This window comes from Pseudomonas sp. Irchel 3H3, from assembly GCF_900187635.1.
Taxonomy (GTDB): Bacteria; Pseudomonadota; Gammaproteobacteria; order Pseudomonadales; family Pseudomonadaceae; genus Aquipseudomonas.
Genome location: NZ_FYEC01000019.1, coordinates 1 through 55,313 on the forward strand (window position 1 = coordinate 1; position 55,313 = coordinate 55,313).

A 55,313-nucleotide genomic window follows, 5' to 3' on the forward strand; every position below is an offset into this window, starting at 1 on the left:
TCTCGTAGTCACTGCACAGCTTGCTGAAGGTGTGTTTGTCCGCCAGATAGGCAGCGATGAACATCACTTTTCGATCCATAGGTTTCAGCTCTCTCCAGGGCATGGTCAGATCCTCGCGAAATCGACCATGCCAGTTAATAACTGTTACCTATGTGCTTGAACTGATTTGTAACCCATGTGGGTGAGTCATACCGGCAAGAGCCTTTTGCTTACTTTTGCGCTTCTCAAAAGTGAGCCGCCGTCAGGCGGAACCATAGGTGGCCGTTACCGCAGAAATGGATATGTACGCGGTCTAATCCAACATCCTGGCCGGCCCACAGGTGAGCGAACTTCATGTGGGAGCCGCCGGGTAGCGCTCCGCTTGCCCGCGATTGGAGCGACTGGCTCAATGATTGACGGTAAAGGCCAGCATCATCGAGATCTGGCACATCGGCCGGCCACTTTCAGCGTGCCACTGGTTGAAGGCGTCCTGCACCGTCGCCAGGTCCCGCAGGCTGGTGGGCACCTTGTCGATGATCTGCTGGGCATTCAACGCCGCGACCACGTCATAGCTGGGCACAAAGGTGTCCTTGCCAACCATGCGCAAAAACCGTGGCGCCGACAAGCCGCCCATCTGATGCCCGTGCTTGGCCAGGTATTTCCACAGGCCGACGATGTCGGTCACCGGCCATTGGGCGATCAACTCGCCGAAGCTGCCTTTGTCCTTGGCTACATCGAGGATGAACTGGGCGTTGCGCGGCACACTCTTGAGCTTGCCCAGGTGGCGGATGATCCGCGCGTCCTGCATCAGGCGCTCCAGATGCTCTGCGCCCATTAACACCACCTTTTGCGGATCGAACTTGAAGAATACCTCCTCGAATGCCGGCCACTTGGCGTCCACCAGGCTGTGCTTGAGGCCTGCGCGGAAGACCCGCAGGGCCATGGTCGACAGGTAGCGATCATCACTGATCTTGCGCAATTGTGCCGGGGTCTTGGGGACTGGCAGATGGGCTTCCAGTTCGGCTGCCGAACCAAAGCGGTTCAGACAGTATTCGTGCAGCCACTTGTAATCGCGCATGCCCTCTCCTTTGCAAACAAATAAAAACGGCGCCCGCGAGCGCCGTCATGCCCAACCAGTGATCCGGTCACAGATTGACCACATTGACGAAACGCGAGGCCGCGCTTTCGTCGATCTTCAGGCTGGTGAAGTCAAACAGGTTACGGTCCGCCAGTTGCGACGGGATCACATTCTGCAGGCTGCGGAAGATGCTATCGCTGCGGCCCGGGGTCTTGCGCTCCCAGTCCTGAAGCATGTCCTTGACCACCTGGCGCTGCAGGTTTTCCTGGGAGCCACAGAGGTTGCATGGAATGATCGGGAACTGCTTGAAGTCGGAGTAGGCCTGGATGTCCTTCTCGTTGCAGTAGGCCAGCGGGCGAATCACCACGTTGCGCCCGTCATCGGCGCGCAGTTTCGGCGGCATGGCCTTGAGCGAACCGTTGAAGAACATATTGAGGAAAAAAGTCTCGACGATGTCATCGCGATGGTGACCCAGGGCCATCTTGGTCGCACCGATTTCGTCGGCAAAGGTATAGAGCGTACCGCGACGCAGGCGCGAGCACAGCGAGCACGTGGTCTTGCCCTCCGGGATCAGCTCCTTGACCACCGAATAGGTGTCCTTTTCGACGATGTGGTACTCCACCCCCAGTTCCTTGAGGTAGGCGGGCAACACATGCTCGGGGAAACCCGGCTGCTTCTGGTCCATGTTCACCGCGACGATCTCGAACTTGATCGGCGCCACCTTCTGCAGGTGCAGCAGCACGTCGAGCATGGTGTAGCTGTCCTTGCCTCCGGACAGGCAGACCATGACCTTGTCGCCATCCTCGATCATGTTGAAGTCGGCAACGGCCTCCCCGGCCTGGCGGCGTAGACGTTTCTGCAGTTTGTTCTGGTTGACCGTAAGAGTGCCCATGGCGCTTGAAATCCGCGAGGTGTGACGAAAGGCCGGCATTTTACGCAAAAACCCGGGGCGGGCGAAGTGCCCTGCGTCTTCTACGGTTATCGACTAACCAGCAGGGCTGCTGTCATGCAGCACAGCGATTAAGCCCGGGGTTTACAGCGCGATTTGCTCTAAAGCCCCTGCTCCTGCGTGTTCCAGTCCTTTCTATACTGCGACATAAGGTCGCACACCTGAAGACCTTTACCGACTTGGCCACTGGCCCGTAGGCGCTCCGTTGGGGGGCGACAGCAATCACGTAGGAGTGACTGACTATGATCCATCACGTCGTGGGGCTTTTCACCCACCCAGATCAAGAATGGAAAGAAATCCGTGGCGACCAAGAGGAAAGCATCAGCCACATGTACCTCACCCACACGCTGATCCTGGCGGCGATTCCGGCAGTTTCCGCGTTTATCGGCACGACCCAGGTGGGCTGGGTCATCGGCAGTCGGGCGCCCGTCATGCTGACCATGGAAAGCGCGCTCTGGATGACCATCATGTCGTACCTGGCGATGCTGGGCGGGGTCGCGGTCATGGGCGCGTTCATTCACTGGATGGCCCGCACCTATGACGCTACGCCGAGCCTGGCGCGCTGTGTCGCCTTTGCCACGTACACCGCCACGCCGTTGTTCATCGGCGGCCTGGCCGCGCTGTATCCACATATGTGGCTGGGCATGATCGTCGGCACCGCGGCTATCTGCTACACGGTCTACCTGTTGTATGTCGGCTTGCCGACCTTCATGAACATTCCAACGGACGAAGGGTTTCTCTTCTCAAGTTCAGTGCTTGCCGTAGGGCTGGTGGTGTTGGTGGCGATCATGGCCTTCACCGTCATTGTCTGGGGCCTGGGCGTCGGCCCGGTCTATACCAACTAAACCAACATTCAACGCAAGCCGCTGGAGCGAGCAAGGGACGCCGCCCATGAAACAAACGAGGATCTGCCAATACCGGCCGCCGCAAGGCGGCCTTTTGCTGGGACCACGACCATTCGGCAGCCAGGCGATTCGCAATGGCCTGGGTTTGCAGCATACTTGTGGCCTCTGGAGATCCGTTAAGCATGCCCGAGCAACTCAATACCCGCGTCGAAGACTGTTTCCAACAAGCCGAATCCTTTTTCAAACGCCCTTTCAAGCGCCCGGTGGTCAGCCTCAAGTTGCGCGGGCAGAAGGCCGGCGTGGCACACCTGCACGAAAACCTGCTGCGCTTCAATCCGCAGTTGTACCGCGAGAACAGTGAAGATTTCCTCAAGCAGACCGTGGCCCACGAAGTCGCGCACCTGATCGCACACCAGTTGTTTGGCGAGCGCATTGCACCCCACGGTGAGGAATGGCAACTGATCATGCGCGGCGTCTATGAACTACCGCCCGATCGTTGCCATACCTACGCTATTAAACGCCGCAGCGTGACCCGCTACATCTACCGCTGCCCGTGCGCCAACAGCGACTTCCCGTTTTCGGCCCAGCGCCATAGCCTGGTACGCCAGGGCCGGCGTTACCTGTGTCGGCGTTGTCGGCAGACATTGGTGTTTACCGGGGAGTCGCGGGTCGAATAGTGGGATAGACAGAGCCTTACCTGGCCCTATCGCGAGCAGGCTCGCTGCGAACCTGCGTCACCTCTAGAGAATGACCTTGGTCCGCCGCAAATCGTCGATCCGTTGCTCGCTGTAACCCAACTCGTGCAACACCTGGTTGGTGTGCGCCCCCAGCGTCGCACCGATATTGCGTGGTTGCGGCAAACCCTCGGAGAACTTCAACGGGCAAGCCATTTGTGCCTGGCTGCTGCCATCGCCGCGCGGTACCTGGGTCACCAGCTCCCGAGCCTTGAGCTGGGGATGGGCCACCGCTTCGGCCACGCTGAGTACCGGCTCGACACAGGCATCGACGTCGGCAAACAGCGCACACAGGTCGCTGAAGTCGCGCTTTTCGAATTCGATCTGCAAGGCCAGCTTCAGGGCCTGTTGCTGTTCGGGTTTAGGCGACAGCCCCTGGGCCGCCAACTCGGGACGACCGAGCGCGGTGCACAATTGCTGCATGAAGTTGGGCTCCAGACTGCCCACCGACATCCAGCGTCCATCCCGGCTGCGGTAGTAGTCGTAGAAGCTGCCACCGTTGAGCATCTGCTCCTCGCACCCCGGCTCCACGCCACACGCCAGGTACCCCGCCCCGGCCATCGCGTTCAGGCTGAATGCACAGTCGGTCATGCTCACATCCAGGTGCTGGCCCTGCCCGCTCTGCTGACGGGCAATCACCGCGGCCAACAGGCCGATCACCCCGTGCAGCGAACCACCGGCGATGTCCGCCGCCTGGAACCCCAGCGGTAACGGCCCGCTGTCGGCACGCCCGGTGTAGCTGGCCAGGCCAGCCAGCGCCAGGTAGTTGAGGTCGTGTCCGGCGCGGTCTTTGTAGGGGCCGGTCTGGCCGTAGCCGGTGATCGACACGTAGATCAGTCGCGGGTTGATCGCCCTCAGCGCCTCATACCCCAGCCCCAGCCGTTCCATTACCCCGGGGCGAAATTGCTCCAGCAAGATGTCGTGGTCCTGCAGCAGTTGCTTGACCACCTCCAGCGCCGCGGGTTGCTTGAGGTCCAACGCCAGGCTGCGCTTGTTGCGGTTGAGGTAGGCGTGGCTGGCCGAGATGCCCTGGTCATGGGGCGGTAGCACCCGCAGCAGGTCCATGCGGGTTGGCGATTCGATGCGCAGCACCTCGGCCCCCATGTCCGCCAGCAACAGCGAGGCGAAGGGCCCCGGCAACAGTGTCGAGAAATCCAGAACCTTGAGTGATGCCAGTGGACCCTGCATAAGCCATCTCCTTGAGCGATACCTGCAGACTAGGCAGCCGTCCGCCTGACGGCAATCACCTTAACCGTCAGGACGGGTGACCTTTGCGCTCAGGGCGCTGCCGCGAGCAGGTTTGGCTCCCGCCCCGCAGACAACAAAAAACCCGCCGTAGCGGGTTTTTCATTGACGTGCGTGAGTTACTTCAAGGAAGTCGGGGCCGGGCCTTCGGCCACACCCAGGTCATCCATTTCACGATCATCGGAGATACCACGACCACCGGACGCCAGCTCGACTTGCAGCTTGTCTTCGTCCAGCTCCTTGACCCACTTGGCCACCACCAGGGTCGCAACAGCGTTACCCACCAGGTTGGTCAGCGCCCGCGCTTCGGACATGAAGCGGTCGATACCGAGGATCAGCGCCAAGCCGGCGACCGGCAGGTGGCCTACAGCCGAGAGGGTTGCAGCCAACACGATGAAGCCGCTACCGGTCACGCCTGCAGCACCTTTGGAAGACAACAACAGCACCAGCAGCAAGGTGATCTGGTGAGTGATGTCCATGTGGGTGTCAGTCGCCTGGGCGATGAACACGGCCGCCATGGTCAGGTAGATCGAAGTACCGTCCAGGTTGAACGAGTAGCCCGTTGGAATCACCAGGCCTACCACCGATTTCTGTGCGCCCAGGCGTTCCATTTTGATCAGCATGCGTGGCAGCGCCGATTCGGACGAGGAAGTACCCAGTACGATCAACAGCTCTTCACGGATGTAGCGGATCAGTTTCAGTACGCTGAAGCCGTGAGCACGGCAGATCGCACCCAGTACCAGCACCACGAACAGCACGCAGGTGATGTAGAAGCAGATCATCAACTGGCCCAGTTGCACCAGCGAACCGACGCCGTAGGCACCGATGGTGAAGGCCATGGCACCCAGTGCACCGATTGGCGCCAGTTTCATGATCATGTTGATGATGTTGAACATCACGTGGGCAAAACGATCGATGAAGTCCAGCACCGGCTTGCCGTAGGCACCCAGGCGGTGCAGGGCGAAACCGAAGATCACCGAGAACATCAGGACCTGCAGGATGTCACCGTTGGCGAAGGCGCCGACAATGGTGTTCGGGATCACGTTGAGAATGAAGCCGACGATGCTCTGGTCCTTGCCGGCCGTGACATAGGCCGCGACTTTGGAGGCGTCGAGGGTGGTCACATCGATGTGCATGCCGGCGCCCGGTTGCACCACGTTGACCACGACCAGGCCGATCAGCAGGGCGATGGTGGAAACGATTTCGAAGTAGAGCAGCGCGTAGCCGCCGGTTTTGCCCACCGACTTCATGTTCTGCATGCCCGCGATACCGCTGACTACGGTGCAGAAGATGATGGGTGCAATGACCATCTTGATCAGTTTGATGAACCCGTCACCCAGTGGCTTGAGCGCCACCCCGGTCTGCGGATAGAAGTGACCGAGCAAGATGCCGATAACGATGGCAACGATTACCTGGAAATACAGGGATTTGTACAGTGGCTGACGAGTCGTCATTGCAAAGTTCCTCAAGAGCACCGCGTTGTCATCATCCATCTGATGCAAACGACGCCTAAAGTGCGAACCCTCCTGCACTGGAGGGATTTGTTGTGGCGAGCTGCGCGCTGGCAGACCTCTTGGCCTTATTGCAGAGCTCGTGCCACCTTTGCCAAATCCCTCACAAGCCGCTTGCCACAAGGGCTGCAGCACTTTCCATGGTGCGGCGTGCAGGAGCCACTTGGCGGATTCCCGCCCAATGCCCGAATCGAGTCCTGCAATTTGGCGGAAATCCGCCTTGTCCCATCGAGGAGGGCTGGCTAAGATCCGCCACTCAATGGCCGGACCCCACTCCCCATGCGCGAACGCACCATCGCCAGTCATTTCGCCCGCGCCGCCACCGGTGGCGCCCGGCGGATGGGCTATGACTATGCAGAGCTGTTGCACCAGCTCGGGATCAGCGCCGAATTGCTCGACGAGCCCCGCGCCCGGATCGCGCCTGAGCAGTTCAGCGCCCTGTTGCAAGGCCTGTGGCTGGCGCTGGATGACGAGTACCTGGGCTTGGCCCGCAGTCCCAGCAAGCGCGGGACTTTCGCCATGATGTGCCACGCTCTGATTCACTGCAGCACGCTGGAGAAAGCCTTGGGGCGCGGCCTGTTGTTTTACAGCCTGTTTGCCGACTCGCCAGGCCTGACCCTGACCCGGGAAGAGCAATGGGTGCGCTTGAGCCTGGATGATTCACAACTGCGCGACCCCGATCACTTTCTCAGCGAAAGCCTGCTGGTGATCTGGCATCGCCTTGGCAGTTGGTTGATCGGCCAGCGCATCGCCCTCGAGCAGGCCAGTTTCAGTTACCCGAAACCCGGACATGGCGCCGAATACGACCTGCTGTTCCCTTGCCCACTCGAGTTCGGTACCCAGCGCACCAGCCTGCTGTTTCACAGTCGCTACCTGGGCATGCCGCTGTTGCAGGACGAACGAACCCTCAAGCACTTTCTGGAACGCTCACCGGCCGACCTGCTGTCGCGCCCGGATGACGGCGACAGCCTGAGCAGTCAGTTGCGCCGCCTGCTCAGCCGTGACAGCAGCCGCTGGCCCGATCTGGAAGCCGTGGCGGCGCACCTGCACATCAGCCCGCAAACCCTGCGTCGGCACTTGCGCGAAGAGGGTTCGAGTTTTCAGGAATTGAAGGATCAGTTGCGCCGCGATATCGCGATCTATCATCTGCGTCGCGCCGACCTGTCGTTGCAACAGATCGCCTGGCAATTGGGCTTTTCCGAACCCTCGGCGTTTCACCGGGCGTTCAAGAAATGGACCGGCCTGACCCCGGGCGCCTATCGCGCCCAGGACAGTTGAAGCGCGGCTTCACGCCAGCGGGAAATGAATCCTGAAGGCCGCCCCGCCCAGGGCCGAATCGCCAAGGGTCAGCTGGGCGCCGTAGCTTTCGATGATGTCCTTGACCACAGCCAGGCCAATGCCCTGCCCCGGATGCTGGCGGTCCAGGCGTTCGCCACGCTGGAGGATCCGCGCCCGTTGATCCTCTGGTACACCCGGCCCGTCGTCTTCAACGCAGACTTCGATGCTGGCACGGGTCTGACGCAGGCTGATCCGCACTTCGCCGAGACATAGGCGGTAGGCGTTTTCCAACAGGTTGCCGAGCATTTCCAGCAAGGCACCCTGCTCGATCGGCACATAGCAGGACTGCGGCAAGTCGAAGCTGGTACGCACCCGTTTGTCGCGATAGACCTTGTCCAGGGTGTCGCACAGGCTCTTGAGTACCGGCTGTAACTGCACCTGGTGCCGCACCAGCCCGCTTTTACGCAGGCTGGCACGCTGCAACTGGTAGCTGATCTGCTGGCTCATGCGCTCGATCTGCGTTTGCAGGACCCACGCCTGCTCGCGCTCTTCGGGACGCTGGGCCATGTCCTCGCTGACGCCTTGCAGGACCGCCAGGGGGGTTTTCAGACTGTGGGCCAGATCGTCCAGCGAGTCGCGGTAGCGGCTGCGTTGCTCGCGCTCGCTGCTCAGCAAGCGGTTCAGCGAGCCGGTCAGGCGCAACAGTTCGCGCGGGTGTTCTTCACTGAGGCTTTCCAGGTCACCGCTTTCAATCTGGTCGAGCTCCTGGCTCAGGCGCCGCAACGCGCGCAGGCCCCAGGTCAGGCCGATCCACAGCAGCGCCAGCAACACCAGCAAGGCTGCGCCAAATCCCAGGTAGAGATTTTCCCGCAGGCCTTCGAGTGTCTGCTGGTACTCGCGCACCGGCTGCAGCGCAACGATACTGAATGCCGCACTTTTGCCGCCCAGCAGTTTGACTTCGACGTCATAGACGAAGAACTCCTGGCCGTCGGCCTCACGAATACGCGCAAACTCATTGCCGCGCCCGTCATAACGCGGCTTGTAATTGATGTGTTCGTCCTGGGTCGCCCGCGAGCGCCAGACCAGTTGCCCTTCGCGGTCGTAGATGTAGCCCAGCAGGCGACTGTCGGCGAGATTGAAGCGCTCGTCCGGCAACTGCGAAGGCATCATCAACTGTTTGTTCTCGATCCGTGCCGCAGAAATCAGCGTGGTGACGTCCGAGGCCAGGCGCTGTTCGATCGAATCTTCCAGGGCCAGGCTGAAGGCGCCCTGCATGGCTGGCAACAGCGCCAGCATGAACAGCACCGCCAAGGTGGTAGCTGCCAGCATCAGGCGCAGGCGAAGGGAGCGAATCACTGGCAGCGCTCGTTGAACAGGTAGCCCAGGCCTCGCACGGTCTCGATCGGCTTGAACCCGGCCGGCGCTTCAAGCTTGCGCCGCAAACGCCCGACCAGCACTTCAATCACGTTCGGATCGCGCTCGTCGTCATCCGGGTAGAGCTGCTCCATCAGGCGGTCCTTGGCGACCACTTGCTGATGATGGCGCATCAGGTACTCGAGGATCCGGTATTCATAGGCGGTCAGGGCCAACGGCTGCTCGTCGAGACTGGCCTGCTTGCGGTTGAGGTCCAGCAACAGCGGGCCGGCGATTATCGTCGACTGGGTAAAACCGCTGGAGCGGCGCAGCAAGGCATTCAGGCGCGCATCCAGCTCTTCGAACTGGAATGGCTTGACCACGTAATCATCGGCACCAGCGGCCAGGCCTTCGACCTTGTCCTGCCAGTTGCCGCGTGCGGTGAGGATCAGGATCGGGAAGGTCTTGCCTTGCGATCGCAACTGGCGAATCAGGTCCAGCCCCCCCATGCCCGGCAGGCCGAGGTCGATCACTGCCAGGTCATGGTTGTATTGACCGGACTGGTACAACGCCTCTTCGGCGTTGGCCACGGACTCGACCACATGGCCATTTTCAGTCAGGCGGGTATGCAGATGATGGCGCAATAGCGCCTCGTCTTCGACGACCAGTAATTTCATAACGCTCTCCCAGGCAAATCAACCACTCCACGGGTGCCATGCACCCAGCTTACCGACATGCCTGCGCCGGATCACCTCTAGGGCCGATCCGGCGCAGGTCCTGCTTGCCCGATGATTAGAAAGCGTAGTTGGCGGACAGGTAGGTCTGGGCGCTGCTGTCCAGGCTCAAGGAGCCCCGCTTGCTGCCTTGGGCACTCATTTCAGTGCTGGCATTGCTGCGCAGGTAACGGTACCCCAATTCCACCGAGGCGTTCTTGGAAACCTGTTGCAGGACACCGCCTTGCACGCCCAGGGCATAACCGATATCGCTGTCGCGGCTGTAGCCCGGCGAATCCTGGGTGAGTTTGGTCAGGCCGGCGCTAGCGCCAGCGAACAGCTTGGTGCTGCTGGTCACGGGCAGGAACAGGTCGTAACTGCCGAGGAGGTTTTCCTGGCGCAGCTTGATGCCGTTGTGGCTGCCGGAAACGTTGTCGTAGGTGGCGTAGTAACGACGGTCATTGTTCTGCTGACCGAGACGCACCCCCCAGGTGGTGTCCTTGCCAATCACACCGTTGGCATTCGGGTGATCGAGGTTGCTGTTAAGCAGGCTGGATTTTTTCACCTTGTCGCTGGTCTGCCCCAGGGTCAGGCTGGCGAAGTTGTCGTCAGCGGCGTGAACCACGGCGCTGGCGCCCAGGACAGTCATGGCCAGAATGAGCTTTTTGAAGTGGGTCATGTTGAGTTTCCTCGTTCGCAATGTGTTTTTGGTTGATGCGCTCAGGTTAACCACCCCCCACTGAACTCCCCCTGAACACACGCTGAACCCTGGCTGAACAAGCTCGACACTCCTCAGCACTACCCAGCCACGCGACTAATCGGCAAAATGCCGCAATGAATCCGCCCCCCTCCCTGCCCGCTTGCTGCACGCCGCTCGACGACCAATGGCCGTTGCCTGATTCGCTGCCTGGCACAGTCCTGCTCAGCACACGCTTCGATCCCTCATTACTGGCGCTCGACGATTTCCGTCGCAGCCAGATCGAGCCGCCACCGAGCATCCAGCGCTCGGTGGCCAAGCGTCAGGCCGAGTTTCTTGCGGGGCGACTGTGTGCACGTGCTGCACTGCAAAAATTGCAGGGGCTGGACTGCAGTCCGGCAATTGGCGAAGACCGGGCGCCGGTCTGGCCACCCGGCATCTGCGGCTCGATTACCCACAGCACTGGGCACGCCGCCGCCATCGTTGCGCAAAACACCGACTGGCGCGGCCTGGGCATGGACCTGGAAAACCTGCTCACCACCGAGCGTGCCGAACGCCTGGCCGGTGAGATCCTCACCCCGGCGGAGCTCAAGCGGATGACGGCCGGCCGGCGCGAACAACTGGCCTTGTGGGTGACCCTGACGTTCTCGGTCAAGGAAAGCCTGTTCAAGGCCCTGTACCCCATCGTCCAGAAACGCTTCTACTTCGAGCATGCCGAAGTGCTGGAATGGACCGACCGCGGGCAGGTGCGCCTGCGCCTGCTGACGGACTTGTCCGGTGAATGGCGCAATGGCACCGAGCTGGATGCGCAGTTCGCGGTAAAAGCGGGGCAATTGTTGAGCCTGGTGAGTATCCGGGCCTGATTAGACAGGTCAGCGCTCGGGCTTTTCCTGGTTGCGCGGCCAGCTCAGGCTGAAACACGCCCCGCCCAGGTTCTTGCTCTGGCTGATCAACGCGCGCCCGCCATGCCAGTGCACGATCCGGCGCACGATGGACAACCCCAGACCGTGGCCCCCCGAGGCTCGGGTGCGGCTGTCATCCAGGCGTAGAAAGGGTGTGAAGATTTTTTCCCAGGCACTTTCCGGCACTCCCGGGCCGTCGTCCTCGACATCCACCCGGCAGCGCTGCTGGCCGACCTGATAGCTGATCGAGACCTGCCCCTGGGCATGGCGCATGGCATTGCCCACCAGGTTCTGCAACGCCCGGTGCAGGTAGCGCGGCTCGGCCTCGACCCAGGCGCCGTCGCAGTCGGCTGCCGACAGGCACAACCCGCGCTGCACCCGGACCTCGGCGCGTAGCGGTGCCAGTTCGCTGATCACCTGATTGACCAGGGCATCGAGGTCGACCCGCTGAAAAACCAGCGCCGGCGAACCCTGCTCCAGCCGTGCATAGGTGAGCATCTCGTCCACCAGGCCATCGAGATCCTGGATGTCGTGGTCCATGCCTTCGAGGTACTTGTCCCGCGCTTGCGCGGTGGACGCCGTACTGATCATCTCCAGGCCAAACCGCAAGCGCGCGACCGGCGTACGCAACTCATGGGACACCGCACGCACCAGTTCGCGCTGGATCGCCAGCAATTGCTGCAAGTGCTCGGCCATGCCGTTGAACGCTGCCGCCAGCCGCCCTACCGAGTCCGCGCCCCGGGTCGGCACGCGGGTTTCCAGGCTGCCCTTGGCGATGCGCGTGGCGGCCGACTCCAGGCCACTGAGGCGCCGCTCCAGTTGGCGTACCAGCAGGTAGACGATCAGGCCGATCAAGCTCAGCCCCAGGGCCGCAATCAACACCAGCCACTGCGGCGGATACGGATTCATCTGGTACAGGGGGCCGATTTCCAGCACCCATGGCGTGCCCACCATCCCGGCAAACACCCGGATCGAATCGCCCTCCTTGCCCAGCGCCATCACGGTGTCGCCCTCGGACACCCGGCGGCTCTGGTCTTCGTCCATGTCCGCCTGGTCCACCGTGACCAGTTGCAGCTCGAAGCCAAAGCCCTTGTCTTTTTTCAAGGCCTCCAGGCGCTTCGGTTGTTCGGCCACCGGGTAGCGCACCAGTTCATCAGCCAACAGATAAATAGTCGCCCGTGCCAGTTGCTCGCTGATCTGCTGCACTTCCCCCGTCAGCACCAACTGCTCCTGCTCGCTGACCAGCCGGTAGACCTTTGCCGCATGAGGCCCGGTCTGTTCCACCAGCGCCTGGCCACGCAATACCCGGGTGCGTTCGCCCAGATCGAGGCCGGTTTGGCTGAAGGTCTGCAAGTTGAGGGGAATACCCAGCAAGCGCTCCCACACCAACAGCGCACGCCGGCGCTCGGTGAGGTTCATCGGCTGCAGGTTGTCGGCCATCAGGGAAAACGTACCGTGGGCCAGGCGCTCGCGGTATTGCTCGCTGCGCACTTCGTTGAGCAGGTGCAAGGCCAGGACCCCGAGGGCGGCCACCAGAATCAGCGCCGCACACATGCCGCCGTAGATGCGCAGGAAGATCGAGTTCACAGCGGCTGGTCTACGCAGGCTTCGGGAACGAACAGGTAGCCCTTGCTGCGGATGGTCTTGATCAGGCGCGGGTGGTCCGGGTCATCGCCGATTTTCGGGCGGATGCGTGAAATGCGCACATCGATGGAGCGATCCTGGCCGTCATAGCCGATACCGCGCAACGCGGTGAAAATTTCCTCGCGGGACAAAATTCGCCCGGCATTGGCCACCAGCAGCCAGAGCAGGTCGAATTCGGCACTGGTCAATTCGATGCCCTGGTCATGCAGCCAGGCTTCGCGCAGGGCGTTGTCGACCACCAGCGGGCCGAACTGCAGGCGCCGCAGCTTTTGCGGCGCGGCCGGTTCGGGCGCCTCGCTGCGCCGCAGCAAGGCCTGGATGCGCGCCAGCAGCAGCCGCGGACGCACCGGCTTGCACACGTAGTCATCGGCGCCCATGTCCAGGCCCTGGATCTGATCCATGTCGTCGGTGCGCGCCGTGAGCATCAGGATCGGCCCATCGTAGTGGTCGCGAACCTTGCGGCAGATGGTCAACCCGTCTTCGCCGGGCAGCATCAGGTCAAGGATCACCAGGTCCGGCTGCTCGGCAATGATTCGCGCCGCCGCCAATGCGCCGTTGCCTTCGATGGTTACCTGCAATCCATTGCTTTCCAGGTACTCACGAGTCAACTCAGCCAGGCGCTGGTCGTCCTCGACAATCAATACCTGCCAGGCTTCTTGCTCCACGGGTGACCTCTGCTTGCCAGAACACTATTAAGGAAGGCTCCACTCATCTTTTTGTCATCTTTGAAGTGGATAAGACTGCTTACACAGCGCCCGATTGTAGCAACGCCCACCCTTGAGAACACAAGCTGGCAAATGCGCTCGGTAACCGGGATTTTTTGTGGTAGGGTTCGCGCCCGCAAAAATCCCCCCAGGCTATTTTTCTGGGTAATAAACAGTGACAAACGGTCGACCCCAGCAGGGTCGCGGCCTACACGACGATTGGCTGTTTCATACACATTTTACGCACAGCTTTATCCACAGGTAGTACGTTGCAATCACCCCCCAAAACGCATTATCTTGTAGCTCGCGCTCAGAAAAACCCTACATATAGGGTTTTGAGGCAAAAACCAAACACAAATCAGACAAGAAACTCAAGTGCTTTTCTTGCATGTTTTTGGTTGAACCAAACTCTTTTTCAGAAGCCCAAACCGCTCCCGCGGATGGCAACTGTTTTTCCGCCCAAAACGGCAAAAACGGTACGGGTGTTGCAGTCGTTTACTGTCACCCCAACGGAATTCGGTTTCCAGCCCCTGGCTTGAAACCAAAGACTTCGGCATGGAAGCGGCGCCCGACGGCCCCTTCCTACTGTCCCGAAGTTGTTATGCCCGGCGCTTGCCGGTTGTAGTGCTTCAGGACGGAACGGTGGGCACCTTCATGGTGCCCAAACAAACATAGAGAATGTGGAGACACCCATGCAAACCGACACAACTCGCGAGAACCCGCAGGGCACCTTGCCGCAGGGCGCAGATTCGAATTCCGATCTGTCCGCCACTGCGCCAGGCCAACTGCGCGTGATCAAGCGTAACGGCACTGTCGTTCCTTACACCGATGACAAGATCACCGTCGCCATCACCAAAGCGTTTCTCGCAGTTGAAGGCGGCACCGCTGCCGCCTCGTCGCGAATCCACGACACCGTTGCGCGCCTGACCGAGCAGGTCACCGCGACCTTCAAGCGTCGCATGCCATCGGGCGGCACCATCCATATCGAAGAAATCCAGGACCAGGTCGAACTGGCCCTGATGCGTGCTGGCGAGCAGAAAGTAGCTCGCGACTACGTGATCTACCGTGACGCCCGCTCCAAGGAGCGCGCAGTCCGCGCCCCGGCCGAAGACGCGGTGCAGGCGCACCCTTCTATCCGCATCACCCGCGCCGATGGCACTTTCGCGCCACTGGACATGGGCCGCCTGAACACCATCGTGACCGAGGCCTGCGAAGGCCTGGAAGAAGTCGACGGCGACCTGATCCAGCGCGAAACCCTGAAAAACCTGTACGACGGCGTGGCCCTGACCGACGTCAACACCGCCCTGGTGATGACCGCGCGGACCCTGGTCGAACGTGAGCCGAACTACTCGTTCGTCACCGCCCGCCTGCTGATGGACACCCTGCGTGCCGAAGGCCTGGGCTTCCTCGGCGTCGCCGAAAGCGCGACCCACCACGAAATGGTCGACCTGTACGCCAAGGCACTTCCGGCCTACATCGCCAAGGGTATCGAATTCGAATTGCTGAACCCGATCCTGGCCACCTTCGACCTGGAAAAACTGGGCAAGGCGATCAACCACGAGCGCGACCAGCAGTTCACCTACCTGGGCCTGCAAACCCTGTACGACCGTTACTTCATCCACAAGGATGGCGTGCGCTTCGAACTGCCGCAGATCTTCTTCATGCGCGTGGCCATGGGCCTGGCGATCGAAGAGAAGCACAAAGAAGACCGTGCGATCGAGTTCTACAACCTGCTGTCGTCCTTCGACTACATGTCGTCGACCCCGACCCTGTTCAACGCCGGCACCCTGCGTCCACAGCTCTCGAGCTGCTACCTGACCACCGTGCCGGATGACCTGTCGGGCATCTACCACGCGATCCACGACAACGCCATGCTGTCGAAATTCGCCGGCGGCCTGGGCAACGACTGGACTCCGGTACGTGCCCTGGGTTCGTACATCAAGGGCACCAACGGCAAGTCCCAAGGCGTGGTTCCGTTCCTCAAGGTAGTCAACGACACCGCCGTAGCCGTCAACCAGGGTGGCAAGCGCAAAGGCGCTGTGTGCGCCTACCTGGAAACCTGGCACATGGACATCGAAGAGTTCATCGAGCTGCGTAAGAACACCGGTGATGACCGTCGTCGTACCCACGACATGAACACCGCCAACTGGATCCCTGACCTGTTCATGAAGCGCGTCTTCGATGACGGACCGTGGACCCTGTTCTCGCCGTCCGAAGTGCCAGACCTGCACGACCTGACCGGCAAGGCCTTCGAAGAGCGCTACGAGTACTACGAAGCCCTGTCCCAGTACCCGGGCAAGATCAAGCTGTTCAAGACCATCCAGGCCAAAGACCTGTGGCGCAAAATGCTCTCCATGCTGTTTGAAACCGGCCACCCATGGCTGACCTTCAAAGACCCGTGCAACCTGCGTAGCCCGCAGCAGCACGTGGGCGTGGTCCATAGCTCGAACCTGTGCACCGAGATCACCTTGAACACCAACAAGGACGAGATCGCCGTTTGCAACCTGGGCTCGATCAACCTGCCGAACCACATCGTCAACGGCAAGCTGGACACCGCCAAGCTGGAACGCACCGTGAACACCGCCGTACGCATGCTCGATAACGTTATCGACATCAACTACTACTCGGTGCCACAAGCGCAGAACTCCAACTTCAAGCACCGTCCGGTCGGCCTGGGCATCATGGGTTTCCAGGACGCCTTGTACCTGCAGCACATCCCTTACGGCTCCGACGCTGCCGTCGAATTTGCCGACAAGTCGATGGAAGCGGTCAGCTACTACGCGATCCAGGCCTCCTGCGACCTGGCCGACGAGCGTGGCGCCTACGAGACGTTCCAGGGTTCGCTGTGGTCCAAAGGCATCCTGCCACTGGACTCGCAACAGATCCTGATCGAAGCCCGTGGCCAGAAGTACATCGACGTTGACCTGAACGAATCCCTGGACTGGGCACCGGTACGTGCCCGTGTACAGAAAGGCATTCGTAACTCCAACATCATGGCCATCGCACCGACCGCGACCATCGCCAACATCACTGGCGTATCGCAGTCGATCGAACCGACCTACCAGAACCTCTATGTGAAATCGAACCTGTCGGGCGAATTCACCGTGATCAACCCGTACCTGGTTCGCGACCTCAAGGCTCGTGGCCTGTGGGACTCGGTCATGATCAACGACCTGAAGTACTACGACGGTTCGGTGCAACAGATCGAACGCATCCCGCAAGAACTCAAAGAGCTCTACGCGACTGCCTTCGAAGTGGACACCAAGTGGATCGTTGACGCGGCCAGCCGTCGTCAGAAGTGGATCGACCAGGCCCAATCGCTGAACCTGTACATCGCTGGCGCATCGGGCAAGAAGCTCGACGTGACCTACCGCATGGCCTGGTACCGTGGTCTGAAAACCACTTACTACCTCCGTGCCCTGGCCGCGACCAGCACCGAGAAGTCGACCATCAACACCGGCAAGCTGAACGCTGTTTCCAGCGGCGGCAACCACGGTGACGACTCGGTCCTGGCAGCTCCAGCAGGTCCTGCACCAGTGCCGAAGGCTTGCGCCATCGACGAGCCGGATTGCGAAGCTTGCCAATAAGCTAAGCCCGTAGGCGCCACCCGGCGCTTACCCAAAACCCCCGCCAGGTCCTCCGGACTTGCCGGGGGTTTTCTTTTGCCTGCCCATCCGTAGGAGCAAGGCTTGCCCGCGAACAGCCCCTGCGGACGCTGGCTGCCAGCGAATATCGTATTGTTGCTGAGTGCATCGCGGGCAATGGTCGACTCGTTGCTGGTTGAAGGTACATTCTCCAGACCAAAAAAACCGCCTCAATCGAGGCGGTTTTTTTGTTGCGAGTAACCGGGTTATTCAGCCAGCTTGAAGGTAATGAAGCTGGCGCGCCCCTGGCGCAGGACCCGCATCGACACCGAACGATTCTTCGGCAGTGCCTTGGCGATCTCCGTGAACTCCTTGGCCGATACGATCGCCTGATTGTTCAGGTGCGTGATCACATCGCCTGGCTGCAGGCCGATCAATGAAGCAGGACCGTCCTGGACCTCCTTGATCACCACGCCGCCCTTGAGGTCGAACGCCTTCTTCTGCTCGTCGCTGAGCTCAATCACAGCCACGCCCAGACGATTACTGCTGCGCTCGACACCGTTTTTGGCCAGTGCATCGAGCTCCTTGCCTTCTTCCGGAATCGCGCCAACCGTCAACTCGACGTTTTTGCGCTTGCCGTCGCGAATCACTTCAAGGTTTGCCTTGGCGCCGGCCTTGAGTGCGCCCACCAGGTGCGGCAGGTCTGCCGACATGACGATCGGCTGATCGTTCATGCTCAAGATCACATCACCCACCTGCAAACCACCCTTGGCTGCCGGACCGTCGTCCTGGATCTGAGCCACCAGCGCGCCGGCCGGCTTGTCCAGGCCGAAGGACTCGGCAAGATCCTTGTTCACTTCCTGGATCACCACACCCAACCAGCCACGACTGACTTTGCCACCGCTTTTGAGCTGGTTGGAGACATCCATTGCCACATCGATCGGGATGGCGAACGAGACGCCCATGAAACCACCGGAACGGGTGTAGATCTGGGAGTTGATCCCCACCACTTCACCCGCCAGGTTGAACAGCGGGCCACCGGAGTTGCCCGGGTTGATCGGCACGTCGGTCTGGATGAACGGTACGTAGTTCTCGTTCGGCAGGCTACGGCCGATCGCGCTGACGATGCCTTGGGTCACAGTATGGTCAAAGCCGAACGGCGAACCGATGGCGACTACCCATTGCCCGGCCTTGAGGTCCTGGGATTTACCCAGTTTCAGCACCGGTAGGTCCTTGCCTTCGATTTTCAGCAGCGCCACGTCGGAACGCGGGTCGGTGCCGATCAACTTGGCCTTGAGTTCACTGCGATCAGCCAGGCGCACGAGAATTTCGTCGGCATCGGCGATCACATGGTTATTGGTCAGGATGTAGCCGTCCGGGGAAATGATGAAGCCCGAACCCAGGGATTGCGCTTCACGCTGGCGGCCACCGCCAGGGGAACGCTGCTGTGGCGGCATACCGCGCTCGAAGAACTCGCGCAGCATCGGTGGCAAGCCTTCCAGGTCAGGCATCTGCTGGTTAGACACTTTGCGGTCGGGCAATTTTTGCGTGGTACTGATGTTCACCACGGCTGGCGAGGCTTGCTCGACCAGTTGGGTGAAGTCCGGCAGTTCGGCTGCCTGGGCGGCAACTGTCTGACCCAGCACCAAGACGGTGGCAAAAATAGTCAGGTAGGATTTTAAACGTGGTATCGACATACGGCTCCCGTTACGACGAGCATGGTTAAGCGATAGGGAACAAGAAACACCAGGCAACCGCCATCGGTACTTTTGTTCCGGGAACAACTATACAAGGCCAGAGCCGAGGGGCTCTGACCTATAGAAAATTTTAAGAAGTTTTGCAAACTGAAATGCTCACCAAACATTTCGACATCTCGATTGTGGAACCAGCCATGACTGACCTTTTCCACAACCAACCCGTCGTTCGATGAGCGGCACTGGGTCGACTTACTGCTTGGACGTCGATGGAGCGGTGCGCATGGACAGCGCGATCCGTTCGGCGGTGCCGATCGGAATTTCCCCCACCACGGTCACCATCATCTCACCATCGGGGGTGGTCAAGCGCCGTGAAACGGCAACGGTGGGCCCAAGCTGGGTTCGAGTATCAGTGACTACTTCGCCATTGAGCGGCTCGAGGAACACCGAGAAACGCGCCAGGCCGTCGTCATACATCAGGCTACTAACCTGAGCCTTGGTCTGCGGATCCTTGTGGGCGCTGCTGCTGGTCAACTCGAAGCCCGGCGGCAACCAATCGGAGTGCCAGGCCTGGGCGGTCTTCGCGGCCGTGGCCTTGTTACTGTCCAGCGCCACGGTCTTGCACTCGTCACTGGCCTGCAGGTCCTGGTCGCCCGGCACGTCGGCGGTGTCCAGGCGGGTAAACTGGAAGCGCTCCAGCAACTGGCCTTTTTCATTGAGTAGCAAGGATTTGAGCGGCAGACCGGTTTCCCGATCCAGGTGCAATTCAAAACCGTAACGATGCTGGTCACGGGGCGTCAGCGAAACAATCACCGCCGCGCGCCCGGCCACGCGCGACTTGCCGATGACGGCAAGGTCGTACCAATTCTTCAGCTTTTGTGGGTCAAGTGCTCGAGCGGACGCGTCGGGGGTGTCCTCCAGCCCTGCCACCAAGCTGCCGCTCACGCATTGAGTACGTCCATCAATGCGTACGACTTCCTGGGCCGAGCCGTCGAGCTGCAGTAAACGCTCGCGGACTTTGCCATCCTGGACACGATGCCAGATGTTGTGGGTAGAAAAACTACCGTTACGCTCGTAAATGAAAGTGCCTTGAAAGCTCTGCTGCTGCTCGGCCTGGCTCAGACGGTTCAACCAGTCTTGAGCCTCATCGGCATGGGCTGGAACAACGAACCAGCCACTGAGCAAAAGCGTAAGTAGAGGTATGGCGCGCATGATCCTCCTTAACGGGTTTCCTGGCTCGCTGCACGAGCATAAGGCAGGGCACTTTCAGTACCTTTGAGTGCAGCTTGTTGAGCATGTTGACGCAGATAACCCGGCAGACGCTGATCGTGCCAGCCTGGCTGACCTTGCAAGACACCATTGGCCATCGGGCCTGTGGCTTGCGAACTCTCATTGTAGCCTGCCAAAACGGCTGGGCCCTTGACTTGAGGAACGGTCAGACCCGGTTGAGTGGATTGCTGGGCCAATTCGACGCCGGCGATCTCATCCTGGTTGTACAGACGCACACCTGCCAGCACCGCAACAGTCACGGATGCTGCAACGGCCAAGCGACCCAAGCTACGCCACGGTCCACGGCTGACTTTCGCTGGCACGGCTTCATCAGCCAGCGCTTGCGAGACGGCCGAAGCCAGGTCCAGACGGGGGATCAGCAAGTCCTTGTGCATCACTGCCCGGGCAATCTGGTAACGCGCCCAGGTTTCGCGGGTTTCAACATCGTCGAAGGCATTCAACACCCGACGCAATTCCAGTTCGTCCGCTTCGTTATCCATCACTGCGGACAGCGATTCCTGCAGGGCTTCCCGACTCATGGCGTTCCTCTCTTGGCTGTCGCCGCTGTCTTTAGTTTTCCTGCAACAGTGGTTGCAGGGCTTTATCGATGGCCTCCCGAGCGCGGAAGATCCGGGAGCGCACGGTACCCACCGGACATTGCATGACGCTCGCAATGTCCTCGTAACTCAGACCATCAAACTCACGTAAAGTTAGAGCGGTACGTAAATCTTCTGGCAGTTGCTGAATGGTTCGATGGACGGTGCCTTCGATCTCATCCCGCAGCAATGCACGCTCTGGTGACTCGAGATCCTTGAGGCCGTGATCGCCGTCGTAGAACTCCGCATCTTCAGAGCTAACATCGCTATCCGGCGGCCGGCGGCCGCGTGAAACCAGATAGTTCTTCGCCGTGTTGATGGCAATGCGGTAAAGCCACGTATAAAACGCGCTGTCCCCGCGAAAATTTCCAAGTGCACGGTAAGCCTTGATAAAGGCCTCTTGCGCAACATCCTGGGCTTCATGGGTGTCGTGCACAAAACGCACGATCAACCCGAGAATTTTGTGCTGGTATTTCAGCACTAGCAGATCGAAAGCACGCTTGTCACCGCGCTGAACGCGTTCGACCAGCTGCTGATCCTCTTCCTGGGTTAGCATGAACACTCCTCGATAAGCTCGGAGGAGGCTTGCATGACTAATCGTTCAGGCTTGCAAACATAGACTCGGGCTTTTCGCAAAAGTTCTCCCCCTCCAAGCAAGTTTCCTGCGCGCGCTGATTTGGCACACACGAAAAACGCAGCACCGGCTTGGCCGGCTGCGCGAATAATCTTGTTGTCGAATCCATACGCATTGACCGGAACACAGATCCTGCGTGAAACCGACGTCGTCCCTCGTTTCAGGCAACCTTCTATTGAGTTTAGGGCCTTGGCAAAAGTTCCCAATCTTTATAGCCGGGTGAAACCAACAATGTGCAACCACGAAGCGAAAAAGCAGGGTTTGTCGCCGAAAACTTGAGCATTTCGCCTCCTCACGAGGTAAAACACCCGATATAGGCATCCGTCTTTTGCATCACAGTAGTTTCACATTGCCACGAAGGCTCGGCTATTGTGCCGATCCACCCCTCTATATACTAGTGCGCTGTGTGGCTGTCTCGACTCGCCGATTCAGGTGTCTTGCGCCAACCCCGTCCCGGGTCGCTTTGAGCGGAATCCTGAAATGAGCCAACAGTTTCAACACGATGTTCTGGTGATTGGCAGCGGCGCTGCCGGTCTGAGTCTGGCACTGACGTTGCCTGATCATTTGCGCATTGCGGTATTGAGCAAAGGCAACCTTGCCAACGGCTCGACCTACTGGGCCCAGGGCGGTGTTGCTGCCGTGCTGGACGATACCGATACCGTTGAATCTCATGTCGACGATACCCTCAACGCCGGCGGTGGCCTGTGTCACGAAGACGCGGTGCGGTTCACGGTAGAGCACAGCCGCGAAGCCATACAGTGGCTGATCGATCAGGGCGTGCCCTTCACCCGCGACGAACAGTCGGGCACCGAAGACGGCGGTTTTGAGTTCCACCTGACCCGTGAGGGTGGTCATAGCCATCGGCGTATCATTCACGCCGCCGATGCCACCGGCGCCGCAATCTTCAACACCTTGCTGGCGCAAGCGCGGCTACGCCCGAACATCGAACTGCTGGAGCAACGGGTCGCCGTTGACCTGATCACCGAAAAACGCCTCGGCCTGGAAGGCGATCGCTGCCTTGGTGCCTATGTGCTCAATCGCGGCACCGGCCAGGTCGACACCTACGGCGCGCGGTTCGTGATCCTCGCCTCCGGTGGCGCGGCCAAGGTCTACCTCTATACCAGCAACCCCGATGGCGCTTGTGGCGACGGCATCGCCATGGCCTGGCGCTCGGGCTGCCGGGTGGCCAACCTGGAGTTCAACCAGTTCCACCCGACCTGCCTGTACCACCCGCAAGCCAAGAGTTTCCTGATCACCGAAGCCCTGCGCGGCGAGGGAGCGCACCTCAAGCTGCCCAATGGCGAGCGTTTCATGCAGCGCTTCGACCCACGGGCCGAGCTGGCACCACGGGATATCGTGGCCCGGGCCATCGACCACGAAATGAAGCGCCTGGGGATCGACTGCGTCTACCTGGACATCAGCCACAAGCCCGAAGCCTTCATCAAGAGTCACTTCCCAACGGTCTATGAGCGCTGCCTGGAATTTTCCATCGACATAACTCGCCAACCGATCCCGGTCGTCCCTGCGGCGCACTACACCTGTGGCGGCGTGATGGTCGACCAGCAGGGGCGCACCGACGTCCCCGGCCTCTATGCCATCGGCGAAACCAGCTTCACCGGCTTGCACGGCGCCAACCGCATGGCCAGCAACTCGCTGCTGGAATGCTTCGTCTACGCCCGCTCGGCAGCCGCGGACATCCTTGCGCAACTGCCCCAGGTGTCAATCCCCTGCGCCCTGCCTGTCTGGGACGCCAGTCAGGTCACCGACTCCGACGAAGACGTGATCATCGCCCACAACTGGGATGAACTGCGGCGGTTCATGTGGGACTACGTCGGCATCGTGCGCACCAACAAGCGCCTGCAGCGCGCCCAGCACCGCGTGCGCCTGCTGCTGGACGAGATCGACGAGTTCTACAGCAACTATAAAGTCAGCCGCGACCTGATCGAGTTGCGCAACCTGGCCCAGGTGGCCGAACTGATGATCCAGTCAGCCATGGAGCGCAAGGAAAGCCGCGGCCTGCATTACACCCTCGACTACCCGGACCTGTTGCCGCAAGCGCTAGACACTATCCTGGTGCCGCCCACCTACGCCGACTGAACTTGAGCCGTACCCGCAGGCGCCGGTGAACATCCGGCGCCAGGGCATCACGCGGCACACAGATCGAACGCACCCAGCGCTCGCCACTCAGGCGAAAGCGCAGCACCACGATCAACGGCAAGGCCAGGCTGTCGGGGCGCAATTGCACGGCCTGCCAGCCACCGGCCCGGCTCCACAGCTGCCAGCCATCGGCATCGCGGCGCAAGCCACTGAAGGCTGTGGGATGAGTCAGGAGAATCTGCCGGGGCAACACCCAGGCGCCGTGCGCCAGGCACAGCAAGACACCTGCCAGGCGGGCCCACAGGGCAATATCGAGTAGAAACAGCGAGCCCAGCGCGAACAGCTGGGCCAGGAGATAGGCCGCCAGCAGTTGCCGTGAGGCCTGCCAGCGGCATTCGAAACTACTTGGGCTGGACACGATCCAGGATCATCCGGACCATACGTTGCAGCTCGGGATCTTCCGATTCGGAACGCTCCATGAACCAGCCGAACATGTCCTGATCTTCGCATTCGAGCAACCTGACGTAGCAGTCGCGATCGACCTGGTTCAGGTGCGCATAAACCTCTTTGACAAAGGGCACCAGCAACACGTCAAGTTCAAGCATGCCGCGGCGGCTGTGCCAATAGAGGCGATTGAGTTCAACATCTTCGACCATGGAGCGCTCCTCAAATAGAGCGCAAGTATACAGCCCCGATCCCGGTCGAACAGTCGGCTTTGGTCGGGCGCCTCCAGACTTTTGTAAACTACCCATTTCCAGAGCACCCCCTTATGATGTCCTCCAGACCTTTTACCCTGCGATGACCCATGGCTGATTCCGCTTTTTTCTGCACCTTGTCCCATGAAGGCGTGCTCGCCGTCCGCGGCAGCGATGCCAGCAAGTTTCTTCAGGGCCAATTGACCTGCAACCTCAACTACCTGAGCGACACCCAGGCGAGCCTCGGCGCCCGCTGCACCCAAAAGGGCCGCATGCAGTCGAGCTTCCGCATCCTGCTGGAGGGTGACGGGGTGTTGCTGGCGATGGCCAGCGAGTTGCTGGAGCCGCAACTGGCCGACCTGAAAAAGTACGCGGTGTTCTCCAAGTCCAAACTCACTGATGAAAGCGCCGCCTGGGTTCGTTTTGGCCTGGTAGAGGCCGATGCCGCACTGACGGCACTGGGGCTCGACCTGCCGCCAGACACCGACTCGGTCGCCCGCCACGCCGGCCTGATCGCCATTCGGGTCTCCCCTGGCCGCACTGAACTCTGGGCCCCGGCCGCACAGGCACAGAGCCTGGCGACGCAACTCTCGAGCACCCTCGCGCAAGGCAGCCTCAACGATTGGTTGCTGGGCCAGATCCGCGCCGGTATTGGCCAGGTGATGCCCGCCACTCGCGAGCTGTTCATTCCGCAGATGCTCAACCTGCAGGCGGTAGGCGGCGTGAGCTTCAAGAAAGGCTGCTACACCGGCCAGGAAATCGTCGCACGCATGCAGTACCTGGGCAAACTCAAGCGCCGCCTGTATCGCCTGCAACTAGACGCCAGCGACTTGCCCGAGCCAGGCACCGCCTTGTTCGCGCCAACCCACGGCAGCTCCATTGGCGAAGTGGTCCTCGCCGCACACGCCGAACAGGGCATCGAACTGCTGGCAGTGCTGCAAGCCGAAGCGGCCGAAGGTGCCAACCTGCACCTGGGCGCGCTCGAAGGCCCGACCCTGCACCTGCTCGAACTGCCTTACCAACTGGATCGCGATCGCGAGATCCAGCGTTAATCCGCAGTACTTTGTCGCAACACCTAGAGAAACGAAATGAGCAAGCTGGCGGAAAAGGTCCAACAGGATTTGGTTGAGGCCATCGATAACGATGACCTGGTTCTGCCAACGTTACCGGAAGTGGCCCTGCAGATTCGTCGGGCCGCCGAAGACCCGGATATCAGCGTCACCACCCTGAGTAAAGTCATCGGCCGCGACACCGCCCTGTCGGCGCGCCTGATCAAAGTGGTCAACAGCCCCCTGCTGCGCGGCGCCCAGGAAGTCACCGACCTGTACACGGCCATTACCCGGCTGGGCATCAACTACAGCAGCAACCTGGCCATCGGCCTGGTCATCGAGCAGATCTTCCATGCCCGCTCCGATGTGGTCGGCCAGAAAATGCGCGACGTCTGGCGCAAGAGCCAGGAGATCGCCGGCATCAGCTACTCGTTGTGCCGTAGCCACACTCAGCTCAAGCCCGACCAGGCGGCGCTGGGTGGCCTGGTACACCAGATCGGCGTGCTGCCAATCCTGACCTACGCCCAAGACCACTATGAGCTGCTCTCGGACCCGGTCAGCCTCAACCATGTGATCGAGCGCATCCACCCGCTGCTTGGCGACAAGCTGCTGCAGGTCTGGGAGTTTCCGGAAATGCTGGTCCACCTGCCGGGGCAATACCTGGACTTCAAGCGTCAGCCCGAGGCTGTCGACTACGTCGACCTGGTGCAAGTGGCGACCGTGCATGCCCATCTGGGCAGCCACCACCCGCTGGCCCAGATCGACATCAGCAGCCTGCCCGCCTTCAAACGGTTGGGGATCAACCCGAACAAGCCCATCCCCTGTGCCGAACTGGAAGACTCGCGCACGATGTTTTATTGAGCCGCACGCCCGCCCCGGCGGGCTTTGCGTGGAGCTGGCGGGACAGCTGGCTGCAGTTGGCAAAAATTTACCGATACCCGGCAAAAAAAATCTATGCCGGCCAAAGCCCCATAAACTCTCGCTCTGTCCGAAAAAGCAGGCCTCATGGCCACTAACTGGGCTACTTCGTCGCACCACAAGCCGTAAAAAACACCTATAATGCGCCGGTAAATCGGGCCTGCAACACCTCCTTACATGAGGGTGAAAGCCGTGCTGAAGCCATCGCCGGATGCTGACCATGTCGACTCCGCCCTTCAGCGACTTCAGGACACCCGTAGACATTTCTGTTTTTTGCCTGCGTACCGCTGCAACAAACGATTCCTTTAGATCCACCGCGGCCACCAGGCCGTGTGAATAACCGACCTTCAGAGTTTTCACACGGGCAACTGGCCCTCACGCAGGAGACGACACGTCATGCTGAGCTGGGACGAATTCGATAAAGAAGACGGCGAAGTTGTCGCCAAAGGCGCCAATGCTGGCCACGCAACAGAAGCCAACATGGACCGCCTCGACAGCGCCGGTGGTGCTGCTGCGCTGGAAGCGCGCGCCGTGACTGCCAGCGACTCGGCCGCGATCGTTCGCGCCAAGGCTGCCCTCGACAAACTCGACGTCGCCGAAGGCCTGGCCGAACTCGAAGGCGCCTCTGCCCGCGTTGCGGTCGACGAGAAGCGCATGATCAACTGCCGCGCCGACCTCAACCAACTCGTCCCATTCAAATACGACTGGGCCTGGCAGAAGTACCTGGACGGTTGCGCAAACCACTGGATGCCGCAAGAAGTCAACATGACCGCCGACATCGCCCTCTGGAAAAACCCGGAAGGCCTGACCGACGACGAGCGCCGCATCGTGATGCGCAACCTGGGCTTCTTCTCCACCGCCGACTCCCTGGTTGCCAACAACCTGGTTCTGGCCGTGTACCGCCTGATCACCAACCCGGAATGCCGCCAGTACATCCTGCGCCAGGCGTTCGAAGAGGCGATCCACACTCACGCCTACCAGTACTGCATCGAATCGCTGGCCATGGATGAAGGCGAGATCTTCAACATGTACCACGAGATCCCATCGGTCGCGAAAAAAGCCACCTGGGGCCTGAAGTACACCCGTTCGATCTCCGATCCGAAGTTCGAAACCGGTACCGTCGAAACCGACAAAGAGTTGCTGCGCAACCTGATCGCCTACTACTGCGTTCTGGAAGGCATCTTCTTCTACTGCGGCTTCACCCAGATCCTCTCCATGGGTCGGCGCAACAAAATGACCGGCGTCGCCGAGCAGTTCCAGTACATCCTGCGCGACGAATCCATGCACCTGAACTTTGGCATCGACGTGATCAACCAGATCAAGATCGAAAACCCGCACCTGTGGGATGCCGAGATGAAGGAAGAAGCCAGCCAGATGATCCTGCAGGGCACCCAACTGGAAATCGAATACGCACGCGACACCATGCCGCGCGGCGTACTGGGCATGAACGCGGCGATGATGGAGGACTACCTCAAGTTCATCGCCAACCGTCGCCTGTCGCAGATCGGTTTGAAGGAAGAGTACCCAGGCACCACCAACCCATTCCCATGGATGAGCGAGATCATGGACTTGAAGAAAGAGAAGAACTTCTTCGAGACTCGGGTTATTGAATATCAGACTGGCGGGGCATTGAGCTGGGATTGATTCCTGACGCTCATCACTGCTGAGTCGATGATCTTAAAGAGCCCTGGATGCATAATGCCTCCAGGGCTTTTTTGTGAGCCTTTACTGGTTGCTCCACTGATAACGGCAACCGCGGGCAAGCCTTGCTCCTACATCGCTGTGCCAGGGTTGAAAACCATCAGCGCATCCCGCTATTAATACCTCTCCCCTCCAGGACTCGCGCCGCCATGAAATTCGACCTCGCCTACTGCATCAGCCTCGACGCCAAGCTGTCGATCTATGACGTGCGGGACCTGTATTTTGACGAGACGATGGCGTTCGACTCTGCGAAGGAACACTTCCAGTGCCCCAACGATGCCTGCCGCTTGGCCTTTGGAACCACCAATGTGCTGGGGACGATCAATGCCAAGAGCGTGAACTACATCCGCACGCCACATTTCAAGAATGTGCCCAGCACCCGGCATGTGGAGGGCTGTCCGTATGTCAGCCTGAAGACGTCGAGTACCGAGGGAGTGGAAACGGATGACGGGATTGAGGAGCATTTCCCGTCAGAACTGTTGCTGACCCGGCGTCAGTATGTGCGCATGCCCGCTAGCACCGAGGTGACTGCCGACAGGGTGCAGGATCAGATGCCAGCGACTCCGTACATCAGCCAGGGCGAGCACCCGATAGCAGAGTCAACGCCAGACAAGACCAGCGTGTTTGCCCATCCGGTGGAGTGTTTCGTTTCCAATTTCGAGAACAAGGACCTGCTCAAGCGCATGCCGCTGAAGATTGGCGAGCACACGGCGTCCTACGCCTCGTTCTTCAAGAAGATCGAATACCTGCAGGACAACAAGGGCCTGATTTACTGGGGCAGGATCAAGGAGATCAAGGACTACACCCAGAGCTTTCGCATCGACTTCGAGAAAAAGGCCTGGCTCGAGAAGAAGCCCTACTCGGTGACCCTGTACCTGGGCAAGAAGCTGATCGACAGCTACCGCAAGCGCCAGGCGTTCCTCGAGGAGATCAAGCACGCCATCGAGAGCGAGCAGGAGCTGTATTGCTTTTTCTACGGCGTGACGCCGGAGTTGAAGCAGGTGCCAAGCAAGAAAAACCCCGAGCAGACGTTCGGGGTGTTCAGTGCCAACATCGAGAATCTGGATCACTTCATCATTCGGCAAGCGCCGCAGTTGCACGCCAAGTAGTCGTGGCGTGACGCTCAATTCATCGAATACCGGCACAAGCGTCTAGCGCCTGCCTCGACCGCACGATATCGCATCAATCAAAAAATGAGTTTGATCCGGGCGCAAAACAACTGTACAAAAACACAGTGCTAATTGATTTGCCACTCTCGAGCCCGGAGAAACCCATGGCCTCTATTGCGATGAAAATCACCCTGGAACGTATCGCCCTGTTCCAGTTCACCCCCAAACACAGCGCCCAGGCCCGTGCGATGCTGGGTTGGTCACTGGAGCAATTGTCCCGCGAGTCCGGGGTCAGCGTAGAAGCGATAGCGCGGTTCGAAGCCGGCGCCGAAGTGCTCGACGTCACCCGCCTGGCCCTGGCCTACCGGCTGGAGGCCGAGGGCCTGGTGTTCTTTCCCGGTTTTGCCCCAGGTCGGGGCATGAGCGTCAGGGGATCGGCACCGGATCCGGTGGGGCGAGCGGATTTCGCGATGATCGAGTGATCAGCTCAAGTATTGCCAGCCCTAGCCATTGGCAACTGCCTGCTCACCCTGCTCTTCAACCTCAAGCCACCAAGCCTGCCCGTGTTGCGGCTGGTTGAGGTTGAAGGCTTCACCCATTTGTGGGGTGGTGATGGACACATTGTGTTCCCAGGCCAGGGCCAGGATACGGTCGAAAGGTTCGTGCCAGGCGTGCATCGACAAATCGAAGGTGCCGTTGTGAATCGGCAACAGCCAACGCCCCTTGAGGTCGATGTGGGCTTGCAGGGTTTGTTCCGGTTGCATGTGGACCAGTGGCCAGTCGACGTTGTAGGCGCCGGTTTCCATCAGCGTCAGGTCGAAGGGTCCGAACTGTTCACCGATCGCCTTGAAGCCGTCGAAATAGCCGGTGTCACCGCTGAAGAAGATGCGCTTGTCGCCGTCGATGATCACCCATGAAGCCCAGAGGGTACTGTTGCCATCGAACAGGCCGCGACCGGAAAAATGCTGGGACGGTGTGGCGATGAAGTGAATCCCGTCGATCTGCGTGCCTTCCCACCAGTCGAGTTGACGCACCTTGTTGGCATCGACACCCCACTTGATCAAGGTCTCACCTACGCCCAACGGTGTGATGAAGTGGCGGGTCTTGTCTGCCAGCTTGATGACGGTCTGATGGTCGAGATGATCGTAGTGATCGTGGGACAGGATTACTGCTTGGATCTCAGGCAACTCATCAAGACTGATCGGCGGCTGATGAAAGCGCTTGGGGCCGGCCCACTGAACCGGGGAAGCACGCTCGGCGAACACCGGGTCGGTGAGCCAGAACTTATCGCGCAACTTCAGCAGGACAGTGGAGTGGCCTAGCCGGAACACGCTGTGGTTGGGCGCGCTGTGCAACTGCTCGCGGGTCAGGCCTTGCACCGGAATCGCTCCGACTGGCCGAGTGTTACGCGGTTTGTTGAACAACATGTTCCAGAAGATTTGCACAGTCTTGCGCAAGCCAGGTTGGCGTACCGCTGTAGGGTTGCGGTAGCGGCCCTGCTCCTGGCGGGAGGTTTTCAGTTCTGTGGCGCTGTCCGCCTGGTAAGAGAAAGTGGCCATGTTCAAATGACTCCAGAAAAACCGCTGTAGCCGGTGATTTTCTTTTTCGGACAATAAAGGGCCAATGCACGCACGCGTCAGCCGCAAACTCTAATTTTAACCGCACAACTACACTGCACGGTGTAGTTTCAAGATTGCAACAAACCCTGGAATAAGTAAACTGCTGAGTGTAAGTGCTCACCCACTCTGCCGAAGCGTATTTATGACAGCTCCCCAGCGCCTGACCGACCGTAAACGCGAAGCCATTGTCCAGGCGGCGATCAGCGAATTCCGTAGCAACGGTTTCGATATCACCAGCATGGACAAGATTGCGGCGACGGCGGGGGTATCCAAGCGCACCGTGTACAACCACTTTGCCAGCAAGGAAGAGTTGTTCGCCGAAATTCTCCAGCGTTTGTGGACCAACATTTGCGCCCAGGAAGACAGCGTCTACAGTCCCGGACAACCGCTGCGTGAGCAACTCGGGCAGCTACTGCACGGCAAACTGGCACTGTTGGCAGACAACAGCTTCCTCGACCTGGCTCGAGTGGCTATCGCCGCCACTATCCACTCACCCGAGCGTGCCCAGGACATTGTCCTGCGCATCGGCGAACGCGAGGAAGCCCTGACCGCCTGGATTCGTGCGGCACAGGCTGATGGCACACTCAAGCCGGTCGATCCCGACTTCGCCGCCCAGCAGTTGCATGGGATGCTCAAGGCTTTCGCCTTCTGGCCACAGATCTCCATGAACCAGCCAGTTCTGTCCGCCGAGATGCAGAGCACTGTCATCGAGTCGGCGCTGGACATGTTCCTGGCCTGTTATCAGCGCTGATCCGCCGCGCCAGCTACCCTGTACTACGCTGTCATGCCGCGGGCAAGTGCCGGGTGCGTGCACCTGACCATCATCTGGCTGATGATCGCATCTGCAATAAATGACACTATTGACCTGTTTCTTCGATGGATCGCAGCCCAGGGTAAAACACCACAAAGTGTTTCAGGGCGACATGAGCGCAGTGAGCTATGCAAAATCAACGTGGCAAAGGCCTGTCATTTGCCAAACGTATCTATAAACCGCGGATTATTGGCCTGGGCATTGGCTGCATCAGTGTCGCCGCGGCGCTTTATCCCTTGGGAGTGCCCACCTGGGTCTGGGTACTGCTGGGCTTCAATGCCGTGTGCTGGGCGCACCTGGCCTATCATCTGGCGACCCGCTCCGCGTTCCCCTACCAGGCGGAACGTCGCAACCTGCTGGTCGACTCGTTGCTGGGCGGTTTCTGGGCCGCGACGATGCACTTCAACCCGCTGGCCACCGTGACCATCCTCTCGATGATGGCCATGAACAATGTGGCCGCCGGTGGGGTGCGCCTGTTGGTCCAGGGCAGCCTCGCCCAACTGCTGGGCATCGGCATTTCATGGGCGCTGCTGGGGGCCGGCTTCTCACCGCAAGTCAGCCAGCTCCAGGTGTATGCCTGCCTGCCGATGCTGACCCTCTACCCGCTTGCGGTGGGCATGGTCTGCTATCGACTGACGATCAAGCTGTCCGAGCACAAACGCGCCCTGAGTGCCTTGAGCCGCACAGACAGCCTGACCGGCCTGCTCAATCACGGCGCCTGGAAAGACCTGCTGCAAGACAGCTTCCACGAGTGCCAACGGCAACAAGTCCAGGCCACCATTGGCCTGATCGACATCGATCACTTCAAGGCCATCAATGACACCTACGGGCATATTGTCGGCGACGGCGTATTGCGCCAACTCAGCGCCGAACTCAAGCTCAACCTGCGGCAAAACGACCTGGCGGGACGCTACGGCGGCGATGAATTCTGTGTGATTCTGCCGAACCTGCCCCAGGACCAGGCCATCGAGGTGATGGAGCGTCTACGCCTGGTCTTCGCCGACTATCGCCACCCTGCCATCGCGCAGTTGAAGGTCAGCCTGAGCATTGGCCTGGCCACCTATCAGACGAATTTCAGCGAGGCCGGGCAGTGGCTCGAGGCTGCCGACAAGGCGCTGTACAGTGCCAAGAGCAATGGTCGCAACAGAACCAGCAGCGCCCACGCCAGCACCACAGATCCGGCATGAGTGCAGCACCGTGGGGGTTATAGTGAACCTCAGTCCCCCCGGCCCTGCAGAGACCCTCATGAACCCAACCAAAACGCCGACATCCCCCGCAGCCCCCGTCGACCACCTGCGTTTTCACCGTCCCCATGCGCATCTGGCCGCGACCTTCGGTAACGATACCTTCGCCTTGAAAGCCGAGGCCTTTGCGCGCTTTTTCGGCACGCCGACCTTTCTCGGTGCCCAGACCCTGATCGTCGCCGCCTGGATCGTCCTCAACGTTACTGGGGTGACCCGCTTCGATGTCTACCCATTCATCCTGCTCAACCTGGCATTCAGCCTGCAGGCGGCCTACGCTGCGCCTTTGATCCTGCTGGCGCAAACCCGTCAGGCCGCGCGCGACAAGGCCCAGTCCGATGCCGACGCGCAACACCGAGAGGCGCTGGCCGTGGCCAATGCCGAACGCCAGGCGCAAGCGGCGCAGAATGCCGCCCAATTGCTGGAACTGCTGGAACAGAACACCCGACTCACAGAAATGACCAAGACCCTGACCGAGCGCATTGAAAACCTCACCTCACAGGTGCATCAGCACGTCCTGGGCCAGCAACCACCCCAAGCCTGACGCTACCCTAGGCGGGCAAACGAATGGCCCGCGCCAGCTCATCGAACAGGGTCACTACCGAGCGCAGCGCGCGGCAGTCCGGACGGGTCAGCAACCACAGGCTGGTGTCGTAGCCCATCAAGGGTTCGGTCAGCGGGCGCAGCCCCTGGCCTGGATCGATCAGAAAGTCCGGCAAGGCCGCGACCCCCAACCCCGCCCGCACCAACTCAGTCACCGCGAGCATGCTGTTGCAGCGATAGCTCGGCTGCACGCCCGGTAGTTGCTGGCGTCGCCAGGTGACGGTGGGATGGTCCGGGAGGAAGTCATCCGGCGCGATCCAGCTCAGGCGTGCGAGGTCGCCCGGATCGACCGACTGCAGGTAATTCACGCTGGCGCACACCCGATAGGACACGGTCGCCAGGCGTCGGCCCACCAGATGCTCTGGTGGCGCCCGGGTCAGGCGCAGGGCAATGTCAGCATCGCGGCGGCTGAGGTTGGCAAAGTCGTTGGAGGTGCTCAGCTCCAGGGTCAACGCCGGATAGCCCGGCATGAACTGCGCCAGGGCTGGCAACAACAAAGCGTGCAGGACCGAGTCGGTGCAGGTCAGGCGCACCGTGCCGCTGATGACTTCGCCGCCTTGCTCCACCCCGACCCGCGCCGCATCCAGCGCCTGTTCGGCACGTTCGGCCTGCTCGGCCAGGGTTTGCGCGAGGCTGGTGGGCAAGTAGCCGGCGCGACTTTTCTCGAACAGCGCCTGACCCAAGCCGGCTTCCAGGCGCCGGACCGCACGAAACACCGTCGAGACGTCAACCTTGAGCAACGCGGCGGCTCGGGCCAGCGAACCGCCGCGGACCAACGCCAGGACCAGCACCAGGTCGGGGTAGTCCAGTTGATAGTGCGTAGCTGCATTGATCACTTGGGTAAACGCCAATATTGATTGCGTGAACGCCAATCTATAGTGCCCCCCAACCACCGACAAGTCTTGGAGACGCCATGTCCAATCCAGCCCACCTGCGCATTGCCCTGATCGGCGACTACGACCCGCAGGTCCTCGCCCACCAGGCCACTCCCCTGGCCCTGAACCTGGCCGCCCAACACTTGGGGCGGGACGTACAGTCGCAGTGGCTGGCCACCGAGCGGATCGACAGCCAGACCCACTTCAGCGACTTCGACGGCTTCTGGTGCGTGCCCGCCAGCCCTTACCGCAACACCGACGGTGCGTTGCGGGCGATTCAGTTTGCCCGGCAAGCGCAGCGGCCGTTCCTTGGCACCTGCGGTGGATTTCAACACGCGGTGCTGGAGTTCGCCCGCCATGTCCTGGGCTGGACCGATGCCGAGCATGGCGAAACCTCGCCCGAAGCCACGCGCGCCGTGATCACGCCCCTGGCTTGCGCCTTGGTCGAGGCCGTCGACAGCATCCAGTTGCGCGAGGGCTCGCTGATTGCCGCGGCCTACGCCAGCCAGCACATCAGCGAAGGCTACCGCTGCCGGTACGGGATCAACCCCGAGTTCGCCGACGCCCTGCAGAGCCACGGCCTGCGCGCCACGGGCCATGACTCTGGAGGTGATCTGCGGGTCATCGAATTGCAGGGCCATCCGTTCTTCGTCGCCAGCCTGTTTCAACCCGAACGGGCTGCGCTCAAGGGCCGGTTACCGCCCTTGGTCAACGCCTTTGTCGAGGCCTGCGCGAGGAATCCGCGATGATCGCCAGCACCCCAGCCGCCCCCTATTACGCGGTGATCTTTACCTCGCTGCGCACGGCAGGCGATCAAGGCTACGACCAGGCGGCCCAGCGCATGGTCGAGCTGGCCCGCGAGCAACCGGGGTTTCTCGGCGTGGAATCAGCACGTGGTGAGGATGGCCTGGGCATCACGGTTTCCTACTGGAGCGACGAAGCGGCGATCCTCGCCTGGAAGCGCCACGCCGAACACAGTGCCGTCCGCGAGCAAGGCCGCGCCACCTGGTATCAGGCGTTTCACACTAGGGTGTGCAAGGTCGAGCGCTCGTATGCCTTCGCAACCTAAGCCGGCACCCGCTGGCGCAGCGCCGAAATCTCCGGCACATCGGCGCGGCGCATGTATACCCGCAGAGGCTCGCTGATGTTGATTCGGTCGTCGATGTTCTGATCCAGCAACAGCTGGATCAATTGGCGCTTGAGGGTCATGGCCTGATCCGGGCCTGGGGCCCAGACGAACTCGCTGGTGGGGATGATGCCGTCATCGGCGACGTCCATGCCGAACGAGTCTTCGCTGAAGCGCACGATGTACTGACCGGTCTTGCGGTTGAGGCCGACAAAGCCGTGGAGTTGGTCGGCGGCCTGGCAGATGAGTTGCGAAGTGATGCGCATGATAAACCTCACGAAAGGTCCCAATGGACCGCTGATCAATGGTTTACACGCAGGGCAAGCATCCGGGTTTCCCTCTGCCGGGGAAACTGCCGGGGCCAAGAATACTGCAAAGTCGCGCACAAAAGCGCGGAAAAAGCGTCTGGAGCGGGGTTTATGTCGGTGCTGCGATAGCACAACTGTCGCTCAGTTGTTAAAAGGTAGTCCTTTGCAAAACGACTGACGAAAGGACCTCGACCATGCCTGTCAACTTCACCCACAGCGCCCTGCTGCTGAGCCTGATGCTCGGCGTCGGCCAGGCACAGGCTCTCAGCCAACCCGGTCCGAACGCGCTGGCCACCGCCAACGGCATCCCGCACCCGGCCGTGATCGCCCACCGCGGCGCCTCCTTCGATGCCCCGGAATCCACCGCCGCCGCTTACAAACTGGCGCGCGACCTGGGGGCCGACTACCTGGAACTGGACCTGCAACGCAGCAAGGACGGCGTGTTGTTCGCCCTGCACGACGACGACCTGCAACGCACCACCGACGTTGCCAGCAAATTCCCCGATCGCAAGGACAGCCCGGCCAACGCCTTCACCCTCGCCGAGCTGAAAACCCTCGATGCTGGCAGCTGGTTCAACAGCGCCTACCCCGATCGCGCCCGCCCTGCGTATGCAGGCCTGAAAATCCTGACTCTGGACGAAGTCATCGACATCGCCCAAGGCAACCCGCTGCACAAACCCGGCTTATACATCGAGACCAAGGAGCCCCAGCAATTCCCGGGGATCGAACGCGACCTCAAGGACAAGCTGCAAGACCGCGGCTGGCTCAGCCCAGCCGGCTCCAAACTGGCCAAGAGCGCGCTGGGTGTGGGCCAGGGCAAAGGCAAGGTCGTGCTGCAGACCTTCGACAAAAACAGCCTGCAGATGCTGCACCAGGAAATGCCCCAGGTGCCGAAGATCCTGCTGCTGTGGGTCGCCGAGGGCAGCATCGAGCCCAAGTCCAAGGTCAAGTTCGCCGAGTCCGGAGACAAGGACAAGGCCACCTTCTATGCCAGGCAGCAACCCAAGGACCACGCCGCCTTCGAGCAATGGGTCGACTACGCCAAGGCCCAGGGCGCAATCGGCACGGGCCCGTCCGCGACCCTGACGCACCTCGGTGACCAGAGTTATGCCAACCTCGTACAGCCCTGGATGAACCAGTACACCCACGACCAGGGCCTGCTGGTGCACGTCTACACCATCGACGAAGACGTCGACTTCCAGAAAGTGATGGACGCCGGAGTCGACGGCATCTTCACCAACCGCGCCAGCGAACTGCTCAAGTACTACCAGCGCCCGGCAACCGGCAGCGTGGCCCAGTTGCTTGAACGCAACGGCTACTGAGTGAGCAACGAGCACGAGTGGAAAGGCCAACTGTGGCTGGGCCGCGACTATGGCCTGGTCCACGGCAGATTGGGGCGCACCGCGCCCCATGCGCACTACGCCCATCAGTTGATCATCGCTGGCGGCCAACCGCTACAGGTCAGCCTGGAGGGTACCCCCCAGGTCACCGACCGACTGTTTATCGAATCACTGCGCACGCACGCCATCATGCACGGCTCGGACAACGTCCTGTGTATCTACGCCGAGCCCTTGATGTTCGAGGCCCAGGCCCTGCAGGACTGCCTGGCCGACGTCGAGCCGTCCTTGCCGGCCATTGCCCAGGCTGTGCTGCAGTGCCCACGGCGCCCTTTCAACGACCCACGCATCGGCCGTGCCCTGCAGGCATTGGATGGCTTGCTGGTAGGCAAGGTCTCGGCGGCATCCCTGGCCGCGCAGGCCCATGTTTCCCTGAGCCAACTCGAACGGCTGTTCGCCCGCCAGGTTGGCCTACCCGTTCGGCGCCTGGTGCTCTGGCGCCGTCTGCGCCTGGCCATGGCGCTGATGCTGTCTGGCAGCAATCTCACAGTGGCCGCCCACGATGCGGGGTTCGCCGACGCCGCGCACCTGTCGCGCAGCCTGAAGAAAATCTTCGGGGTGACCGCCAGCCAGGGCTTGCACGGCCTGGATATCCGCCTGCTCGACTGAGCCGTTAGCGACGCAACGCCTCTGGCACCTGCGGCTCGTCAGTGAATTGCTCGGGCTTGAACGGCTCCAGCAGTTGCTCGACATACCCCTGGGGATAATCCGCGCGATTGCCAATCCCCAATTCACCCTGCCTGATCGAATACGCGCTGGCGTGCAGGGCAGTGCCGAGCAAACGGTCCCACAGATTGAAAAACAGACCGAAATTCACATTGCCCGCTGCACCGTACTTCATGTGATGCAGGCGGTGGACCGGCGCCCAGGCGAACACCTGGGACAACACTCCCGGGGTCATGTCGACGTTGGAGTGCTGCAACAGCAACTGCAGACTGATGGCGAACGCCAGCAGCAAGGCCACGTCCAGCGGAATACCCAGCACGATCAAGGGCAAAAACCCCACCGCCGCCTCGAGCATCTGGTGCAGCGGATGTTTCATCAAGCCGTTGAAGCCATAGAGCCGCTGGACACTGTGATGCACCGCATGCAACCGCCACATCCAGGGCACGTGGTGACTGACGTAGTGGGTCAGGCTGACGCCCGCATCGGCAATCCCGATCGCCAGCAGCAACTGCCCCCACAGCGGCCAACTGCCGGGCCACAGGCCCTCGAACGACAACAGCGCCACCAGCCCCGGTAAAATCAGCAACGCCAGCCCATTGCAGGCTTCGTTGACCAGTGCATGGGCCACATCGCGCCAGCCATCACCCTGGTTGCGGTTCCACTGCGGTTCATACGGCAGCGCCCGTTCGGCCAGGAACGACACCAGCAGGGCACAGAGAAAAATCACCAGCAGCCACCCGGACGAACGGCCTGCGACACCGACCACAGCGATACCGAGAGCGAGGAATCCACCCAGGAAAACCGGGGCATACAGCGTTGTTAACCAGCGTTTCATATGAACCTCCCTTGACGTGGGTCCAGCATGAAACGCTTTGATATGCGAGGATTGAACAAATGGCGCAAAGCGCGGCCGGCGTGGATTAAGGATCAATTAAGTTGCGCCGGTTAACCTGATCCCACTTAAACAGCTCAACCAAGGAATGACCCCATGAAAAAGTTGACCACCCTGTTCACCGCCGCTGCCCTGACCCTGACCGCCGGTTTCGCCATGGCTGACGTGCGCCCGGACCAGATCCCGGGGCTGCTCAAGGCCGGCACCGTCATGGACTTTGAAAAGCTCAACCAGGCGGCCCTCGCCCAACACCCAGGCACCACCGCGGCCAACATCACCGACACCGAACTGGACCATAACGCCACCACCGGCGCCTATGTCTACGAAGTGGAAATCCGTGATGCCAAGAATGTCGAGTGGGACGTCAAGCTCGACGCCAAGACCGGCGCAGTCCTGAGCAACGTGCAAGACAAGTAAAAACACGCTGTAAAAAAGCCGCACAACCTTTGGGATGTGCGGCTTTTTTACGTGGACGAAATAGCCACACCTCAAAACTGCACAAGGCGTACGCTGGTTGGCTAGACTCCGACCAGCCCCCCTTTGCAGAGACCCTTGGCCCATGAGCCCAACAGTGGCAGCCGATATCGCGACCATCGGTCGCATCAGTGCAGTGCCCGCCATGCTCCAGGTCATTCGAGACATGACCGGCCTGCGTTTCGCGGCGGTGGCGCGGGTCACCGGAACCTCCTGGACCGCCTGTGCGGTGCTCGACCAGCTGGATTTCGGCCTGTTGGTGGGCGGCGAACTGGACATTGCCAGCACCCTCTGCCACCAGGTTCGCGCCAGCCATCTGCCGGTGGTGATCGACAAGGCCAGTGACGATCCCCTGTATTGCCAGCACCACACCCCCAGGCTGTACCAGTTCGAAAGTTACATCTCGGTGCCGGTGTTCCGCACCGATGGACGTTTCTTCGGCACCATTTGCGCACTCGACCCCAATCCCGCCGAGCTCAGGTCCAGCACCATCCAGAGCACCGTGGAATCTTTTGCGCGCCTGCTGTCGTTGCAGATCGAGGCCGAAGAGAACCTGCAGCAAACCGAGGCCCAGCTACGCGAGGAACGCCACTCGGCCGAGTTGCGTGAACAGTTCATCGCCGTGCTCGGCCATGACCTGCGCAACCCGCTGTTTGCCATCACCATGGCTGCCGAACGCGTGTTGCACAAACATCCCAACCCGACCACCGACACCCTGCTCCAACACATCCTCGACAGCGGACGCCGGGCCTCGCAGCTGGTCGAGGACATCCTCGACTTTGCCCGTGGGCGCATGGGTGGCGGGATTCCGGTGGTGATCGCCGCCTGCCCGGACCTCGAACAAACCCTGCAGCAGGTGATCAGCGAAGTGCGTTGCGTCCATCCGCAGCGCCAGATCGTCGCCCGTTTTGGCGAGCTGACAGCCATTCACTGTGACCGCGAAAGAGTCGCACAACTGCTCTCCAACCTGGTCGCCAACGCGGTCGTCCATGGCGCCGCCGATGGCACCATTGAAGTCAGCGCACAGGTCGAGCAGGGACGTTTTGTGCTCCAGGTGAAAAACCAGGGCCAGATTGCCGAATCAGTCCTGCCCCAGTTGTTCCAGCCCTACTCCAGACCGGCCAGCGGAACACCCCAGGCCGGCCTCGGCCTGGGCTTGTACATTGCCAGCCAGATCGCCCGCTCCCATGCCGGTGACCTCCAGGTGACCTCCTCTGAACAGGACGGCACCCTGTTCACCTTCAGCCTGCCGCTCACTGCCCAGCACTGAGCGGCCAACGCCTCAGGCACTCAGGCGCGCCGTCACTGCATTGAGTTGGCCAGACAAACCGTGCAGGTTATTGCTCGCCGCTTCAGTGCGCTGCACGTTGTCCAGGTTGGTGCTGGCGATGCTGGTGATCTCGGTCAGGTTGCGTGAAATATCCTCGGCCACCGAGGTCTGCTCCTCGGCTGCGGTGGCGATCTGGCGGTTCATGTCGCGAATCGCTTCCACCGACTCGGTGATGCGCTCCAGCATCAGCCCGGCCTGGGTCACCTGCTCGACACTCTCGTTGCTGCGCGACTGACCGCTTTCAATCGCCAGTGCCGCGTCCACGGCACCGGTCTGCACGCTCTGGATGATCTGGTTGATCTCGATGATCGAGGCCGCCGTGCGTTGGGCCAGGCTGCGTACTTCATCGGCGACCACGGCAAAACCGCGCCCGGCTTCACCGGCGCGCGCCGCTTCGATGGCCGCGTTGAGCGCCAGCAGATTGGTCTGTTCGGCAATCCCGCGGATCACTTCCAGGACCTTGCCGATACGCCCGCTGTCGGTTTCCAGGCGGCGGATCACGGTGGCGGTGTTGGCAATTTCCCCGCGCATCTGGGTGATCGAATCAATGGTGCTCTGCATCACCAGTTCCCCCTGCTGGGCCGACTGGTCCGCATCATCCGCCGCACGCGCGGCAGCGGCGGCATGGCGCGCAACCTCCTGGGCGGTGGCGGACATTTCGTTCATCGCGGTCGCCACCTGATCGGTGCGGCTGAACTGCTCGTTGGTGCCCTGGGACATCAGCCCGGCGATGGAATTGAGTTCGCCGCTGGCGCTGTCCAGGTCCGTGGCACTGCGCTGCAGGCGGGCAAAGGTTTCAGCGAGAAAGTCGCGCAGGGTGTTGGCGGCGACCGCCAGGCGACCCAGCTCATCCTGCCGATCACTGGCGACCCGGGCGCTGAATCGGCCCTGGCTCAACTGGGCAACATAGTCGATCAATTGGCGGATCGGCTCCACCAGATGACGATTGACCAGCCACAGGCTGAACAGCCCGATCAGCAGCGCCGAGACCAGCATCACCACCATTCCCAGCAACACGGTGCGCTCGGCACTGGCGCTGATCTGCAGTGATTGCTGGTTGCCGCGCTGGCGCAACTCACTGACCAGCTCGCTCATCTGCTCGCTGGTGGCACGGTCCACCCCCTTGACCGCAATGTCGCCGGCGGCTGGATCGGCACCCGCCGCCAGATACGCCGCGCGACCTTGCTGGTAGGCGCCACCCAGGACTCGATGGGCCTCACGCAGACTGTCGATGCGCGCCTTCAGCGCGGGCTCGAGCCCGGGTTGGCGCACCAGTTCGCCAAGGATGTTCTGCACGTCGCCCTGGCGCGCCTGGAACTGCGCCCAGTACTTGTCCCCTTCAGCCGGTTGCTTGCCGCGCAACAGCACGTTTTTCCACTCCTGGACCTGCACCTTGAATTGCAGGTTGGCCTCATCGATCAACTGCGAGGTATGCAGGGGACCTTCGATCAGGTTGCGGTAACTCTGCACCCCGGCGGAGAGGAAGTGAAAGCTGGCCAGGGCGATCAACAACATCGCCAACAGGCTACCGCTCAGCAACGCGAGGATTTTGGCTCTCAGGGATTTTTGCAAAAACATCGAGTGATATCTCATGACAGGAATAAGGCGGACACCGAAGTGCACAGACCAGCCTAGCCGTCATCGGCCCTGACGAGGATTTCTTGAATCGCGCTGACCAGCGGTTTAGAGCCTCGTCCGCCGTTCGTCAAAGCGTCACGAAACGGTCAGATTGGCTTGCCATGATGCCGCTCAAGCGCCGCTGTGAATTGCATGGCGGCCGGAGACGCCATGAACCACAGCATCGACCAACGCCACCGCGACGCCGATCTTTTTGGCCTGCTCTACGGGTTCAGCTTTCGCCCCGGCGAACCCGCTCGGGAAATCACCTCGGCCCAGGCCCTGCAGCGCCTGCAACAGCCCGACAGTGCCGATGAGTTTCTCTGGCTGCACCTGAACCTGGCCCACGCGGCCTGCGAGCGCTGGATGAAAGCGCACCTGGCATTACCCGAAGAATTCTTCGAAGCCCTGCATGAGGGCTCGCGCTCGACCCGCATCGAGCACGTCGACTCGGCCTTGCTGGCGGTGGTCAACGATGTGGTGTTCAACCTCAGCAACCTGGTGTCATCGGATGTCTCGACTCTGTGGGTCTGCGCCCGCAGTCGGCTGATCATCAGCGCACGCCTGCAACCGCTGCACTCGGTGGACAAACTGCGCTCCTCGGTCAAGGCCGGTGAGCGCTTTCGCTCCCCCCTGGAGTTGCTGGTGCATCTGCTGCGCGACCAGGGCGAGGTGCTGACCCAGATCGTGCGCAAGACCAGCCTCAGCGTGGATCAGGTCGAGGACCAGTTGCTGTCCTCGCGACTGTCCACCAACCGTGCCGAACTCGGTGCCAACCGTCGCGTGCTGGTGCGCCTGCAACGCCTGCTGGCGCTGGAACCCGGTTCCCTGCTGCGCCTGCTCAACCGTCCGCCGCAGTGGTTGCAGAAGGACGACGTCAAGGAGTTGCGCAAATCCACCGAAGAATTTGCGCTGATCATCAACGACCTCACGGCCCTGGGCGAGCGGATCAAGCTGCTGCAGGAGGAAATCGCCGCCAACCTCAACGAACAGAGCAACCGCACCCTGTTCACCCTGACCGTGGTCACCGTACTGGCCCTGCCGATCAACATCATTGCCGGCTTCTTCGGCATGAACGTCGGCGGCGTACCGCTGTCTGGCGACCCGCACGGATTCTGGGTGTTGGTGGCGCTGGTCGCCAGCTTTACCGTGATTGCCGGACGCTGGGCGTTTCGCAAGCGTGGGGATTGCTGACGCCGTCTGTGCACTGCGGCCGTTAACGCAGCCTCGCGGGCTCGACAGCTACAAGGTTGGGGTCACCACGGTTGTCGCCTGCCTGCGCGAGAGTGCGAACTGCAACCCGAACGCCAGCACCCCGGTCAACGGCGCGGAGAAGCTGCTCAGCCCCGGACCGGCAAACATCAGCATCAGCCCCAGCGCCGTGCCGCCAAACCACGCCACCAAACCTGCCGGGTTGTAGGCCGAGACACGCGCAAGCGACGCCACATCACTGCGCCCATAGAGGATCTGCGCCAGCGCCACGCCGACCCAGGCCACCACAAAAATCCCTTGATAGGCCAGCGCCTTCAGCAGGTAGGCAAACACATCGGCCAGCATCAGGGCGTAGACGATCACCCCCACCGCCAGCGCCCACACCAGGTACGAACCCCGTACACCGAACCGGCCGAAAAACGCCTGCATGTTCAGCGTCGCCAGGTAGTAGTTGGCGGTGTTGATCCGGGTCTGCGTGGCCCAGACAAACAACAAGCCCCACAGCCCCATCAGTTGCAGGATTGCCATTACCACCGAGACTTCGTTCAACGCGCCCTCATGGGGAATGCTGCTGACCAGGTAAATTCCCGCCGCGCCATTGAGCAAAAAAGTCACCGCATAGAACGGCATGCCGAAGTTCCAACGGCCGTGGTACGTCTGATCCTCGGGCTTGCCGAAGCGGGCATAGTCGAAGGTGAACAGCATCAACACCCAGACGCCCATGTACGCGACGAAGCAATCCCACCAGCCAAACGCACTGGGATTGGCCGGCCCGAAATCCAGCCACTGCGGCTGGTAACCGTAGCGACTGATGGACAAGCCCACCGCCACCAGCAGACCGCCGAGATAGATCGGCAACAACACGCCATTGAGCTTGTCCAGCCAGTGCTGCACGCTCCCCAGGATCATCGGCACGCTGTACAGCACCACCAGCAAGGCGGCCAGCGGGTAGACCAGTTCCGGGTACAAGTGGTTGAGCGCCACGGCGATCACCGAACCCTCGAACACCGCGTAGTAGATCGCCGTAGAAAAGAAGATCAGCGTCGCCAGGCAGGCACCGGTGCTGCCAAACAACAACCGCGAAAACAGCGCCACGGACAGGCCGCTGCGAATCGCAAACCGACTGAGCACACTGTTGATCAGCCCGTAGCTGAGCACCGACAGGAGCATGCCGATCAGCGCATTGCGGGTGCCATAGGATAAAGCCAGCGACGCGCCGACCACGATGTAGAACATGGCGCTGCACACGGCCCACCAGGCCATGGTCAGGGACAGTCGGCCCATGCGTGCTCCAGCAGGGACCGGGTGGTTGGCCGGGTCCTGCCCGGTTTGACTCGATTGCGATAAAGCAGCCATATGCGTGAACTCCAGAACCAGTCAAAGGTTGAAGCGCGGGCAGCCGTCACCGCACCGAAGTGCGGCGTTGGCGTACCGTTTGGCATGGCCCGCGCGATGCGGCGGGCAGAATCAGGAAGGGAACAGCTTGCTCAGGCAGCTGAGTTTTTTCTTGTAGGAACGTCGTGCTTCCAGCGCCTGCTCCAGGGTCACCGCGACAAACCGCGCCTTCTGGTTGGGCTGCATCTGGCCGATCAGGTCGAGGTCAGCGCTGATCACCGTACCAATCATCGCGTAGCCACCACCGGACACCGCATCGCGGTGCAGCACGATCGGTTCGAGCCCGGCCGGAACCTGGATCGAGCCGATCGGGTAACAACTGTCGACGATGTTCGACGGATCGGAGCCGGCCCCGAACGGCTGCTCTCGGGGTTGGAAACTCAAGGCGCTGCCACCCTTGAAGCGATAGCCGATGCGGTCCGCCTCCGAGCCGACCGTCCAGGGTTCAGCGAAAAAGCTGCTGGCCGCCGCTTCGCTCAGGCGCTCGTAGTACAGGCCCGGCACCACCCGCAAGCTGATTTCGCCCCCCAGCGACTGCCGCAAGGCCATGGGCAGACTGGCCCCCGCACGGCTCTTGCCACTGGCAACACCCACCGGCAACTCGTCACCGGCCACCAAGCGGCGACCCTGGAACCCGCCCAGCGCCCCCAACGCATAGGTTGAGCGACTGCCCAACACCAGCGGCACATCAATGCCACCAGCCACCGCCAAGTACGCGCGGGCACCGGCCTTGGGGAAATCAAAACGCAGCACTTGGCCGGCCTTGACCGTGAACGCGGTGTCGGCATGCATTTCCACGCCATCGACCCGTGGTGTCATGTGCGCACCGCACACCGCCACCAACGCGTCTTCGGCAAACTCCAGCTCCGGCCCCAGCAGCGTGCACTCCAGCGCCGCTGCCCCGGCCGGGTTGCCCACCAGTTGGTTGGCGGCGCTCAAGGCGTATTGGTCGAGCGCACCGGAGGGCGGAATCCCCAGGTGGTAAAAACCTTCGCGGCCCAGGTCCTGTACCGAGGTGGCAAGACCGGGTTTGAGTACCTTGATCATGCCAGCACCTCCTGCAACGACTTGGGATAACCAACGGGGTCGGCGAGGAACGCGTCCAGGGAAAACTCCACCGGTCGAATCCGCAGGTCGAAGCGCCCCGCATCCACTTCGGCCACGGCCTGGTCATAGGCCGCGCGGTCCATGGGTTTGAACTGCACGATGTCGCCGGGGCGGAAAAACACCATGTGCTCTTTCAGGTACGCCAGGTTCTGCTGCGGATCGTAGATCGGTGCCGGCGTCACGCCAAACATCTGATAACCACCGGCGCCACGCACCGAGTAGATACAGCCGAAGCAGCCGCCGTGGCCCAGGGTCAGCTTCGGCGTGTCGGTGCGCGGCCGCAGGTACTTGGGCACCTGCAACTGGCGCTCGCGCTCGACCATCTGGAACATGAACGGCAGGCCGGCGACAAAGCCGACCATCGAGACGAACCAGGGCGCACCACTGTGGGCGGCAATGAACGCATCGACGTCCGCCAGGCCATTGATCCGCGCCGCGTACTCCAGGTCCGTGGCACTCGGGTCCTGATGCCGGTCGCGAAAACGCATCAGGGTCTCGTGGGTCCAGGGGTCGTTGTAGAGCACCGGAATCTCGATGATCCGCGTGTGCAGGGTGCGTTCGGCAATCGCTTCGGCCTCTGCGCCCTTGACCGCTTCGAGCAGGTCATGGGGCGCGATGCGGTCCGGATCGAAGCGGATCTGGAACGAGGCGTTGGCCAGGCACACATCCAGCACGCCATCCAGGGCCAGGCGCTCGACCGCACGGGTCACGGCCATGCCCTTGAAGAATGCTTCCAGGGACATGCTGTCACTGACTTCGGCGAACAGATGTTCATCGGCGCCAAAGCTGTAGCGGATCGGCTTGTTCATGCTGCACCTCCACTACGGCGCGCGGCCAGCCAGGTTTCCAGGGTGCCGGTGTGGAAGTCGGCGTCGTGCAGCCAGGGTTGCTCCAGCAGCTCGGCATGCAACCCCAGTGTCGTCGCCATGCCGCTCAAGCGGGTCTGGGCCACGGCAACCCGCGCCCGGGCCAACGCTTGTGCACGGTCGCAACCGTGGACAATCAGCTTGGCCAGCAGCGAATCATAATACGGCGGCACCCGATAGCCTTGATACAGATGGCTGTCGACCCGCACGCCCGGACCTTGCGGCCACGACAACTCTTCGACCAGGCCTGGGCTGGGGAAGAAGTCCCGCGCCGGGTCTTCGGCATTCAGGCGCATTTGCAGGGCCGCGCCATTGAGTCGGATATCACTCTGGCGCAAACCCAATGGCTCGCCGCCGGCGATTCGCAACATCGCCTGAACCAGGTCGATGCCGGTGATCAGCTCGCTGACCGGGTGCTCGACCTGAATCCGCGTGTTCATCTCGATGAAGAAAAACTCGCCGCTGGCGTCGTCATACAGGTACTCCAAGGTCCCGGCTCCTTGATAGCCGAGGGACTCAGTCAAGCGTACGGCGCTGGCACAGAGGGTTTCGCGCTGTTGCTGATCGAGGGCCGGCGACGGCGCTTCCTCGAAGATCTTCTGCCGCCGCCGTTGCAGCGAACACTCGCGCTCGAACAGGTGCACCGCGTGTTTACCGTCGCCCAGCACCTGCACTTCAATGTGCCGGGCACGGCTGATGAAACGCTCCAGGTACACCGCGCCATTGCCAAAGGCCGCCTGGGCTTCGCGCTGGGAACGGGGGAACTCTTCACGCAGTTGCGCGGGACTCTGCGCCAGGCGAATACCCCGTCCGCCACCACCGGCCGAGGCTTTGATCAGCAGGGGGAAACCCACCAGTTCGGCTGCCGCGAGTGCGGCCTCGACGTCAAACAACTCACCAGGCGAACCCGGCACCACCGGCACGCCCGCCGCTTGTGCGGTGCGACGCGCCTCGGCCTTGTCGCCCATGCGGCGGATCGTTTGTGGGCTGGGCCCGACAAAAATTGCCCCGGCGGCCTGGACCGCTTCGGCGAAGTCGGCGTTCTCCGAGAGAAACCCATAGCCTGGGTGCACCGCGTTGGCCCCAGTGGCCTTCAAGGCGCCCAGCAGGGCCTCGACATTCAGGTAGCTTTTGTCGGCACGGGCCGGGCCGAGCAGGTGCACTTCGTCGGCCAAACGCGCGGCCTGGGAATCGAGGTCTGCCTCACTGCACGCGGCAACGGTGGGAATTCCCAGTTCCTGGGCGGCGCGGATAATCCGCACGGCGATTTCGCCACGGTTGGCGACCAGCAGTTTCGTGATGCCTTGGGTCATGATCGTGCCCTCACTCGTCGTCGAGTGTTGCGACGACCTGACCCGGTTCCACCGGATCGCCGTCTTCTATCAGGAATGCACTCAGACGACCGGCCGTCCCGGCGGTCAGTTCGGAAAACTGCTTCATGACCTCGATCAGGCCAATCACCGTGTCGGCGCTGACCTGCGCACCGACCTCGACGAAGTTCGCCGACTCCGGCGTGGCTTTGCGATAGAAGGTCCCTGGGAGTGGGGTGATAACTGTGTGTTCGGCCATGTCTGTTCCTTTTGGAATAGTTGTAGAAAGGCAGGCAAAAAATTCATCGATGGGCAGCCCGGGCGTCTGTAGCGCCCGGTACCAAACCCAGCTTCAGCGAGGGGCGCGCACCGTGATCCCGGCTGCGTCCAGCGCCTTGCGTGTCGCCTCGACCAACGCCAGGGCACCCGGCGTATCGCTGTGCAGACAAATTGAGTCGAAGTCGATCGCCAGGTCCTGGCCCTCGACCGTGCGCACCAGGCCTTCCTGGCAGGCACGCAGCACCCGCGCGGCGACCTGGTCCGGATCGTGGGCGCGCACATTGCGGGTAAAGACAATGGAGCCGCTGAGGTCGTACTCGCGGTCGGCGTAGAACTCGCGAATCACCGGCTGGCCGAGTTCTGTCGCGACGCGCCAGATGACTGAGCCGGGCATGCAATACAGCAGCAGGTCGGGCTCCAGGCGCTGCAGGTTTTCCACCAGCAACCGAGCCGCTTCCTCGTCCCGTGCCAGGTGCATGTACAACGCGCCGTGGGGCTTGATGTGTTGCAGGGCCACGCCCTGGACTCGCGCCAGTTCGCGCAGGGCGCCGAGTTGATAGAGCATGTCGTCGACCAGTTCCTGGGCCGGTGCATTGATGTGCCGGCGACCGAAACCTACCAGGTCGCGGAACCCCGGGTGTGCGCCGATGGCCACGCCGAGGCGCTTGGCCTGTTCGACGGTGCGGCGCATGGTGCCGGGGTCGCCGGCATGGAAACCGGTGGCGATATTGGCCGAACTGATGAACCCCATCAGCTCAGTGTCGACACCATCGCCGATGGTCCATGGGCCGAAGCCTTCACCCATGTCCGAATTGAAATCTACTGCCTGCATGACACGTGCTCCTGACGCTTGTGACTTCATGCAGGCCACGTTAAATTCCGCTCACCCCCCTTGGGAAGATCTATTAACAGATAGGGTATCTTCTGAAAAACAGATACCTGTTCGATCGGAGTCTCAATGTCACTGACCCTGCGCCAGGTCCGCTATTTCGTCGCCACCGCCGAGATCGGGCAGATTTCCCAAGCGGCGATTCACTTGAACATCTCCCAGTCAGCGGTGACCACCGCGATCAAGGAGCTGGAGGGCATGCTCGGCACCCTGCTGTTCCAGCGCTCGGCCCAGGGCATGAGCCTGACCGATGCCGGCCGGCACTTTCTCAACCGCGCCTACGTGATTCTGCGCAGCGTCGATGATGCCCTCAACAGCCCGCTGCCGGATGTGCGTGCCAGCGGCCGGCTGCGCCTGGCAGCCAGCTACACGGTCATCGGCTACTTCCTGCCTCACCATCTGCAACGCCTGGAACACTGGCACCCGGATGTCGCCATCGAAGTCCACGAACAGGAGCGCCAGGCCATCGAACAAGGCTTGCTGGAGGGACGTTTCGACATGGCGGTGGTGCTGACCGCGAACCTCACGCACCCCGATATCGTCTCGGAAATCCTGTTCAACTCCGAGCGACGCCTGTGGCTGCCCAGCCATCACCCGCTGTGCGAGCGCTCGGCTGTCAGCCTGGCTGATGTGGCCCAGGAGCCCTACATCCTGCTGACCGTCGACGAGGCCGAGCAGGCGGCAATGCGCTACTGGGAACACGCCCACCAGCAACCGAAAGTGCGGGTGCGCACCAGCTCCGTGGAAGCGGTGCGCAGCATGGTCGCCAATGGCAGCGGCGTGGCGATCCTTTCGGACCTGGTGCACCGCCCCTGGTCACTGGAGGGCAAGCGCATCGAGACCCTCACCATCACCGATCCAGTGACCCCCATGAGTGTGGGCCTGGCCTGGCACCGCGAGCGGGAATTTACCCCGGCGATGCAGGCGTTCCGGGATTACTTCCACGATGCGTTCCTGGCCCCGCAACAACTGTCGAGCAGACGCTGAGGTGGGGCGCACTTGCAAGATCAGGTCAATCACGACACTGCCCGTGCCAGCAACATCCGCTCCCGCAGCACGTCATAAACCCAGTGGTAGACGTAGGTGTACGGCAGGAAAAACAGCAGCACCCCGATGTCGAGAATCAGCGCCTGCAGCAGGCTGACGTTCAGCCACCAGGCAATCAGCGGCACACTGATTGCCACCAGGCCGCCCTCGAACAGCAAGGCATGCAACACCCGGGTCGCGGCACTGGGCACCAGCGCCAGACGCTTGAGCAAGCGGTCGAACAGACCGTTGAACAACACGTTCCAGGCCAGGGCAATCAGGCCGATGGCAATGGTCGCGACGCCCATGTCGACCAGCGGCTTGTCCATCAGCCACGCCAGCAAAGGCGTACACAGCATGACCGCCAGCAGTTCAAAACCGATGGCTTGCAACACACGTTCAGTGAGGGATTTATGAGGACTCATGAGCCGGCTCCGGTGGGTGAATGTGTTGCCATCATCCGGCACAGCACCGATACTTCATAACCATTAACCATCGATCAAGGCGATAGTTTATGGCCTCACATGAAGTCCTGCTGGCATTCGTCCAGGCAGCCACCCAAGGCTCGTTTTCCGCTGCGGCGCGCAAGCTGGGCAAGAGCCAGTCGACCATCAGCGCGGCGGTGGCCAGCCTGGAAATCGACCTCGACCTGACACTGTTCGACCGCAGCAGCCGCAAGCCCGCCCTGACCTTGGCCGGGCATGTGTTGTTGCAACGCGCCGAGGACATCCTCGCCGCCACCAGCCGCCTGGAAATGAGCGCCGCGCAATTGTCCCTGGGGGTTGAACCGAAACTCACCGTCGCGCTTTCCGACACCTACCAATCGGATCGCTTCGAAGCCGCCTTGCAGGCTTTCGAACAGCGTTATCCGGACCTCGAGCTGGAATGCCTGATCGCCGAATGCGACGACTTGATTGCCCTGGTGCAACGCGGGCGCGCGCACTTGGCGTTCGCCGAAATGCAGGAGCGCTACCCGCCGGACCTGGACAGCGCCACCGTCGATGAGCACACCGAGATCGCCCTGTTCGTCGCGCCCACACACCCGTTGGCGAGCCTGCAGAAAATCGATCGGCAAACCCTGCAACAACACCGCGAATTGCGCCTGGCGACCATCATCAATCCGTATGAGGTCCGGGCCCAGGGGCGGGTCTGGTCGGCCCCCAGTTACCTGATGCTGCTGGAAATGGCCCAGGGTGGGTTCGGTTGGGCACCCCTGCCGCGTTGGCTGGTCGAGCGTTTTGGCGCCGGCACTTTGCAGGAGCTCAAGGTTCGCGGCTGGCCCCGACCGGTCTCGGTGGATGCGCTCTGGTCACGCTTGCACCCGCCGGGTCCGGCAGGCCGCTGGTTGCTGGACAGGATGCTCGAGTGACGCCCGCCTCAGGTGCGCGCCAACTCGGCCAGGCGCCGCTCGATGAAGCGGCGTTCCGGCACTTGCTGGGTCAGTTCCAGGGCACGCTGATAGGCCGCCCTCGCCTCCGCAACGCGACCCAATTGCCGACAGAACTCGGCACGCGCCGAATGCGCCAGGTGGTAATCGAGCAACTCGCCACGCTGCAAAATCCCATCGACCAGGGTCAACCCCGCCAAGGGCCCGTCACGCCGGGATAGCGCGGCGGCCCGATTGAGTTCAATCACCGGCGAAGGCAGCGCCTGCAGCAAGACGTCGTACAAACCGACGATCTGCGCCCAATCCGTGTCCCCGGCGGTGGGTGCCTCGGCATGCACCGCCGAGATCGCCGCCTGCAGGCAATACGGGCCGATCTCCCCCCGGCCCAGCGCATGCTCGATCAAGGCACAGCCCTCGGCAATCATCTGCGCATCCCACAGCGAACGGTCCTGTTCATCGAGCACGATCAACTCTCCGCTGGCCGAGGCGCGCGCCGGGCGCCGCGACTCGTTGAGTAGCATCAGGGCCAGCAACCCCATCACCTCCGGCTCCGGCAGCAACTCCAGGAGCAGGCGCCCCAGGCGAATCGCCTCGCGGGTCAGGTCTTCGCGGGTCAGCTCACTGCCCACCGAGGCCGAGTAACCTTCGTTGAACACCAGGTAAATCACCCGCAGAACACTGTCCAGGCGCTCGGGCAACTCAGCCAGGGATGGCACTTGATAGGGGATCCTGGCGTCGCGAATCTTGGCCTTGGCCCGCACGATTCGCTGGGCAATGGTGGCCGGCGCGGCAAGAAAGGCGCGGGCAATTTCTTCGGTGGTCAGGTCGCAGACTTCACGCAGCGTCAGCGGCACTTGCGCATCGGCGGCCAGTGCCGGGTGACAACAGGTGAAGATCAAGCGCAAGCGATCGTCTTGCACGTCCTCGACACTCCATTGCGCCTCCTCGAGCTCTTCGAGTTGCGCCACCAATTGTGCCTGGGACGCGGCAAACCGGGCCCGTCGACGCAGGCCATCGATGGCCTTGAAGCGCCCGGTAGACACCAGCCAGGCCCGCGGATTGTCCGGCACCCCATCCCGCTGCCAGCGTTCGACCGCGACGAAGAAGGCTTCCTGCAGGGCCTCTTCCGCCAGGTCGAAATCCCCCAGCAAACGAATCAGGGTGGCGAGGATACGCCGCGAGTCGTTGCGGTAGACCGTCTCGACCAGCGCCTTGACCGCCTCGTCCGGCATCAGTCCGGCATGCCGCTGGTCACCAGGGCCTCCAGCCGGTCGAGGCTCTGGCCCCAACCGTCATGAAAACCCATGCCCTCGTGGGCCTGCCGATCGGCCTCGCTCCAGTGCATGGCGCGTGCGGTGTAGAGGGTCTTGCCGTCGACGTCGTCAAAGGTCACTTCAGCGGTCATGAACGGTTTGCCCGAAGGAATCCAGCCAGGTGCATAGGCATCGGTGAACACCAGCCGCTGCGGCGCATGAATCTCCAGGAACACCCCGCTGGTGGGGTACTCGCTGCCATCGGGTGCGCGCATCAGTGTGCGAAACCGGCCGCCGACCCACAGGTCCATTTCGCACTCCGGCGTGGTCATGCCGTGCGGCCCCCACCATTGGGCGAGCCACTGCGGCTCCGTCCAGGCACGGAACACCTTGCTGCGCGGCGCATCGATCAGGCGGCTGATGGACAACTCGAAGGCTGCTGGCTGGGCGCCAGCGTGAGGGATGCTCATACATAGACTCCTGCTTGATTATTGTTCTTAGGGGGGTGATCAGGGATTCAGCTGGCGTACCGGACGCACTTCCACGCTGCCGACCCGGGCCGCCGGGATCTTCCCGGCCACCTGGATCGCCTCATTGAGGTCCTTGGCCTCGATCAGGTAGAAACCGGCCAATTGCTCCTTGGTTTCGGCGAACGGACCGTCGGTGATCGACAGCTTGCCGCCCCGCAGGCGCAACGTGGTGGCGCTTTGCACTGGCTGCAAGGCCTCGGCGGCGAGCATCCGCCCACTGCCCTGGACCGACTCGGCATACGCCATACACTCAGCGTCTTCGGGGCTGTCAGGTGAACTGTGCAGCACACGCTCGTCGCTGTAGACCAGGCATAGATATTTCATCAGGCTCTCCCACATCAGGCTGATCAACTATGGCTGCAGATTGCAGGTTGGGTAAAAAACCCGACGATCAGGGCTGCAGTTCGAACAACGCCGCGCCACTGGCCATGTCGAAGGGCGCCGACCAATGCTCGTGGACGATTCGCCATTGCCCGCCGATCCGCTGATAGCCGGCGGTGGCACGCATCCAACTGCCCTTGACCTGACCCTGCTCATCCGCCCCGCCGCAGTGCACCAGCCAGTGGGCGAAAGCCAGGTCCTGGCCTTGCGCCACCTGCAGTTGTGCGAACTCGAACAGGTGCGGTCCCGGGCAATAGTTCAGGCACTCTTCCCAGTGTGCGCGGTAAGCCGCCTTGCCCTTGAATTGCAGGGCCTTGACCGCATCGAACGAGACGATGTCGTCGGCATAAAAGCCCATCAGCGCCTCAAGGTCCTTGGCGACTATCGCTTGTCGGTAGCGTTCGATCAGGGTCTGGATCTCAGTGTTTTCGGTTAACGCATTCATGACGCAACTCCGAGTGTTTACTGTGAAGACACTCTTAGTCGACTGGTGCAAAGGCAAATCGACAGGCCAAAAAAAATAATTGCGACTGCGCCAAACTGGCTAAAATCCGAGCCTCAGTTTTTCGCCGCAGGGATCCCGCCAATGGCCACGCACCTCGTGCCCTACCAACAGCTTTCGGCGCTGCAACGCCAACAGGTGGAGTGCATCGAGATCGATCCGTTGCAGAAGTCATTCGCCGGCGATATCCATGGCGCGCTGCACTCGCTGAGCGCAGCCGCAGGCGATGCCATCCGCGGTTTTGCGCTGGTCGCCGACGACATCCCCGTGGCCTTCCTGCTGCTCAAGCGCCCGCCCTTCCTGCCGGCCTGGGCCAGCCAGGACACCGCCACCCTGCATGCCTTGCAGGTCGACCGTCGCTGCCAGGGCCAGGGCTACGGCAAGGCCTGCCTGCAAGCCCTGCCCGAGGTTGCGCGGCAGGCCTGGCCCGAGATCAATGGCCTGGAGTTGTCCGTGGATACCCACAATGAGGCGGCGCTGGGGCTTTATCTCAAGCAGGGCTGGATCGACAGCGGGGACGCCTACAAAGGCCGGATCGGCTATGAGCGGCGCATGGCCCTGGCCTTCTGAATCAACCACACGTGCTGTGCATCACTGATGCGGACGCCAGTCCCTACAGGTCCAGCGCCATCTCGTGCCAGGCCAACCCGCCATGCTCCGAGGCGGACTCCTTGAGGTAGGCAAAACCGAACCCGGCATACAGGCCAACGTGCTGCTCGCGGCACATCAGGTTGATGCGGATCTTGCCCAACTCGCGCATGTGCGCGATGAACGCGCTCATCAACTGCTTGGCCAGGCCCAGTCCCTGGAAGTCCGGGTGCACCACCACCGACATGATCACCACCTGTGGACCGTCGGGGTCATGGCCGATCATTTCCTTGAAGGCTTCGTCGGCCATTTCCACCTGGTAGGCGGCGCCGGAATTGATGAAGCCCGCCACGACACCCTCGACCTCGGCCACGATAAAACCCTGCGGCCAGGTCTCGATGCGGGTGGCGATTTTCTCCCGGGTGGCCGCTTCATCGCCCTCGTAGGCCTCGGTTTCGATGGCGAAACAGCGGTCCAGATCAGCCGGCGTGACCTGGCGAATGACAGTCGTGGGAGCGTTCATGGCGGGGGTCCAGTCAGCGAAAAAAGGGGGCGCAAGCATAATTCAATCCGCCGCGCATATCGATCCTGCGCCCCGTTCTCGCGTGGCTCAAGCGGCTTTGAGGGGTACCCAGATCTCCAGCACGCCCT

General features: G+C 61.5%; 57 protein-coding genes and 2 pseudogenes (1 of these 59 running past the window's edge). 24 read left to right on the forward strand and 35 right to left on the reverse strand.

All coding sequences use genetic code 11. The features are described from left to right. The 3 genes and pseudogenes from CKW24_RS28685 to ttcA form a co-directional block, all read right to left on the reverse strand. Nucleotides 1-103 (reverse strand): annotated as a pseudogene (locus CKW24_RS28685) (helix-turn-helix domain-containing protein); the annotation flags it as partial. 282 nt (nt 104-385) lie between these two features. Further along, entirely contained in the window at nt 386-1,057 is a 672-nt protein-coding gene (locus tag CKW24_RS19230) for a DNA-3-methyladenine glycosylase I (protein WP_095169743.1), read from the reverse strand. 67 nt (nt 1,058-1,124) lie between these two features. After that, the gene (gene ttcA / locus CKW24_RS19235; protein ID WP_095169744.1) at nt 1,125-1,949 is read right to left on the reverse strand and encodes a tRNA 2-thiocytidine(32) synthetase TtcA; all 825 of its coding nucleotides are present in this window, start codon (nt 1,947-1,949) and stop codon (nt 1,125-1,127) included. A gap of 299 nt (nt 1,950-2,248) precedes the next feature. Here ttcA and CKW24_RS19240 point away from each other — a divergent pair, with 299 nt between their 5' ends. Next, nucleotides 2,249-2,851 carry a Yip1 family protein gene (locus CKW24_RS19240; protein ID WP_095169745.1) on the forward strand — a complete coding sequence of 201 codons (603 nt, stop codon included), beginning with the start codon at nt 2,249-2,251 and terminating at the stop codon, nt 2,849-2,851. A gap of 182 nt (nt 2,852-3,033) precedes the next feature. Next, complete coding sequence (locus tag CKW24_RS19245) at nt 3,034-3,528, forward strand: SprT family zinc-dependent metalloprotease (RefSeq protein WP_095169746.1); 495 nt, start codon at nt 3,034-3,036, stop codon at nt 3,526-3,528. 63 nt (nt 3,529-3,591) lie between these two features. Here the strand turns inward: CKW24_RS19245 and CKW24_RS19250 are convergent, their stop codons facing one another. Both CKW24_RS19250 and CKW24_RS19255 read right to left on the reverse strand, forming a co-directional pair. Continuing rightward, on the reverse strand, nt 3,592-4,773 hold the full coding sequence (locus tag CKW24_RS19250) for a CaiB/BaiF CoA-transferase family protein (protein ID WP_095169747.1): 1,182 nt from the start codon (nt 4,771-4,773) through the stop codon (nt 3,592-3,594). Nucleotides 4,774-4,949: 176 nt separating this feature from the next. Then, nucleotides 4,950-6,284, reverse strand: a complete 1,335-nt coding sequence (locus CKW24_RS19255) for a dicarboxylate/amino acid:cation symporter (RefSeq protein ID WP_095169846.1) — start codon at nt 6,282-6,284, stop codon at nt 4,950-4,952. Between the two features lie 336 nt (nt 6,285-6,620). On the opposite strand from CKW24_RS19255, the gene CKW24_RS19260 reads away from it, so the two are divergent. Next, nucleotides 6,621-7,619: an AraC family transcriptional regulator gene (locus tag CKW24_RS19260; protein ID WP_095169748.1), complete on the forward strand. Its 999-nt coding sequence runs from the start codon at nt 6,621-6,623 to the stop codon at nt 7,617-7,619. Between the two features lie 9 nt (nt 7,620-7,628). Here the strand turns inward: CKW24_RS19260 and CKW24_RS19265 are convergent, their stop codons facing one another. The 3 genes from CKW24_RS19265 to CKW24_RS19275 form a co-directional block, all read right to left on the reverse strand. After that, entirely contained in the window at nt 7,629-8,975 is a 1,347-nt protein-coding gene (locus CKW24_RS19265) for an ATP-binding protein (RefSeq protein ID WP_095169749.1), read from the reverse strand. After that, nucleotides 8,972-9,649 carry a response regulator gene (locus CKW24_RS19270; protein ID WP_095169750.1) on the reverse strand — a complete coding sequence of 226 codons (678 nt, stop codon included), beginning with the start codon at nt 9,647-9,649 and terminating at the stop codon, nt 8,972-8,974. Before CKW24_RS19270 ends, CKW24_RS19265 begins: the two co-directional genes overlap by 4 nt. Nucleotides 9,650-9,764: 115 nt before the next feature. Then, entirely contained in the window at nt 9,765-10,364 is a 600-nt protein-coding gene (locus tag CKW24_RS19275; protein WP_095169751.1) for a hypothetical protein, read from the reverse strand. A 155-nt stretch (nt 10,365-10,519) separates the two neighbouring features. Here CKW24_RS19275 and CKW24_RS19280 point away from each other — a divergent pair, with 155 nt between their 5' ends. Further along, nucleotides 10,520-11,245 (forward strand): 4'-phosphopantetheinyl transferase, encoded by a 726-nt coding sequence (locus tag CKW24_RS19280; protein ID WP_095169752.1) that lies wholly within the window; start codon nt 10,520-10,522, stop codon nt 11,243-11,245. Nucleotides 11,246-11,254: 9 nt separating this feature from the next. On the opposite strand, the gene CKW24_RS19285 is transcribed toward CKW24_RS19280, so the two are convergent. Both CKW24_RS19285 and CKW24_RS19290 read right to left on the reverse strand, forming a co-directional pair. Next, entirely contained in the window at nt 11,255-12,871 is a 1,617-nt protein-coding gene (locus CKW24_RS19285; RefSeq protein ID WP_095169753.1) for an ATP-binding protein, read from the reverse strand. Then, on the reverse strand, nt 12,868-13,593 hold the full coding sequence (locus CKW24_RS19290; protein ID WP_095169754.1) for a response regulator: 726 nt from the start codon (nt 13,591-13,593) through the stop codon (nt 12,868-12,870). The genes CKW24_RS19285 and CKW24_RS19290 overlap by 4 nt, the downstream gene beginning before the upstream one ends. A gap of 731 nt (nt 13,594-14,324) precedes the next feature. Between CKW24_RS19290 and CKW24_RS19295 the strand changes: the two genes are divergently transcribed. Continuing rightward, on the forward strand, nt 14,325-17,219 hold the full coding sequence (locus tag CKW24_RS19295; protein WP_095169755.1) for a ribonucleoside-diphosphate reductase subunit alpha: 2,895 nt from the start codon (nt 14,325-14,327) through the stop codon (nt 17,217-17,219). 263 nt (nt 17,220-17,482) lie between these two features. On the opposite strand, the gene CKW24_RS19300 is transcribed toward CKW24_RS19295, so the two are convergent. The 4 genes from CKW24_RS19300 to rpoE form a co-directional block, all read right to left on the reverse strand. Next, nucleotides 17,483-18,913 carry a DegQ family serine endoprotease gene (locus tag CKW24_RS19300; protein WP_095169756.1) on the reverse strand — a complete coding sequence of 477 codons (1,431 nt, stop codon included), beginning with the start codon at nt 18,911-18,913 and terminating at the stop codon, nt 17,483-17,485. 249 nt (nt 18,914-19,162) lie between these two features. Then, nucleotides 19,163-20,122: a MucB/RseB C-terminal domain-containing protein gene (locus tag CKW24_RS19305; protein WP_095169757.1), complete on the reverse strand. Its 960-nt coding sequence runs from the start codon at nt 20,120-20,122 to the stop codon at nt 19,163-19,165. A gap of 8 nt (nt 20,123-20,130) precedes the next feature. After that, nucleotides 20,131-20,718, reverse strand: coding sequence for a sigma-E factor negative regulatory protein (locus CKW24_RS19310; protein ID WP_095169758.1), 588 nt, complete (start codon nt 20,716-20,718; stop codon nt 20,131-20,133). A 31-nt stretch (nt 20,719-20,749) separates the two neighbouring features. Next, nucleotides 20,750-21,331 carry an RNA polymerase sigma factor RpoE gene (gene rpoE, locus CKW24_RS19315; protein ID WP_003172477.1) on the reverse strand — a complete coding sequence of 194 codons (582 nt, stop codon included), beginning with the start codon at nt 21,329-21,331 and terminating at the stop codon, nt 20,750-20,752. 558 nt (nt 21,332-21,889) lie between these two features. Here rpoE and nadB point away from each other — a divergent pair. After that, nucleotides 21,890-23,506 (forward strand): L-aspartate oxidase, encoded by a 1,617-nt coding sequence (gene nadB / locus CKW24_RS19320; protein WP_095169759.1) that lies wholly within the window; start codon nt 21,890-21,892, stop codon nt 23,504-23,506. Here nadB and CKW24_RS19325 read toward each other — a convergent pair. After that, a complete protein-coding gene (locus tag CKW24_RS19325) occupies nt 23,475-23,924 on the reverse strand; it encodes a protein YgfX (RefSeq protein WP_095169760.1) in 450 nt (149 codons plus the stop codon). The two genes, nadB and CKW24_RS19325, sit on opposite strands and share 32 nt — an antisense overlap. Next, complete coding sequence (locus CKW24_RS19330; RefSeq protein ID WP_095169761.1) at nt 23,908-24,162, reverse strand: succinate dehydrogenase assembly factor 2; 255 nt, start codon at nt 24,160-24,162, stop codon at nt 23,908-23,910. Before CKW24_RS19330 ends, CKW24_RS19325 begins: the two co-directional genes overlap by 17 nt. Nucleotides 24,163-24,311: 149 nt before the next feature. Between CKW24_RS19330 and CKW24_RS19335 the strand changes: the two genes are divergently transcribed. The 5 genes from CKW24_RS19335 (at nt 24,312) to CKW24_RS19355 (ending at nt 29,460) form a co-directional block, all read left to right on the forward strand. Further along, on the forward strand, nt 24,312-25,253 hold the full coding sequence (locus CKW24_RS19335; protein ID WP_095169762.1) for a folate-binding protein YgfZ: 942 nt from the start codon (nt 24,312-24,314) through the stop codon (nt 25,251-25,253). 36 nt (nt 25,254-25,289) lie between these two features. Beyond that, the gene (locus CKW24_RS19340; protein WP_095169763.1) at nt 25,290-26,111 is read left to right on the forward strand and encodes an HDOD domain-containing protein; all 822 of its coding nucleotides are present in this window, start codon (nt 25,290-25,292) and stop codon (nt 26,109-26,111) included. A gap of 453 nt (nt 26,112-26,564) precedes the next feature. Beyond that, the gene (locus CKW24_RS19345) at nt 26,565-27,812 is read left to right on the forward strand and encodes a ribonucleotide-diphosphate reductase subunit beta (protein WP_095169764.1); all 1,248 of its coding nucleotides are present in this window, start codon (nt 26,565-26,567) and stop codon (nt 27,810-27,812) included. A gap of 206 nt (nt 27,813-28,018) precedes the next feature. Next, nucleotides 28,019-28,978, forward strand: coding sequence for a hypothetical protein (locus tag CKW24_RS19350; RefSeq protein WP_095169765.1), 960 nt, complete (start codon nt 28,019-28,021; stop codon nt 28,976-28,978). A 164-nt stretch (nt 28,979-29,142) separates the two neighbouring features. Further along, nucleotides 29,143-29,460, forward strand: coding sequence for a helix-turn-helix transcriptional regulator (locus CKW24_RS19355; RefSeq protein WP_095169766.1), 318 nt, complete (start codon nt 29,143-29,145; stop codon nt 29,458-29,460). A 21-nt stretch (nt 29,461-29,481) separates the two neighbouring features. On the opposite strand, the gene CKW24_RS19360 is transcribed toward CKW24_RS19355, so the two are convergent. Beyond that, entirely contained in the window at nt 29,482-30,537 is a 1,056-nt protein-coding gene (locus tag CKW24_RS19360) for an MBL fold metallo-hydrolase (RefSeq protein WP_095169767.1), read from the reverse strand. A 202-nt stretch (nt 30,538-30,739) separates the two neighbouring features. Here CKW24_RS19360 and CKW24_RS19365 point away from each other — a divergent pair, with 202 nt between their 5' ends. From CKW24_RS19365 to CKW24_RS19375, 3 genes are all read left to right on the forward strand, one after another. Beyond that, nucleotides 30,740-31,348, forward strand: coding sequence for a TetR/AcrR family transcriptional regulator (locus CKW24_RS19365; protein ID WP_095169768.1), 609 nt, complete (start codon nt 30,740-30,742; stop codon nt 31,346-31,348). Nucleotides 31,349-31,536: 188 nt separating this feature from the next. Beyond that, nucleotides 31,537-32,595, forward strand: a complete 1,059-nt coding sequence (locus CKW24_RS19370) for a diguanylate cyclase (protein ID WP_095169769.1) — start codon at nt 31,537-31,539, stop codon at nt 32,593-32,595. A gap of 58 nt (nt 32,596-32,653) precedes the next feature. Then, nucleotides 32,654-33,193 (forward strand): DUF1003 domain-containing protein, encoded by a 540-nt coding sequence (locus CKW24_RS19375; protein ID WP_095169770.1) that lies wholly within the window; start codon nt 32,654-32,656, stop codon nt 33,191-33,193. A 7-nt stretch (nt 33,194-33,200) separates the two neighbouring features. Here CKW24_RS19375 and CKW24_RS19380 read toward each other — a convergent pair whose 3' ends face one another. After that, complete coding sequence (locus CKW24_RS19380) at nt 33,201-34,151, reverse strand: LysR family transcriptional regulator (protein WP_095169771.1); 951 nt, start codon at nt 34,149-34,151, stop codon at nt 33,201-33,203. 14 nt (nt 34,152-34,165) lie between these two features. Between CKW24_RS19380 and CKW24_RS19385 the strand changes: the two genes are divergently transcribed. Further along, nucleotides 34,166-34,876, forward strand: a complete 711-nt coding sequence (locus CKW24_RS19385) for a CTP synthase (protein WP_095169772.1) — start codon at nt 34,166-34,168, stop codon at nt 34,874-34,876. Next, a complete protein-coding gene (locus tag CKW24_RS19390) occupies nt 34,873-35,196 on the forward strand; it encodes an antibiotic biosynthesis monooxygenase (RefSeq protein WP_095169773.1) in 324 nt (107 codons plus the stop codon). Before CKW24_RS19385 ends, CKW24_RS19390 begins: the two co-directional genes overlap by 4 nt. Here CKW24_RS19390 and CKW24_RS19395 read toward each other — a convergent pair. Next, nucleotides 35,193-35,519 (reverse strand): DUF2025 family protein, encoded by a 327-nt coding sequence (locus CKW24_RS19395; RefSeq protein ID WP_095169774.1) that lies wholly within the window; start codon nt 35,517-35,519, stop codon nt 35,193-35,195. The genes CKW24_RS19390 and CKW24_RS19395 overlap by 4 nt on opposite strands. A gap of 236 nt (nt 35,520-35,755) precedes the next feature. Between CKW24_RS19395 and CKW24_RS19400 the strand changes: the two genes are divergently transcribed. Further along, the gene (locus tag CKW24_RS19400; protein ID WP_095169775.1) at nt 35,756-36,883 is read left to right on the forward strand and encodes a glycerophosphodiester phosphodiesterase; all 1,128 of its coding nucleotides are present in this window, start codon (nt 35,756-35,758) and stop codon (nt 36,881-36,883) included. Next, nucleotides 36,884-37,567, forward strand: coding sequence for an AraC family transcriptional regulator (locus CKW24_RS19405; protein ID WP_095169776.1), 684 nt, complete (start codon nt 36,884-36,886; stop codon nt 37,565-37,567). Nucleotides 37,568-37,571: 4 nt separating this feature from the next. On the opposite strand, the gene CKW24_RS19410 is transcribed toward CKW24_RS19405, so the two are convergent. Next, nucleotides 37,572-38,459 (reverse strand): sterol desaturase family protein, encoded by an 888-nt coding sequence (locus tag CKW24_RS19410; protein ID WP_095169777.1) that lies wholly within the window; start codon nt 38,457-38,459, stop codon nt 37,572-37,574. Nucleotides 38,460-38,612: 153 nt separating this feature from the next. Here CKW24_RS19410 and CKW24_RS19415 point away from each other — a divergent pair, with 153 nt between their 5' ends. Both CKW24_RS19415 and CKW24_RS19420 read left to right on the forward strand, forming a co-directional pair. After that, on the forward strand, nt 38,613-38,933 hold the full coding sequence (locus tag CKW24_RS19415) for a PepSY domain-containing protein (protein WP_095169778.1): 321 nt from the start codon (nt 38,613-38,615) through the stop codon (nt 38,931-38,933). Nucleotides 38,934-39,075: 142 nt separating this feature from the next. Beyond that, complete coding sequence (locus CKW24_RS19420; RefSeq protein ID WP_095169779.1) at nt 39,076-40,260, forward strand: GAF domain-containing sensor histidine kinase; 1,185 nt, start codon at nt 39,076-39,078, stop codon at nt 40,258-40,260. A gap of 12 nt (nt 40,261-40,272) precedes the next feature. Here CKW24_RS19420 and CKW24_RS28690 read toward each other — a convergent pair whose 3' ends face one another. Beyond that, nucleotides 40,273-41,040 (reverse strand): methyl-accepting chemotaxis protein, encoded by a 768-nt coding sequence (locus CKW24_RS28690; protein ID WP_371917600.1) that lies wholly within the window; start codon nt 41,038-41,040, stop codon nt 40,273-40,275. 165 nt (nt 41,041-41,205) lie between these two features. Next, nucleotides 41,206-41,913 (reverse strand): annotated as a pseudogene (locus CKW24_RS28695) (methyl-accepting chemotaxis protein); the annotation flags it as partial. Between the two features lie 195 nt (nt 41,914-42,108). Here CKW24_RS28695 and CKW24_RS19430 point away from each other — a divergent pair. After that, nucleotides 42,109-43,131: a transporter gene (locus CKW24_RS19430; RefSeq protein ID WP_095169781.1), complete on the forward strand. Its 1,023-nt coding sequence runs from the start codon at nt 42,109-42,111 to the stop codon at nt 43,129-43,131. 48 nt (nt 43,132-43,179) lie between these two features. On the opposite strand, the gene CKW24_RS19435 is transcribed toward CKW24_RS19430, so the two are convergent. The 6 genes from CKW24_RS19435 to CKW24_RS19460 form a co-directional block, all read right to left on the reverse strand. After that, nucleotides 43,180-44,433, reverse strand: coding sequence for a cytosine permease (locus CKW24_RS19435; protein ID WP_256585508.1), 1,254 nt, complete (start codon nt 44,431-44,433; stop codon nt 43,180-43,182). A 183-nt stretch (nt 44,434-44,616) separates the two neighbouring features. After that, nucleotides 44,617-45,591, reverse strand: coding sequence for a biotin-dependent carboxyltransferase family protein (locus tag CKW24_RS19440; protein WP_095169783.1), 975 nt, complete (start codon nt 45,589-45,591; stop codon nt 44,617-44,619). Next, nucleotides 45,588-46,460 (reverse strand): allophanate hydrolase subunit 1, encoded by an 873-nt coding sequence (locus CKW24_RS19445; RefSeq protein WP_095169784.1) that lies wholly within the window; start codon nt 46,458-46,460, stop codon nt 45,588-45,590. Before CKW24_RS19445 ends, CKW24_RS19440 begins: the two co-directional genes overlap by 4 nt. Then, nucleotides 46,457-47,830: an acetyl-CoA carboxylase biotin carboxylase subunit gene (locus CKW24_RS19450; protein WP_095169785.1), complete on the reverse strand. Its 1,374-nt coding sequence runs from the start codon at nt 47,828-47,830 to the stop codon at nt 46,457-46,459. The genes CKW24_RS19445 and CKW24_RS19450 overlap by 4 nt, the downstream gene beginning before the upstream one ends. A gap of 10 nt (nt 47,831-47,840) precedes the next feature. Beyond that, nucleotides 47,841-48,086, reverse strand: a complete 246-nt coding sequence (locus CKW24_RS19455) for an acetyl-CoA carboxylase (protein WP_095169786.1) — start codon at nt 48,084-48,086, stop codon at nt 47,841-47,843. A 93-nt stretch (nt 48,087-48,179) separates the two neighbouring features. After that, entirely contained in the window at nt 48,180-48,938 is a 759-nt protein-coding gene (locus CKW24_RS19460) for a 5-oxoprolinase subunit PxpA (RefSeq protein ID WP_095169787.1), read from the reverse strand. A 126-nt stretch (nt 48,939-49,064) separates the two neighbouring features. Here CKW24_RS19460 and CKW24_RS19465 point away from each other — a divergent pair, with 126 nt between their 5' ends. Next, on the forward strand, nt 49,065-49,982 hold the full coding sequence (locus tag CKW24_RS19465) for a LysR family transcriptional regulator (RefSeq protein ID WP_095169788.1): 918 nt from the start codon (nt 49,065-49,067) through the stop codon (nt 49,980-49,982). A 29-nt stretch (nt 49,983-50,011) separates the two neighbouring features. Here the strand turns inward: CKW24_RS19465 and CKW24_RS19470 are convergent, their stop codons facing one another. After that, entirely contained in the window at nt 50,012-50,446 is a 435-nt protein-coding gene (locus tag CKW24_RS19470) for a multidrug/biocide efflux PACE transporter (protein ID WP_095169789.1), read from the reverse strand. 89 nt (nt 50,447-50,535) lie between these two features. On the opposite strand from CKW24_RS19470, the gene CKW24_RS19475 reads away from it, so the two are divergent. Further along, on the forward strand, nt 50,536-51,390 hold the full coding sequence (locus tag CKW24_RS19475; protein ID WP_095169790.1) for a LysR family transcriptional regulator: 855 nt from the start codon (nt 50,536-50,538) through the stop codon (nt 51,388-51,390). An 8-nt stretch (nt 51,391-51,398) separates the two neighbouring features. Here CKW24_RS19475 and CKW24_RS19480 read toward each other — a convergent pair whose 3' ends face one another. From CKW24_RS19480 to CKW24_RS19495, 4 genes are all read right to left on the reverse strand, one after another. Continuing rightward, nucleotides 51,399-52,640: an RNA polymerase sigma factor gene (locus CKW24_RS19480; protein ID WP_095169791.1), complete on the reverse strand. Its 1,242-nt coding sequence runs from the start codon at nt 52,638-52,640 to the stop codon at nt 51,399-51,401. Continuing rightward, entirely contained in the window at nt 52,640-53,131 is a 492-nt protein-coding gene (locus CKW24_RS19485) for an SRPBCC family protein (protein WP_095169792.1), read from the reverse strand. Before CKW24_RS19485 ends, CKW24_RS19480 begins: the two co-directional genes overlap by 1 nt. Before the next feature lie 39 nt (nt 53,132-53,170). Then, nucleotides 53,171-53,515: a YciI family protein gene (locus CKW24_RS19490; protein WP_095169847.1), complete on the reverse strand. Its 345-nt coding sequence runs from the start codon at nt 53,513-53,515 to the stop codon at nt 53,171-53,173. 67 nt (nt 53,516-53,582) lie between these two features. Then, complete coding sequence (locus tag CKW24_RS19495) at nt 53,583-54,017, reverse strand: nuclear transport factor 2 family protein (protein WP_095169793.1); 435 nt, start codon at nt 54,015-54,017, stop codon at nt 53,583-53,585. A 141-nt stretch (nt 54,018-54,158) separates the two neighbouring features. Between CKW24_RS19495 and CKW24_RS19500 the strand changes: the two genes are divergently transcribed. After that, nucleotides 54,159-54,644, forward strand: a complete 486-nt coding sequence (locus tag CKW24_RS19500) for an N-acetyltransferase (RefSeq protein WP_095169794.1) — start codon at nt 54,159-54,161, stop codon at nt 54,642-54,644. A 43-nt stretch (nt 54,645-54,687) separates the two neighbouring features. Here CKW24_RS19500 and CKW24_RS19505 read toward each other — a convergent pair whose 3' ends face one another. Together CKW24_RS19505 and CKW24_RS19510 are read right to left on the reverse strand one after the other, a co-directional pair. After that, nucleotides 54,688-55,185: a GNAT family N-acetyltransferase gene (locus CKW24_RS19505; RefSeq protein ID WP_095169795.1), complete on the reverse strand. Its 498-nt coding sequence runs from the start codon at nt 55,183-55,185 to the stop codon at nt 54,688-54,690. 87 nt (nt 55,186-55,272) lie between these two features. Then, a protein-coding gene (locus CKW24_RS19510) for a GyrI-like domain-containing protein (protein WP_095169796.1) crosses the window boundary here: on the reverse strand, nt 55,273-55,313 show its 3' end. It continues 448 nt past the right edge of the window; the window shows 41 of its 489 coding nt (coding positions 449-489); its start codon lies off the right edge, out of view — the gene reads right to left on this strand; it ends in the stop codon at nt 55,273-55,275.

Bases quoted from the DNA above. Each gene is read 5' to 3' on its own strand.
- CKW24_RS19505 (WP_095169795.1), bottom strand. From the start codon at position 55,185: ATGAACGCTCCCACGACTGTCATTCGCCAGGTCACGCCGGCTGATCTG.
- CKW24_RS19390 (WP_095169773.1), top strand. From the start codon at position 34,873: ATGATCGCCAGCACCCCAGCCGCCCCCTATTACGCGGTGATCTTTACC.
- CKW24_RS19370 (WP_095169769.1), top strand. From the start codon at position 31,537: ATGCAAAATCAACGTGGCAAAGGCCTGTCATTTGCCAAACGTATCTAT.
- CKW24_RS19475 (WP_095169790.1), top strand. From the start codon at position 50,536: ATGGCCTCACATGAAGTCCTGCTGGCATTCGTCCAGGCAGCCACCCAA.
- CKW24_RS19255 (WP_095169846.1), bottom strand. From the start codon at position 6,284: ATGACGACTCGTCAGCCACTGTACAAATCCCTGTATTTCCAGGTAATC.
- CKW24_RS19310 (WP_095169758.1), bottom strand. From the start codon at position 20,718: ATGAGTCGGGAAGCCCTGCAGGAATCGCTGTCCGCAGTGATGGATAAC.
- CKW24_RS19490 (WP_095169847.1), bottom strand. From the start codon at position 53,515: ATGAAATATCTATGCCTGGTCTACAGCGACGAGCGTGTGCTGCACAGT.
- CKW24_RS19495 (WP_095169793.1), bottom strand. From the start codon at position 54,017: ATGAATGCGTTAACCGAAAACACTGAGATCCAGACCCTGATCGAACGC.
- nadB (WP_095169759.1), top strand. From the start codon at position 21,890: ATGAGCCAACAGTTTCAACACGATGTTCTGGTGATTGGCAGCGGCGCT.
- CKW24_RS19245 (WP_095169746.1), top strand. From the start codon at position 3,034: ATGCCCGAGCAACTCAATACCCGCGTCGAAGACTGTTTCCAACAAGCC.
- CKW24_RS19295 (WP_095169755.1), top strand. From the start codon at position 14,325: ATGCAAACCGACACAACTCGCGAGAACCCGCAGGGCACCTTGCCGCAG.
- CKW24_RS19460 (WP_095169787.1), bottom strand. From the start codon at position 48,938: ATGCAGGCAGTAGATTTCAATTCGGACATGGGTGAAGGCTTCGGCCCA.
- CKW24_RS19395 (WP_095169774.1), bottom strand. From the start codon at position 35,519: ATGCGCATCACTTCGCAACTCATCTGCCAGGCCGCCGACCAACTCCAC.
- CKW24_RS19500 (WP_095169794.1), top strand. From the start codon at position 54,159: ATGGCCACGCACCTCGTGCCCTACCAACAGCTTTCGGCGCTGCAACGC.
- CKW24_RS19350 (WP_095169765.1), top strand. From the start codon at position 28,019: ATGAAATTCGACCTCGCCTACTGCATCAGCCTCGACGCCAAGCTGTCG.
- CKW24_RS19375 (WP_095169770.1), top strand. From the start codon at position 32,654: ATGAACCCAACCAAAACGCCGACATCCCCCGCAGCCCCCGTCGACCAC.
- CKW24_RS19385 (WP_095169772.1), top strand. From the start codon at position 34,166: ATGTCCAATCCAGCCCACCTGCGCATTGCCCTGATCGGCGACTACGAC.
- CKW24_RS19230 (WP_095169743.1), bottom strand. From the start codon at position 1,057: ATGCGCGATTACAAGTGGCTGCACGAATACTGTCTGAACCGCTTTGGT.
- CKW24_RS19340 (WP_095169763.1), top strand. From the start codon at position 25,290: ATGAGCAAGCTGGCGGAAAAGGTCCAACAGGATTTGGTTGAGGCCATC.
- CKW24_RS19330 (WP_095169761.1), bottom strand. From the start codon at position 24,162: ATGGTCGAAGATGTTGAACTCAATCGCCTCTATTGGCACAGCCGCCGC.
- CKW24_RS19365 (WP_095169768.1), top strand. From the start codon at position 30,740: ATGACAGCTCCCCAGCGCCTGACCGACCGTAAACGCGAAGCCATTGTC.
- CKW24_RS19445 (WP_095169784.1), bottom strand. From the start codon at position 46,460: ATGAACAAGCCGATCCGCTACAGCTTTGGCGCCGATGAACATCTGTTC.
- CKW24_RS19480 (WP_095169791.1), bottom strand. From the start codon at position 52,640: ATGCCGGACGAGGCGGTCAAGGCGCTGGTCGAGACGGTCTACCGCAAC.
- CKW24_RS19270 (WP_095169750.1), bottom strand. From the start codon at position 9,649: ATGAAATTACTGGTCGTCGAAGACGAGGCGCTATTGCGCCATCATCTG.
- CKW24_RS19430 (WP_095169781.1), top strand. From the start codon at position 42,109: ATGAACCACAGCATCGACCAACGCCACCGCGACGCCGATCTTTTTGGC.
- CKW24_RS19250 (WP_095169747.1), bottom strand. From the start codon at position 4,773: ATGCAGGGTCCACTGGCATCACTCAAGGTTCTGGATTTCTCGACACTG.
- CKW24_RS19410 (WP_095169777.1), bottom strand. From the start codon at position 38,459: ATGAAACGCTGGTTAACAACGCTGTATGCCCCGGTTTTCCTGGGTGGA.
- CKW24_RS19400 (WP_095169775.1), top strand. From the start codon at position 35,756: ATGCCTGTCAACTTCACCCACAGCGCCCTGCTGCTGAGCCTGATGCTC.
- rpoE (WP_003172477.1), bottom strand. From the start codon at position 21,331: ATGCTAACCCAGGAAGAGGATCAGCAGCTGGTCGAACGCGTTCAGCGC.
- CKW24_RS19280 (WP_095169752.1), top strand. From the start codon at position 10,520: ATGAATCCGCCCCCCTCCCTGCCCGCTTGCTGCACGCCGCTCGACGAC.
- CKW24_RS19260 (WP_095169748.1), top strand. From the start codon at position 6,621: ATGCGCGAACGCACCATCGCCAGTCATTTCGCCCGCGCCGCCACCGGT.
- CKW24_RS19335 (WP_095169762.1), top strand. From the start codon at position 24,312: ATGGCTGATTCCGCTTTTTTCTGCACCTTGTCCCATGAAGGCGTGCTC.
- CKW24_RS19275 (WP_095169751.1), bottom strand. From the start codon at position 10,364: ATGACCCACTTCAAAAAGCTCATTCTGGCCATGACTGTCCTGGGCGCC.
- CKW24_RS19435 (WP_256585508.1), bottom strand. From the start codon at position 44,433: ATGGGCCGACTGTCCCTGACCATGGCCTGGTGGGCCGTGTGCAGCGCC.
- CKW24_RS19300 (WP_095169756.1), bottom strand. From the start codon at position 18,913: ATGTCGATACCACGTTTAAAATCCTACCTGACTATTTTTGCCACCGTC.
- CKW24_RS19415 (WP_095169778.1), top strand. From the start codon at position 38,613: ATGAAAAAGTTGACCACCCTGTTCACCGCCGCTGCCCTGACCCTGACC.
- CKW24_RS19450 (WP_095169785.1), bottom strand. From the start codon at position 47,830: ATGACCCAAGGCATCACGAAACTGCTGGTCGCCAACCGTGGCGAAATC.
- CKW24_RS19470 (WP_095169789.1), bottom strand. From the start codon at position 50,446: ATGAGTCCTCATAAATCCCTCACTGAACGTGTGTTGCAAGCCATCGGT.
- CKW24_RS19485 (WP_095169792.1), bottom strand. From the start codon at position 53,131: ATGAGCATCCCTCACGCTGGCGCCCAGCCAGCAGCCTTCGAGTTGTCC.
- CKW24_RS19240 (WP_095169745.1), top strand. From the start codon at position 2,249: ATGATCCATCACGTCGTGGGGCTTTTCACCCACCCAGATCAAGAATGG.
- CKW24_RS19345 (WP_095169764.1), top strand. From the start codon at position 26,565: ATGCTGAGCTGGGACGAATTCGATAAAGAAGACGGCGAAGTTGTCGCC.
- CKW24_RS19360 (WP_095169767.1), bottom strand. From the start codon at position 30,537: ATGGCCACTTTCTCTTACCAGGCGGACAGCGCCACAGAACTGAAAACC.
- CKW24_RS19455 (WP_095169786.1), bottom strand. From the start codon at position 48,086: ATGGCCGAACACACAGTTATCACCCCACTCCCAGGGACCTTCTATCGC.
- ttcA (WP_095169744.1), bottom strand. From the start codon at position 1,949: ATGGGCACTCTTACGGTCAACCAGAACAAACTGCAGAAACGTCTACGC.
- CKW24_RS28690 (WP_371917600.1), bottom strand. From the start codon at position 41,040: ATGTCCCAGGGCACCAACGAGCAGTTCAGCCGCACCGATCAGGTGGCG.
- CKW24_RS19420 (WP_095169779.1), top strand. From the start codon at position 39,076: ATGAGCCCAACAGTGGCAGCCGATATCGCGACCATCGGTCGCATCAGT.
- CKW24_RS19355 (WP_095169766.1), top strand. From the start codon at position 29,143: ATGGCCTCTATTGCGATGAAAATCACCCTGGAACGTATCGCCCTGTTC.
- CKW24_RS19305 (WP_095169757.1), bottom strand. From the start codon at position 20,122: ATGCGCGCCATACCTCTACTTACGCTTTTGCTCAGTGGCTGGTTCGTT.
- CKW24_RS19440 (WP_095169783.1), bottom strand. From the start codon at position 45,591: ATGATCAAGGTACTCAAACCCGGTCTTGCCACCTCGGTACAGGACCTG.
- CKW24_RS19465 (WP_095169788.1), top strand. From the start codon at position 49,065: ATGTCACTGACCCTGCGCCAGGTCCGCTATTTCGTCGCCACCGCCGAG.